48 protein-coding genes are annotated in these 48,102 nt (G+C 70.6%); 29 read left to right on the forward strand and 19 right to left on the reverse strand.

Annotated elements, in window-relative coordinates; genetic code table 11:
- Nucleotides 1–64 precede the first annotated feature (64 nt).
- Nucleotides 65–478, reverse strand: a complete 414-nt coding sequence (locus tag ACFU8Q_RS06240) for an ATP-binding protein (RefSeq protein ID WP_384448524.1) — start codon at nt 476–478, stop codon at nt 65–67.
- Between the two features lie 355 nt (nt 479–833).
- Entirely contained in the window at nt 834–1,808 is a 975-nt protein-coding gene (locus tag ACFU8Q_RS06245; RefSeq protein ID WP_384448527.1) for a hypothetical protein, read from the reverse strand.
- 117 nt (nt 1,809–1,925) lie between these two features.
- On the opposite strand from ACFU8Q_RS06245, the gene dapE reads away from it, so the two are divergent.
- Both dapE and ACFU8Q_RS06255 read left to right on the forward strand, forming a co-directional pair.
- On the forward strand, nt 1,926–3,005 hold the full coding sequence (dapE, locus tag ACFU8Q_RS06250) for a succinyl-diaminopimelate desuccinylase (protein ID WP_384448530.1): 1,080 nt from the start codon (nt 1,926–1,928) through the stop codon (nt 3,003–3,005).
- 745 nt (nt 3,006–3,750) lie between these two features.
- Complete coding sequence (locus ACFU8Q_RS06255; RefSeq protein WP_384448533.1) at nt 3,751–4,524, forward strand: TIGR00730 family Rossman fold protein; 774 nt, start codon at nt 3,751–3,753, stop codon at nt 4,522–4,524.
- Here ACFU8Q_RS06255 and ACFU8Q_RS06260 read toward each other — a convergent pair.
- Together ACFU8Q_RS06260 and folP are read right to left on the reverse strand one after the other, a co-directional pair.
- Entirely contained in the window at nt 4,514–4,747 is a 234-nt protein-coding gene (locus ACFU8Q_RS06260) for a hypothetical protein (RefSeq protein WP_384448536.1), read from the reverse strand. The two genes, ACFU8Q_RS06255 and ACFU8Q_RS06260, sit on opposite strands and share 11 nt — an antisense overlap.
- Before the next feature lie 271 nt (nt 4,748–5,018).
- Nucleotides 5,019–5,891, reverse strand: a complete 873-nt coding sequence (gene folP / locus ACFU8Q_RS06265) for a dihydropteroate synthase (protein ID WP_384448539.1) — start codon at nt 5,889–5,891, stop codon at nt 5,019–5,021.
- Nucleotides 5,892–6,000: 109 nt separating this feature from the next.
- Between folP and ACFU8Q_RS06270 the strand changes: the two genes are divergently transcribed.
- Both ACFU8Q_RS06270 and ACFU8Q_RS06275 read left to right on the forward strand, forming a co-directional pair.
- Nucleotides 6,001–6,558 (forward strand): DivIVA domain-containing protein, encoded by a 558-nt coding sequence (locus ACFU8Q_RS06270; protein WP_384448542.1) that lies wholly within the window; start codon nt 6,001–6,003, stop codon nt 6,556–6,558.
- On the forward strand, nt 6,555–7,145 hold the full coding sequence (locus tag ACFU8Q_RS06275) for a DNA-3-methyladenine glycosylase I (protein WP_384448544.1): 591 nt from the start codon (nt 6,555–6,557) through the stop codon (nt 7,143–7,145). The genes ACFU8Q_RS06270 and ACFU8Q_RS06275 overlap by 4 nt, the downstream gene beginning before the upstream one ends.
- Nucleotides 7,146–7,160: 15 nt before the next feature.
- Here the strand turns inward: ACFU8Q_RS06275 and ACFU8Q_RS06280 are convergent, their stop codons facing one another.
- Nucleotides 7,161–7,973 carry an enoyl-CoA hydratase/isomerase family protein gene (locus ACFU8Q_RS06280; protein ID WP_384448547.1) on the reverse strand — a complete coding sequence of 271 codons (813 nt, stop codon included), beginning with the start codon at nt 7,971–7,973 and terminating at the stop codon, nt 7,161–7,163.
- Between the two features lie 313 nt (nt 7,974–8,286).
- Between ACFU8Q_RS06280 and ACFU8Q_RS06285 the strand changes: the two genes are divergently transcribed.
- A complete protein-coding gene (locus tag ACFU8Q_RS06285) occupies nt 8,287–8,454 on the forward strand; it encodes a DUF3117 domain-containing protein (protein WP_003966491.1) in 168 nt (55 codons plus the stop codon).
- Between the two features lie 189 nt (nt 8,455–8,643).
- Here ACFU8Q_RS06285 and ACFU8Q_RS06290 read toward each other — a convergent pair whose 3' ends face one another.
- Nucleotides 8,644–9,309 (reverse strand): O-methyltransferase, encoded by a 666-nt coding sequence (locus ACFU8Q_RS06290; protein ID WP_384448549.1) that lies wholly within the window; start codon nt 9,307–9,309, stop codon nt 8,644–8,646.
- 181 nt (nt 9,310–9,490) lie between these two features.
- Between ACFU8Q_RS06290 and sigE the strand changes: the two genes are divergently transcribed.
- The 5 genes from sigE (at nt 9,491) to ACFU8Q_RS06315 (ending at nt 14,476) form a co-directional block, all read left to right on the forward strand.
- Entirely contained in the window at nt 9,491–10,252 is a 762-nt protein-coding gene (gene sigE / locus ACFU8Q_RS06295; protein WP_384448639.1) for an RNA polymerase sigma factor SigE, read from the forward strand.
- Nucleotides 10,249–11,334 (forward strand): zf-HC2 domain-containing protein, encoded by a 1,086-nt coding sequence (locus ACFU8Q_RS06300; protein WP_384448552.1) that lies wholly within the window; start codon nt 10,249–10,251, stop codon nt 11,332–11,334. The genes sigE and ACFU8Q_RS06300 overlap by 4 nt, the downstream gene beginning before the upstream one ends.
- 110 nt (nt 11,335–11,444) lie before the next feature.
- Nucleotides 11,445–13,112, forward strand: a complete 1,668-nt coding sequence (locus ACFU8Q_RS06305) for a S1C family serine protease (protein ID WP_384448554.1) — start codon at nt 11,445–11,447, stop codon at nt 13,110–13,112.
- A gap of 99 nt (nt 13,113–13,211) precedes the next feature.
- The gene (locus ACFU8Q_RS06310) at nt 13,212–13,697 is read left to right on the forward strand and encodes a sec-independent translocase (RefSeq protein WP_384448557.1); all 486 of its coding nucleotides are present in this window, start codon (nt 13,212–13,214) and stop codon (nt 13,695–13,697) included.
- A gap of 119 nt (nt 13,698–13,816) precedes the next feature.
- Nucleotides 13,817–14,476, forward strand: coding sequence for a hypothetical protein (locus tag ACFU8Q_RS06315; protein ID WP_384448560.1), 660 nt, complete (start codon nt 13,817–13,819; stop codon nt 14,474–14,476).
- A 159-nt stretch (nt 14,477–14,635) separates the two neighbouring features.
- On the opposite strand, the gene ACFU8Q_RS06320 is transcribed toward ACFU8Q_RS06315, so the two are convergent.
- The 3 genes from ACFU8Q_RS06320 to ACFU8Q_RS06330 are packed head-to-tail and all read right to left on the reverse strand — an operon-like array spanning nt 14,636 to nt 17,636.
- Nucleotides 14,636–15,769: an Mrp/NBP35 family ATP-binding protein gene (locus ACFU8Q_RS06320; protein ID WP_384448562.1), complete on the reverse strand. Its 1,134-nt coding sequence runs from the start codon at nt 15,767–15,769 to the stop codon at nt 14,636–14,638.
- A 45-nt stretch (nt 15,770–15,814) separates the two neighbouring features.
- Nucleotides 15,815–16,372 (reverse strand): DUF1003 domain-containing protein, encoded by a 558-nt coding sequence (locus ACFU8Q_RS06325; protein ID WP_384448565.1) that lies wholly within the window; start codon nt 16,370–16,372, stop codon nt 15,815–15,817.
- On the reverse strand, nt 16,362–17,636 hold the full coding sequence (locus ACFU8Q_RS06330) for a magnesium transporter MgtE N-terminal domain-containing protein (RefSeq protein ID WP_384448568.1): 1,275 nt from the start codon (nt 17,634–17,636) through the stop codon (nt 16,362–16,364). Before ACFU8Q_RS06330 ends, ACFU8Q_RS06325 begins: the two co-directional genes overlap by 11 nt.
- A 203-nt stretch (nt 17,637–17,839) precedes the next feature.
- Here ACFU8Q_RS06330 and ACFU8Q_RS06335 point away from each other — a divergent pair, with 203 nt between their 5' ends.
- Nucleotides 17,840–18,619, forward strand: coding sequence for a hypothetical protein (locus ACFU8Q_RS06335; RefSeq protein ID WP_384448570.1), 780 nt, complete (start codon nt 17,840–17,842; stop codon nt 18,617–18,619).
- A 90-nt stretch (nt 18,620–18,709) separates the two neighbouring features.
- On the opposite strand, the gene ACFU8Q_RS06340 is transcribed toward ACFU8Q_RS06335, so the two are convergent.
- Nucleotides 18,710–19,231, reverse strand: a complete 522-nt coding sequence (locus tag ACFU8Q_RS06340; RefSeq protein ID WP_384448573.1) for a hypothetical protein — start codon at nt 19,229–19,231, stop codon at nt 18,710–18,712.
- 12 nt (nt 19,232–19,243) lie between these two features.
- Nucleotides 19,244–20,359: a magnesium and cobalt transport protein CorA gene (locus ACFU8Q_RS06345; RefSeq protein ID WP_384448576.1), complete on the reverse strand. Its 1,116-nt coding sequence runs from the start codon at nt 20,357–20,359 to the stop codon at nt 19,244–19,246.
- Between the two features lie 427 nt (nt 20,360–20,786).
- Here ACFU8Q_RS06345 and ACFU8Q_RS06350 point away from each other — a divergent pair, with 427 nt between their 5' ends.
- Entirely contained in the window at nt 20,787–21,371 is a 585-nt protein-coding gene (locus ACFU8Q_RS06350; RefSeq protein ID WP_384448579.1) for a suppressor of fused domain protein, read from the forward strand.
- Nucleotides 21,372–21,470: 99 nt separating this feature from the next.
- Here the strand turns inward: ACFU8Q_RS06350 and ACFU8Q_RS06355 are convergent, their stop codons facing one another.
- Nucleotides 21,471–22,703, reverse strand: a complete 1,233-nt coding sequence (locus ACFU8Q_RS06355) for an MFS transporter (RefSeq protein WP_384448582.1) — start codon at nt 22,701–22,703, stop codon at nt 21,471–21,473.
- A 155-nt stretch (nt 22,704–22,858) separates the two neighbouring features.
- On the opposite strand from ACFU8Q_RS06355, the gene ACFU8Q_RS06360 reads away from it, so the two are divergent.
- The 3 genes from ACFU8Q_RS06360 to ACFU8Q_RS06370 all read left to right on the forward strand — a co-directional run bounded on the left by ACFU8Q_RS06360 (nt 22,859) and on the right by ACFU8Q_RS06370 (nt 25,356).
- The gene (locus ACFU8Q_RS06360; RefSeq protein WP_384448585.1) at nt 22,859–23,497 is read left to right on the forward strand and encodes a DUF6758 family protein; all 639 of its coding nucleotides are present in this window, start codon (nt 22,859–22,861) and stop codon (nt 23,495–23,497) included.
- A 128-nt stretch (nt 23,498–23,625) separates the two neighbouring features.
- Nucleotides 23,626–24,492: a PHP domain-containing protein gene (locus ACFU8Q_RS06365; protein ID WP_384448587.1), complete on the forward strand. Its 867-nt coding sequence runs from the start codon at nt 23,626–23,628 to the stop codon at nt 24,490–24,492.
- A gap of 258 nt (nt 24,493–24,750) precedes the next feature.
- Nucleotides 24,751–25,356, forward strand: coding sequence for a MarC family protein (locus ACFU8Q_RS06370; protein ID WP_384448590.1), 606 nt, complete (start codon nt 24,751–24,753; stop codon nt 25,354–25,356).
- Between the two features lie 78 nt (nt 25,357–25,434).
- Here ACFU8Q_RS06370 and ACFU8Q_RS06375 read toward each other — a convergent pair whose 3' ends face one another.
- Nucleotides 25,435–25,587: a hypothetical protein gene (locus tag ACFU8Q_RS06375; protein WP_177328023.1), complete on the reverse strand. Its 153-nt coding sequence runs from the start codon at nt 25,585–25,587 to the stop codon at nt 25,435–25,437.
- Nucleotides 25,588–25,817: 230 nt separating this feature from the next.
- Here ACFU8Q_RS06375 and ACFU8Q_RS06380 point away from each other — a divergent pair, with 230 nt between their 5' ends.
- Nucleotides 25,818–26,705 (forward strand): NYN domain-containing protein, encoded by an 888-nt coding sequence (locus ACFU8Q_RS06380; protein ID WP_384448593.1) that lies wholly within the window; start codon nt 25,818–25,820, stop codon nt 26,703–26,705.
- Nucleotides 26,706–26,725: 20 nt separating this feature from the next.
- On the opposite strand, the gene ACFU8Q_RS06385 is transcribed toward ACFU8Q_RS06380, so the two are convergent.
- Both ACFU8Q_RS06385 and ACFU8Q_RS06390 read right to left on the reverse strand, forming a co-directional pair.
- Nucleotides 26,726–27,574 carry an alpha/beta fold hydrolase gene (locus ACFU8Q_RS06385; protein ID WP_384448596.1) on the reverse strand — a complete coding sequence of 283 codons (849 nt, stop codon included), beginning with the start codon at nt 27,572–27,574 and terminating at the stop codon, nt 26,726–26,728.
- A gap of 159 nt (nt 27,575–27,733) precedes the next feature.
- Nucleotides 27,734–29,620 (reverse strand): DEAD/DEAH box helicase, encoded by a 1,887-nt coding sequence (locus ACFU8Q_RS06390; RefSeq protein ID WP_384448599.1) that lies wholly within the window; start codon nt 29,618–29,620, stop codon nt 27,734–27,736.
- 475 nt (nt 29,621–30,095) lie between these two features.
- On the opposite strand from ACFU8Q_RS06390, the gene ACFU8Q_RS06395 reads away from it, so the two are divergent.
- Nucleotides 30,096–30,830, forward strand: coding sequence for a ferritin-like fold-containing protein (locus tag ACFU8Q_RS06395; RefSeq protein ID WP_384448602.1), 735 nt, complete (start codon nt 30,096–30,098; stop codon nt 30,828–30,830).
- Between the two features lie 56 nt (nt 30,831–30,886).
- On the opposite strand, the gene ACFU8Q_RS06400 is transcribed toward ACFU8Q_RS06395, so the two are convergent.
- From ACFU8Q_RS06400 to ACFU8Q_RS06415, 4 genes are all read right to left on the reverse strand, one after another.
- A complete protein-coding gene (locus ACFU8Q_RS06400; RefSeq protein ID WP_384448605.1) occupies nt 30,887–31,156 on the reverse strand; it encodes a hypothetical protein in 270 nt (89 codons plus the stop codon).
- A 224-nt stretch (nt 31,157–31,380) separates the two neighbouring features.
- Nucleotides 31,381–31,608: a DUF3107 domain-containing protein gene (locus tag ACFU8Q_RS06405; protein WP_218105578.1), complete on the reverse strand. Its 228-nt coding sequence runs from the start codon at nt 31,606–31,608 to the stop codon at nt 31,381–31,383.
- 142 nt (nt 31,609–31,750) lie between these two features.
- A complete protein-coding gene (locus ACFU8Q_RS06410; protein WP_384448608.1) occupies nt 31,751–32,392 on the reverse strand; it encodes a TetR/AcrR family transcriptional regulator in 642 nt (213 codons plus the stop codon).
- A 168-nt stretch (nt 32,393–32,560) separates the two neighbouring features.
- Entirely contained in the window at nt 32,561–32,776 is a 216-nt protein-coding gene (locus ACFU8Q_RS06415) for a hypothetical protein (protein WP_266748386.1), read from the reverse strand.
- 109 nt (nt 32,777–32,885) lie between these two features.
- On the opposite strand from ACFU8Q_RS06415, the gene ACFU8Q_RS06420 reads away from it, so the two are divergent.
- From ACFU8Q_RS06420 to moeZ, 12 genes are all read left to right on the forward strand, one after another.
- A complete protein-coding gene (locus tag ACFU8Q_RS06420; protein ID WP_384448611.1) occupies nt 32,886–33,848 on the forward strand; it encodes an alpha/beta hydrolase in 963 nt (320 codons plus the stop codon).
- Nucleotides 33,849–33,856: 8 nt separating this feature from the next.
- A complete protein-coding gene (locus tag ACFU8Q_RS06425) occupies nt 33,857–35,131 on the forward strand; it encodes a DUF3152 domain-containing protein (protein ID WP_384448614.1) in 1,275 nt (424 codons plus the stop codon).
- Nucleotides 35,132–35,298: 167 nt separating this feature from the next.
- Complete coding sequence (locus ACFU8Q_RS06430; RefSeq protein ID WP_322110005.1) at nt 35,299–35,394, forward strand: Ms4533A family Cys-rich leader peptide; 96 nt, start codon at nt 35,299–35,301, stop codon at nt 35,392–35,394.
- Nucleotides 35,395–35,622: 228 nt separating this feature from the next.
- Nucleotides 35,623–37,347 carry an ABC transporter substrate-binding protein gene (locus ACFU8Q_RS06435; protein WP_384448616.1) on the forward strand — a complete coding sequence of 575 codons (1,725 nt, stop codon included), beginning with the start codon at nt 35,623–35,625 and terminating at the stop codon, nt 37,345–37,347.
- A gap of 2 nt (nt 37,348–37,349) precedes the next feature.
- The gene (locus tag ACFU8Q_RS06440; protein WP_384448619.1) at nt 37,350–38,333 is read left to right on the forward strand and encodes an ABC transporter permease; all 984 of its coding nucleotides are present in this window, start codon (nt 37,350–37,352) and stop codon (nt 38,331–38,333) included.
- The gene (locus ACFU8Q_RS06445) at nt 38,330–39,319 is read left to right on the forward strand and encodes an ABC transporter permease (protein ID WP_384448622.1); all 990 of its coding nucleotides are present in this window, start codon (nt 38,330–38,332) and stop codon (nt 39,317–39,319) included. The genes ACFU8Q_RS06440 and ACFU8Q_RS06445 overlap by 4 nt, the downstream gene beginning before the upstream one ends.
- Nucleotides 39,316–41,091, forward strand: a complete 1,776-nt coding sequence (locus ACFU8Q_RS06450) for a dipeptide ABC transporter ATP-binding protein (protein WP_384448625.1) — start codon at nt 39,316–39,318, stop codon at nt 41,089–41,091. The genes ACFU8Q_RS06445 and ACFU8Q_RS06450 overlap by 4 nt, the downstream gene beginning before the upstream one ends.
- A 190-nt stretch (nt 41,092–41,281) precedes the next feature.
- Complete coding sequence (locus tag ACFU8Q_RS06455) at nt 41,282–43,156, forward strand: DUF3492 domain-containing protein (protein ID WP_384448627.1); 1,875 nt, start codon at nt 41,282–41,284, stop codon at nt 43,154–43,156.
- A 319-nt stretch (nt 43,157–43,475) separates the two neighbouring features.
- A complete protein-coding gene (locus ACFU8Q_RS06460) occupies nt 43,476–44,672 on the forward strand; it encodes a hypothetical protein (protein WP_384448630.1) in 1,197 nt (398 codons plus the stop codon).
- 207 nt (nt 44,673–44,879) lie between these two features.
- Nucleotides 44,880–45,845: an NAD-dependent epimerase/dehydratase family protein gene (locus ACFU8Q_RS06465; RefSeq protein ID WP_384448633.1), complete on the forward strand. Its 966-nt coding sequence runs from the start codon at nt 44,880–44,882 to the stop codon at nt 45,843–45,845.
- Entirely contained in the window at nt 45,833–46,693 is an 861-nt protein-coding gene (locus ACFU8Q_RS06470; protein WP_384448636.1) for a spherulation-specific family 4 protein, read from the forward strand. Before ACFU8Q_RS06465 ends, ACFU8Q_RS06470 begins: the two co-directional genes overlap by 13 nt.
- Before the next feature lie 85 nt (nt 46,694–46,778).
- Nucleotides 46,779–47,957, forward strand: coding sequence for an adenylyltransferase/sulfurtransferase MoeZ (gene moeZ / locus ACFU8Q_RS06475; RefSeq protein WP_114246509.1), 1,179 nt, complete (start codon nt 46,779–46,781; stop codon nt 47,955–47,957).
- Nucleotides 47,958–48,102: the final 145 nt, after the last annotated feature.

The following is a 48,102-nucleotide window of genomic DNA, read 5'->3' on the forward strand; positions in this document are numbered from 1 at the left end:
CCTCGGGAGTACGCACTCCCGAGGCCCCTCGCATGTGACGCACCGAGCGGGTGGCCGGTGCGGGTCAGCCGACCGGCAGGCCCTGGGTGGGCAGGCCCTGGGTGGGCAGGCCGCCCTGGGTCGCGGCACCGGCGGTGCCGCCGAGGACCTTGCCCGCGCTGCCTGCGGCGCCGCCGGCGGCGCTCTGCACGGCGGGAGCGGCCTGGGAGCCGGCCTTGCCGACGGTCCTGCCCGCGGCCGGGAGGGCCGTCCCGACGATCTTGCCGCCGGTCTCGCCCGCCGCCTTGGTGCCCTGCTGCGACGCGCCGTCGACCGTCTTGCCGAGGCCGGCGCCGTCGACGGTGGTCAGACCGCCGAGCTGGGGGGTCTGCGGGAGCTCCGCGGCACCTGCGGCTCCGGCCGCACCGACCACGGGGGCCGCACCCGCGGCGATCAGCAGCGCGGCACGGGCGATCCGGCGGGTCAGGGGGAGGGACATGATGCTCCTTCGACGGAATGAGGAAGACGAGGAATCGCTCTGTCCGTTGATCGGACGCAATGACAACCGTCGTAAGGGCGGGAGAGGTTGCGGTACGTCGAGGTAAAGACTCGGTAATGCGTCACATGATCCGCAATGGACGAACCCGGGCGGACGTCACATTCCCGGAGTGGCCGATGGGCCGTCACTTCCCTTTGTTGGCAAGGAAATTGGGGGGTGCCGGAGAGGTGTCGGCAGGTGTTGCGTGCGCGGGTGTTCCGGAAAGGCCGGACAACACCTGCGGGTGACTCTTCGTACTGTTGAACGACTACGGGATGGGACGACTACGGCGCCGACCGACCACCGCACCGATCGACTACGGCGCGAGCCCCATGCGGACCTCGGTGGTGCCCGGACCCTTGCCGTCCGTACCGTTCGTACCCACCGTCCGCCAGCCGTCCCCGGCCTTCCACACCCGGTCCGCGTACGCGACCTCGTCCAAGTGGAGCGCCTCGGACCGCGCGACCGCCCAGTGCGCGAGCTCCCAGCCGCGCCGTGACGGGCCGTCGTCCCCGGAGGCGCGGGCCGCGGGCACCGGCACCGAGACCGTGCGCGCCGCCGTCGCCGAGGCACCGGCCGCACTCTTGCCGTCCTGCCGCGCCGACGACCGCTCCGCGGGTAGCACGTCCTTGCCGAAGGCGCGCACCAGCTCGGCCCGCACCTTCGCCGCGTCGGCCTTCGTGGCCGTCGTCCGCGGCGGCGTGCAGTTCAGCGCGGCGGGCGTACGGCCGGTCAGAGCGGCCGCCAGCAACGCCGCGTCCGGCTCGTGCTTCGCGTACGCCTGCGGGAAACCGCTGCGCTGGACCCGCTGTGCGGCGACCGTCAGCGGCAGCCGCGAATAGCCGGGAACCTCGGCCAGGTGCCGGTAGAACTCCCCGGCGGAGTAGATCGGGTCCAGAATCTGCTTCTCGGTGCCCCAGCCCTGTGAGGGACGCTGCTGGAACAGCCCCAGCGAGTCCCGGTCGCCGTGCTCGATGTTGCGCAGCGCCGACTCCTGCAACGCGGTCGCCAGCGCGATCGTCACCGCGCGCTCCGGCATCCCGCGCGAGGTGCCGACCGCGGAGATCGTCGCGGCGTTCGAAGCCTGTTCCGGGCTCAGCCGGTACGTACGGCCCTGGCCGGCCGAACCGTCGGCGGACTCCACGGTGCACCCTTCGGTGACCCGGCTGCCGGTTACGTACTGGACGGTCAGATAGCCGCCCAGCGCGGTGAGCACGCCAAAGGCGGCCGTGACGCGCAAGAGGCGGGAGCGGCGGGTGTGTCGGCGGGCGGGGGAGACGTTCCGGGGCACGGGGCCACCGTACTGGAGTGCCCGGCCGGGTCCGAGGGCCCCAGGGCCTGTCCGGCGGATCAGAGTCGGACAGGCCCAGCCCCTCGGGGACGGTTTCGTTCGTCTAGGGTCGGTTCCATGCCCGAAAGCACGCTTGATCTCACCCTGGACGGCCCCGCGCTCACCGCCCGGCTCGTCGACTTCCCGTCGGTCAGCGGTCAGGAGAAGGACCTCGCCGACGCGATCGAGTCGGCGCTGCGCACCCTGCCGCACCTGACCGTCGACCGGCACGGCAACAACATCGTCGCGCGGACGAACCTGGGCCGTGCCGAGCGGGTCGTACTCGCCGGACACATCGACACCGTGCCGATCGCCGACAACGTGCCGTCCCGGCTCGACGACGACGGCGTGCTGTGGGGCTGCGGCACCTCCGACATGAAGTCGGGCGTCGCCGTGCAGCTGAGGATCGCCGCGACCGTGCCCGAGCCCAACCGCGACCTCACCTTCGTCTTCTACGACAACGAAGAGGTCGCCGCACACCTCAACGGACTCGGCCACGTCGCCGCCGCGCACCCCGACTGGCTGGCGGGTGACTTCGCCGTACTCCTGGAGGGTTCCGACGCCGAGGTCGAGGGCGGCTGCCAGGGCACCCTGCGGGTCTTCCTCCGTACCGAGGGTGAGCGGGCCCACTCGGCGCGCGGCTGGATGGGGTCCAACGCCATCCACGCCGCCGCTCCGATCCTGGCCCGCCTCGCCGCGTACGAGCCGCGCCGCCCGGTCATCGACGGGCTCGAATACCACGAGGGCCTCAACGCGGTACGGATCGAGGGCGGCGTCGCCAACAACGTCATCCCCGACTCCTGCACCGTCGTCGTCAACTACCGGTACGCCCCCGACCGCACCGCCGAAGAGGCGCTCGCCCACGTCCACGAGGTCTTCGCGGACTGCGGCGTCGCCGAGTTCATCGTCGACGACCACTCGGGCGCGGCCATGCCCGGCCTCTCCCACCCGGCGGCCAAGGCGTTCATGGCAGCGGTCGGGGGCACCGCCAAGCCCAAGTTCGGCTGGACGGACGTCTCCCGCTTCAGCTCCCTCGGCGTCCCCGCGGTGAACTACGGCCCCGGCGACCCGCTCCTCGCGCACAAGCGCAACGAGCACGTGGCGATCGACCGGATCACCCACTGCGAGGAACGCCTCCGCTCCTGGCTCACCGGCTGACCCACGGCCGCCATCGATCGTCGTCGGAGGCGCGACGTGTCCGGCCGCGCACAGGGTGCGGTCGGAGGGGATCCCGGTACCGGCGAAGTAGAAGATCACGGGTTGTCCCCGGAGATCGCGGCCATGAAGGTGGAGCGCCGGAAGTGGCCGTTGTCCTGGGCGAACATCGAGGCCGGGCCGTCGGCGATCTCGTGCACGGTCGTGGTGCAGGTGGGGGTGCGGGGTTCCAGCCGGCTGCCGGCTCGGCCGCAGCGCAGGCGGGGTCGGATTCGATGACGAGGGCGCCGATGCGCCAGGCCCGGACGCGGTGGAGTGCTTCGAGGCCCCCGGCCGGCCCGGGTTCGGGGGTGTGGAGGTAGGACTGGTGGCCGGTGATGTGCCGCTTGGCGAGCCACAGGGCGATGTCCTGCTCGGCCCAGGTGTGGGAGAGCAGGTGGAGGCGGGAGTTCTTTGCCAGGGCCTGATAGGAGTTCTTTGCCAGGACCTGATAGAGGCCCCAGCCGCTGTCGTAGTGGCCCTCGCTGCCGGGAATGCGGAGGATCCCTTCGACGACCATGACTGCGGCTGGCACAACGATCAGCTCGATACGCCCGTTAAGTCCGGAAAGCGTATGAAGGCGGATTTTTTCTGGTCAATGGGTAGCGTCCGGCCGGTCCTTTCCCGGTGGACATGCCGATGTCCTCCGCGCGTAACCCGCGTAGACCTACGCTGGAGCGGAACGAGCAGTACTCGAAGGGAGCAGCCGATGACGAATGGCGAATCCGAGGGCCTGCGGGCACTGGAGGAACAGAGGCTCGGGCCGGTACTGCGCCGCAAGGATCAGATCCAGCCCGGTACCACCGATCAGCGGCTGCTGGACACCGAGGGCGACTCCCAGTGGGTGCATACCGACCCGTGGCGAGTGATGCGGATCCAGTCGGAGTTCGTCGAGGGGTTCGGCGCGCTGGCCGAGCTGCCGAGCGCGATCAGTGTCTTCGGGTCGGCCCGCACGCCAGTGGGGTCGCCGGCATACGAGGCGGGCGTCCAAATCGGGCGGGCGTTGGTCGATGCGGGCTTCGCGGTGATCACCGGCGGTGGGCCGGGGGCGATGGAGGCGGCGAACAAGGGCGCCTGGGAGGCCAAGGGCATCTCGGTCGGCCTGGGAATCGAGCTGCCCTTCGAGTCGGGCTTGAACGAGTACGTGAACCTCGGGCTCAATTTTCGCTACTTTTTCGTCAGAAAAATGATGTTTGTCAAGTACGCCCAAGGGTTTGTCGTTCTGCCCGGCGGCCTCGGCACACTGGACGAGCTCTTCGAGGCGCTCACTCTCGTCCAGACGGGCAAGGTGACCCGCTTCCCGATCGTGCTGTTCGGTACGGACTACTGGGGCGGCCTCGTGGACTGGCTGCGTGAGACGGTGGTGGCCCATGGTGCCGCGTCCGACAACGACCTGGTGCTGTTCCACGTGACGGACGACGTGGATGAGGCCGTTGCCATGGTCTCGAAGGAGGTCGGCTCGCACGGGCCCCCTAGAGCTTGAGGCTGTCGGCGAGGGACTGGTTCCGGGCGGCCTGCTGCATCTGTGCCGTCATCGCCATGAGCTGGTGTGCGGTGATGGTGGCCGGCTCGGATGCTTCGATGTCCGAGACCACTTCGGAGGCGCCGAGTTTCATGTCCAGGACGGATGCGGGGTGTTCGGCAGTCACGGTCTCGGAGAGGTCTCCGATGGCTTCCCAGTCCCCGTTCTCGTGCTTAACGATCATGAACGCGGTGCGGCCACTTCCTGCCGGACCCGCTTGAGGATTTCGTCACGGGCGGATCCGTCGGAATGCGGCGGTCCTCGTCTACGCCTGCGACCGGACAGAGCCGGCCGAAATGCCTTTCACCATTGGGTACTGGTGCTTGGCTGTGGCGTATTCGAGGCCGTGTCTCCGCGCGGGTCACCTTCGTGGCGCGGGAGCGCTTCGGTGGAGTGGCAATCCTTGAAGCCCCTCCGACGATCGAGGAACGGATCCGGGGCGGAGCCCCGATCGGTCAGGCCAGTCCGCGCCGCGCGACCGCCGGCTCCCGGTGGCCGGCGATGGACGCGACCATGTCCAGTACCTGCCGCGTCTCCGCCACCTCGTGCACCCGGTACACCCGCGCCCCCAGCCACGCCGACACGGCCGTCGTCGCGAGCGTCCCGAGCACCCGTTCCTTCACCGGCCGGTCGAGCGTCTCGCCGACGAAGTCCTTGTTGGACAGCGATACGAGGACGGGCCAGCCGGTCGCCGTCATCTCGTCGAGCCGGCGCGTCGCCTCCAGGGAATGCCGGGTGTTCTTCCCGAAGTCGTGACCGGGGTCGATCATGATTCCGTCCGGCCGCACCCCGAGCCCGACCGCCCGCTCGGCCAGCCCCGCCGTCACGCGCAGGATGTCCGCCATCACGTCGTCGTACGCGACCCGGTGCGGCCGGGTCCGCGGCTCGGCGCCGCCCGCGTGTGTACACACCAGACCGGCGCCGTAGCGCGCGGCGACCTCCGCGAGCCTCGGGTCGACGCCGCCCCACGCGTCGTTCAGCACGTCCGCGCCGGCCTCGCAGACCGCCTCGCCGACGTCGTGGCGCCAGGTGTCGACGCTGATCACCACATCCGGGTGGCGGCGCCGCACCTCCGCGACGAACCCCACCGTGCGACGGGCCTCCTCCTCGGCCGTCACCTCGTCACCGGGGCCCGCCTTCACACCCCCGATGTCGACGATCGCGGCGCCGTCCGCGATCGCCTGCTCGACCCGGGCGAGCGCGGGCTCGTCCCGGAAGGTCGCGCCCTGGTCGTAGAAGGAGTCCGGGGTACGGTTCACGATCGCCATGATCACCGGCTCGTGCGCACCGAATTCACGCCGCCCAAGCCTGAGCGCACCGCTTCGCATCCCGTGTATCTCCTCTGGTAGATCGCCCGTGGGTCGCCTGCGACCCTAACTGTCGGTGCCGCATGGCACGATCGGACTCGGACAGGTTTCCGCTCTTGGGGAGATGCGCGTGTTCTGGTTCTTGCTGCTGGCGATGGTGGTGGTCGTGGCCGCGGTCACCCTCGCGGTGGTCGGCGGAGGGAAGAGCGCCGTCCTGCAGGACGTGGCGCCCGAGCAACTGACCGACCCGCTGCCCGCGACGCGTCCGGTCGGTCGCGCGGACGTCGAGGCGGTGCGGCTGCCGGTGACCGTACGCGGCTACCGCATGACGGATGTCGACGAGGTGCTCGGCAGGCTCGGCGCCGAGCTCGCCGAGCGGGACGCGCGGATCGCGGAGCTGGAGTCGGCGCTGGCCGGGGCGCAGGCGACCGCGGTCGGCGGCCCCGATCTCCTCAAGCGGCCGGAGGACCGGCCACAGCCGACCACGGAGCGCCCCGAAGAACGGCCGCAGCCGACCACGGAGCATCCCGAGGACCGCCCGAAGGCACCGTGGGAGGCGCCGGGCCAGGACCCGCGGCAGGATCCAAGGCACGACCCCCGGCAGGGCCCTTGGCAGGACACCCGGCCCGATCCATGGCAGGCCCCCGGACAACAGACCCGGCGACCCGGAGAGGAGCCCCGACGATGAGCGGCGGCGCACAAACGGCCCCGGACGGCGGACTGCGCTGCCCATGGGGGCTCTCCACCGAGGACTACCTCGCGTACCACGACACCGAATGGGGCAAGGCCGTCCACGGCGACGACGCCCTGTTCGAACGGCTCTGTCTGGAGGCGTTCCAGTCCGGCCTTTCCTGGCTGACGATCCTGCGCCGCCGCGAGGGCTTCCGCTCCGCCTTCGCCGGGTTCAAGATCCCCGCCGTGGCGGAGTTCACCGACGCCGACAAGGAGCGGCTCCTCGCCGACGCCGGGATCATCCGCAACCGGGCGAAGATCGAGGCGACCCTCGCCAACGCCAAGGTCCTGGCCGACTGGCGCCCCGGCGAGCTGGACGATCTGATCTGGTCCCACGCCCCCGACCCGGCCGACCGCCCGGCCCCGCGCACCGTCGAAGACGTCGCGGCGGTCACTCCGGAGTCCACGGCGCTGGCCAAGGACCTCAAGAAGCGCGGGCTGCGGTTCGTCGGACCCACGACGGCCTACGCCCTGATGCAGGCCTGCGGCCTGGTCGACGACCATCTGGCCGACTGCGTGGCGCGCGGGGGAGCGGGGGCGTAGGTCCGGTCGGAGCGGCTACCGCCCGAGGTACTTCGGCTTCTCCTTGTTCAGGAACGCCTGCACCGCGATCGTGTGGTCCTCGGACGCGCCCGCCTTCGTCTGGAGTTCGTCCTCCTTCTCCAGCGCCTCGCTCAGGGTGTGAGCGGCGCCGTAGGCCAGGGACTCCTTGAGCGCGGCGTACGCCACCGTGGGACCGGACGCCAGGGCGCGGGCCACGCTGGCTGCCTCGGCGGCCAGGTCGGCGGCGGGCACCAGCTTGTTCACGATGCCCAGCTCGTGGGCGTCCTGCGCGGAGATCGACCGTGGGAAGAGCAGCAGATCGGCGGCGCGGCTCTGCCCGATCAGGCGGGGCAGCGTCCAGGAGACGCCCGAGTCCGCGGTCAGGGCGACCCCGGCGAAGGACGTGTTGAACGAGGCGGTGTCGGCGACCACCCGGTAGTCGCAGGCCAGCGCGAACCCGAAACCGGCCCCGGCCGCGACGCCGTTCACCCCGGCGACGACCGGTTTGGGCATCTCGGTGATGGCCCGCACGATCGGGTTGTAGTGCTCCTGCACGGTGCTCAGCGCATTGCCGCCGCCGGACTCACGGGCCTCGGCGAGCTTGCCGACGTGCTCCTTCAGATCCTGGCCGACGCAGAAGGCGCGCCCGGTCGCGGTGAGCAGCACGGCTCGTACGGCGGTGTCGGCCGCCGCGGACTTCAGCGCGTCACGGAGCGCCACCTTGGCCTCGGTGTTCATGGCGTTCATCGCGTCGGGACGGTTGATCGTGATCGTCGCGAGTCCGTCGCTCACTTCATGGAGCACGCTGTCCGCCATCTGGTCGGCCATTTCGCTGTCCCCTCTGCACCTCGGGCAATGCCTGTCCAGGCAAGCATGGCCGACACGGGCCGGAGCGAACATGTGACCTGCGTCTAACAATTGCGCTCCGATGAAGGGGCGCGGGGGGCGGAGTATCGCAGCTCGATCGCCGAATTGGGTGGTTTTGAGAGAGCGCGTTGCGCAAGCGATGCCGACCGATGTTGGTCATCGGGGTCTGTGATGCGGGATAATGGCCAGGAAGCAATGTGTTCGATGCCGGTGACACAGCGCCTGTCATGGGGCCGCCGGTTGCGATGAGCTGGTTTCAGGAAGGGGAACGAGCATGGCGGCCATGAAGCCGCGGACGGGCGACGGCCCGCTCGAGGTGACAAAGGAGGGGCGGGGCATCGTCATGCGCGTTCCGCTCGAAGGCGGCGGTCGGCTTGTCGTGGAGCTGACTCCGGACGAGGCCGATGCACTCGGCGACGCCCTCAAGAAGGTCGTCGGCTGAGCAGAGGCGCCCACACTTCTTCACTGCCCCGACACGGTGCCCGTGCCGGGGCAGTGATGCGTCCGCAGTCGGTGCGCCCGGGGAACCGGAACTGTGGATCAAGCCCGGCCGACGTTTGAGGCCCCCGGGACGCCCGGGCAGGATGACGACCTCGGCTCCGGCCTCGGCCCCGACGCCGTTCCGGGGGCGTCAGCCCCTGCGCACCGCGCAGAGCAAGCCGTCGCCCACGGGTAGCAGCGTCGCCATCAGCTCCTGGCTCTCCCGTACCGCCCGCAGCAGCTCCCGCAGCCGCAGCACCTCCGCGGGCTGCGCCGCGGAGTCGACCGTACGGCCGTCCGCGAAGACTCCCTCGAAACAGACCAGACCGCCGGGCCGCAGCAGGCGCAACGATTCAGCGAGACAGTCCAGGCTCTCCAGCCGGTCGCCGTCGCAGAACACGAGGTCGTATCCGCCGTCCGCGAGCCGCGGCAGTACGTCCAGGGCGCGGCCGGGAATGAAGCGGGCCCGATTGGCGGCGAAGCCCGCGGCCCGGAACGCCTCACGGGCGAACTGCTGGCGTTCGGGCTCGGGGTCGACCGTGGTCAGCACCCCGTCGGGCCGCATGCCGTGCAGCAGATAGAGCCCGGACACGCCGGTCCCGGTGCCGATTTCGGCCACCGCTTTGGCGTCCGTCGTGGCAGCGAGCAAGCGCAGCGCGGCGCCGGTACCTGGCGACACCGAGCGAAGTCCTGTCTCCCGGGCCCGGTCCCGGGCCCAGTGCAATGCTTCGTCCTCGGCGACAAAGGCGTCGGCGAACGCCCAGCTCGTCTGCCGGTTGGCGGTAATGACCCTCTCCTGTCCCCGTAGTTGGCGCAACGGTGACTGTATCCGCTGCGCCCGGGAACCCGCAGATGGGACCGGGCGTTATGCAAGGGCTGGGGAAAGCGCGTGGAAACGGCCCGCGGATCGGGTCCGGGGCCATGGGCCGGCGGTTCCCGGGGTGATCCCCGGCCCCAGCAGGAAAAAGGCTTATCCGGAGCTAACGGGCGAGGTGGCTATGGTAGGGGCTCCGCTGGACACCACCAGAGCCGATAGGGGAGGTGCGGCTGCGCCTGTGGATCGGAGAGGAGTGCTTCGGCGCTTCCTCAGGTCGGCGGGTGAGCCGAAATCCGTGACCAACATCGCTGACCGTTCTTCCAACGATTCCGCACCGACCGCGACCTTCGCCTCTGATGCGGATTCCCAGGCGTGGACACCACCCTCATGGGAAGAGATCGTCAGCACGCACAGCGGCCGTGTCTACCGCCTTGCCTACCGGCTGACGGGCAACCAGCACGATGCGGAGGACCTCACGCAGGAGGTCTTCGTCCGCGTGTTCCGGTCGCTGTCCACCTATACGCCGGGCACCTTCGAGGGCTGGCTGCATCGCATCACGACCAACCTGTTCCTGGACATGGTCCGTCGTAAGCAGCGGATCCGCTTCGACTCCCTCGGCGATGACGCCGCCGAGCGGCTGCCGAGCCGTGAGCCGTCCCCGCAGCAGGTCTTCAACGACACGCATTTCGACGCGGACGTGCAGCAGGCGCTGGACACCCTCGCGCCCGAATTCCGTGCCGCCGTCGTGCTCTGTGACATCGAGGGCCTCTCGTACGAGGAGATCGCCGCGACGCTGGGTGTGAAGCTCGGCACCGTGCGCAGCCGTATCCACCGCGGTCGCTCGCACCTGCGCAAGGCGCTGCAGCACCGTTCGCCCGAGGCCCGTGCCGAGCAGCGCTCGCTGGCGGGCGCGATCCTGGCAGGGGAGGGCGGAACGGCGTGAGTGGCACAAGCCCGACCCCCGCGGAGCAGCATCTGGGGGACCGGCTCGCCGCGCTTGTCGACGGCGAGTTGAAACACGATGCCCGTGAGCGGGTGCTCGCCCACCTCGCGACCTGCGCCAAGTGCAAGGCCGAGGCAGCCGCACAGCGGCGCCTGAAGAGCGTCTTCGCACAGTCCGCCCCGCCTTCGCCGTCCGAGGGGTTCCTTGCCCGGCTGCAGGGCCTTCCCGGGGGTCCGGGGGGTGACGACGACGGCCAGGGAAGACCATTCGGCGGCTCCGGGCGTTTCGCCGATGGGCTTTTCCCGGTGATCCAGCAGCCCGGCAGCCGCACCGATCCGCCGGGGAGTTCACCGCTGGGAAGCTTTGGCTTCGCTCCGGTCCCGCACGGCTCGACCGCCGTACTGCCGGGTGGGCCGTCCTCCCGTTCGGGCTTCCGTATTCATGAGGTGGGCCGCGAGCCGGACCGGTCGCCCTGGCGCGGCCGGAGGTTCGCCTTCGCCGCGGCCAGCGCCGTATCGCTGGCGGCCATCGCCCTGGGCGGTGCGCTGCCGACGGGCGCGGGTTCCAACGCCCCGGCCCGCGCCGCGGGCGCCGGGAACGCGGTGACCCCGCTCGACACCGCTTCGCGAGGCGAGAGCAACGGCTCGGTGAGCCGTCGCAACGGTGGCGGCCAGGGCGCGCTCGCCGCTACGGAGGCGGGCGACAGCGCGACCGCCGTCGCCCCGCCGTCCGTGCCGGAGGTCACACCGGCGGCGCCTGCCACGGCCCCCGCCCTGCTCTCCTCCGGAACCCTCGTGCCCGGAGACCTGGCGTCCGGAAGCCTTGCGTCCGGGACCCTCGCGCCCGGAACCCTGGCATCCGGCACCCTCACCGGGAACACCTTCGGCGTCCAGGTCCTGACCAATGTGTCCGCGCCACCGCTGATACGCCCGACCGGCACGTCCCCACTCTTCGCACGGGTGCTCGGGCAGCTCGCACCGCAGCCCCCGGCCCCTTCCGCCCCGCCGTCCTGGGCACAGCCGTCGGCCTCGGCCCTCCCCACCCCCGCCGACCGCGGTCTGCCGCTTTCCTCCCGGCGCTGACCGGGGTCTGCGCAGATATTCGCAAACCTGGTTGAATTCCGGGAGCAGTTCCGGGAGGGACGCCCCTGCGGGGGCGTGCAGAGGCCAGTTGCGGCAGTTGCGGGGAGAACATGGAAGACGGGAAGCCCACCGGGCCGAAGGCGAAATGGTGGAGTCGGCCCGCGCCGGGACGCACCACCCGCACAGCGCCGGAGGAGCCGTCCCCCGCACAGGACACGGCACCCACGGCCGATACGACACGCGAGACAGCCGTGACAGACATGACGGATGCGCCCACACCCGAGCCCATGGCGTCCGTACCGGCCGCGCGGCCCGCGGCGCCGCTGCACCAGCCCGACGAGTACAGCACCCCGCCCTACGGCGGACCCGGTCCCTGGGCACCCGCACCACCCGTGCAGCGACCGGTCCCGACCCCCGCGCACGGCACCCCCGTACCCCCGCAGTACGCCGGGACGAACGGCGCAGGCATCCCTACCGGTCCCACCGCGCCCGGCGCACCCGCCCATCCCGCCGCCCCCGGCTTCACGCCCACGCCCCCTCCCTCGCCACCGCAGCAGCCGCAGACGCAGCCCCAGTCGACGCAATGGCTCCAGTACGACCCCTGGGGTGCGCCCCGGCGGCCGCTGACGAACCCGGGCCCGCCGCTCGGGGCCGACACCGGCCGTAAGAAGAACCGCCGCGGCTCCCTCCTCATCGGTGCGGTGCTGCTCGCACTGGTGGCGGGAGGCATCGGCGGCGGCATCGGCGCCTACATCGAGCGCAATGGCGGCCTCACCCAGGTCGAGCTTCCGCAGGCCGGCAGGAACAGCGGGGGCCGCGCCCCCGACAGCGTCGCGGGCATCGCCGCCAGCGCGCTGCCCAGCGTGGTCACCCTCCATGTCAGCGGCACCACCGAATCCGGCACCGGTACCGGATTCGTGCTCGACAACTCCGGCCACATCCTCACCAACAACCACGTCGTCGCCCCGGCCGGGTCCTCCGGCGAGATCACCGTGACGTTCAGCGGTGGCGAGACCGCGCGCGCCGAGATCGTCGGCAAGGACAGCGGCTACGACCTGGCGGTGGTCAAGGTCACCGGCGTCTCCGGCCTCAAGCCGCTGCCGCTGGGCAACTCCGACAATGTGCGGGTCGGCGACCCCGTGGTGGCCATCGGTGCCCCCTTCGACCTGTCCAACACCGTCACCTCCGGCATCATCAGCGCCAAGGACCGGCCGATAACCGCGGGCGGCGAGAAGGGCGACGGCAGCGACGTCAGCTACGTCGACGCGCTGCAGACCGATGCCCCGATCAACCCGGGCAACTCCGGCGGTCCGCTCGTCGACACCGATGCCCATGTCATAGGCATCAACAGCGCCATCCGTGCCGCCGACAGCGGTTCGAGCGCCGAGGGCGGGCAGGCGGGGTCCATCGGTCTCGGCTTCGCCATCCCGATCAACCAGGGCAAGCGGGTCGCCGAGGAGCTGATCAACACCGGGAAGGCCACCCACCCGGTGATCGGTGTCACGCTCGACATGAAGTACACGGGGGACGGCGCCAAGGTCGGCACGGAGGGAGCGGCCGGCAAGCCCGCGGTGACGCCGGACGGCCCCGGGGCCAAGGCCGGCATCCGGTCCGGGGACATCATCACCGAGGTCGACGGCCAGCGGGTGCACAGCGGTGAGGAGCTGATCGTGAAGATCCGCGCGCACCGGCCCGGCGACCGGCTGGACCTCGGTCTGACCCGAGGTGGTAAAGACCTGTCCATCTCTTTGACTCTTGGTTCGGCAACCGGCACGTGACGGCCGCGGGACGCTACCGCGCGGACAGTTTCGGCGGGTACCGTGGGCCGGGTCCGGACCTCGACCGACACGGTCTCGGAGAACACGAGGAGCAACAGGGTGTTCAATGACATAGGCGTACTCGAGCTGGCGACGCTCGCGATCCTGGGCGTGCTGATCTTCGGCCCGGACAAGCTGCCCAAGGTCATTCAGGACGCCTCGCGCTTCATCCGCAAGGTCCGTGAGTTCTCGGAGAGCGCCAAGGAGGACATCCGTACGGAGCTCGGTCCGGAGTTCAAGGACTTCGAGTTCGAGGACCTCAACCCCAAGACGTTCGTCCGTAAGCAGCTCATGGACGGCAATGACGATCTGGGGCTGAAGGAGATCCGCGAGAGCTTCGACCTGCGCAAGGACCTGGCCGAGGTAACCGACGCGGTGAACGGCAGGGAGAGCGCGGCCGTGGAGTCCGCGGACTCCGGCGGTGGCGTGTCGAGTGCCTCGCCGGTCACCGCCGCCAACGGCTCCGGTGGTGCTCCGGACCTGCTCAAGAAGCGTGCGCAGCCCGCGAAGGACGACCACCCGCCGTTCGACGCCGACGCCACCTGACGGCAGTCAATCCCGAGTCGTCCGGACGGTATGGCTATTCTCCATCTGTCCGGTTGTGAGGACGCCCGTGGGGGGCGGGCCTCTCCGGACCCAAGGGATCGAGGAGGCGGGCCGGGCATATGGAGACGACCAGTCGGGTGGGCGCGGAAGACGCGCCGGGCACAGTCGCCGCAGAAGGGGTGTCGGCGGCCCGGACTGTCGTCGAGGGTTATCTGGCAGCTCCGTTTCCCTGGTACGCACTGGACGAGGCATTCACCGGACCCCGTTGGCTGATGCAGGTCGGCACCGCCGCGGACGGCACCGTGCAGCACGGTTCCCTGGGGCACGGTGACGAACCGTCGGTACGGGCCGACACGGGCACCGAGAAACAACGATTCGCCGTCGTCGTGACGGTGGGCAGCAGTCCGGTGCGGCACAGCGGTGACGGTACGGGGGTGCTGGACGCGATCACGGTGTCCTCCGCGGCCTGGCTCGCCGGGTCAGGTCTGCTCGCCCATACACGGCCCGCGCAGCTGGACCACTCGCTGCGCGACGACTGGCTGGACCAGCAGACGGAGACGGCGTTCGAACTCGCCGACGATCTGAACGGCCCCGCGTGGTCGGCGCTGTCACTGCCCGTGGACGGCGTCCCCGTGCCGTTCCACTACCGCGAGTCCGAGTTCGGCTGGGTGCTGGCGGGGTCGGCGCACGGCGGGGTGCACATCGGGGCGTACGGGCGGGGGATGAGCGCGTACGGGCTGGGCTTCTCGGTCGTCGGCGACGTCGCGACGTACGCGTAGCGAGGGGGACGGCGGTGACCGGCCGAGGCTGGTCACCGCGTTGGCCTGAATCGCCGACCGGGCTCGAAGGCGGCCTCGGGCCACCGACCGGGCTTCGGTCTCGCCGGACGAGCCTGACACATCACGCCCGTCCGGCGATCGAGAGCGGTCCCCGACGCCTCAGAACTTGTTGCGCGGGGTGATTCCCAGCGACATGCCCGACAGGCCGCGCTGACGGCCCCCCAGCTTGTCCGCGATGGTGCGCAGCGCCTTGCCGGCCGGGGAGTCGGGGTCGGACAGGACGACCGGCTTGCCCTCGTCGCCGCCCTCGCGCAGCCGTACGTCGATCGGGATGGAGCCGAGCACGGGAACCTCCGCGCCGACCGTCCTCGTCAGGCCCTCGGCGACCCTCTGGCCGCCCCCGGTGCCGAACACATCGACCATCTCGTCGCAGTGCGGGCACGGCAGGCCCGACATGTTCTCGACGACACCGACGATCTTCTGGTGGGTCTGCACGGCGATCGAGCCGGCCCGCTCGGCCACCTCCGCCGCCGCCTGCTGCGGGGTCGTGACGACCAGGATCTCGGCGTTCGGCACGAGTTGCGCCACCGAGATCGCGATGTCACCGGTGCCCGGCGGCAGGTCGAGCAGCAGGACATCCAGATCGCCCCAGTACACATCGGCGAGGAACTGCTGGAGCGCTCGGTGCAGCATCGGTCCGCGCCACACCACCGGGCTGTTGCCCGGAGTGAACATGCCGATGGAGATGACCTTCACGCCGTGCGCCGATGGCGGCATGATCATGTTTTCGACCTGGGTCGGCTTGCCGTCCGCGCCGAGCATCCGGGGCACGCTGTGCCCGTAGATGTCCGCGTCCACGACACCGACCTTGAGGCCGTCGGCCGCCATCGCGGCCGCCAGGTTCACGGTGACCGACGACTTGCCGACGCCGCCCTTGCCGGACGCGACCGCGTAGACCCGGGTCAGCGAGCCGGGCTTGGCGAACGGCACCTCGCGCTCCGCCGTGCCGCCGCGCAGCGAGCTCGTGAGTTCCTTGCGCTGGGCGTCGCTCATCACATCGAGCGTGACGTCGACGCGGCTGACGCCTTCGACCTTCGCCACCGCTTCGGTCACGTTCTTGGTGATCGTCTCGCGCATCGGGCAGCCGGAGACCGTGAGATAGACCGTGACAGCGACTGCACCGTCAGCGTCGATCTCGACCGACTTCACCATGCCGAGCTCGGTGATCGGGCGGTGGATCTCGGGGTCGTTCACTGTCGCCAGTGCCTCAAGCACCGCGTCTTCCGTAGCCATACCGACGATGTTACGGCGCCCGCGGCTACGCGTGAGTAGCCCCCGTCAGCGGTCTTCGTCACTCTCGGCCGGGAGCAGGACCCGGCGGTCGTCCAGCTCCCTCACGAGGTCCTCGAGTTCGGAGCGGATCCAGTCGCGGGTGGCGACCTCCCCGAGGCCCATCCGCAGGGAGGCGATCTCCCGGGTGAGGTACTCGGTGTCCGCGATGGAGCGCTCGTTCTGCTTGCGGTCCTGCTCGTAGGTGACCCGGTCGCGGTCGGCCTGCCGGTTCTGCGCGAGCAGGATCAGCGGGGCCGCGTACGAGGCCTGGAGCGACAGGATCAGCGTTAGGAAGATGAACGGGTACCCGTCGAACCGCCACGTCACGGGCGCGAACGCGTTCCACACCACCCAGACGATGATGACCAGTGTCATCCAGGCGATGAAGCGCCAGGTGCCCAGGAACCGCGCGATCCGTTCGGAGAGCCGGCCGAACGACTCGGGGTCGTATTCGGGCAGCAGCCGCCGACGCGGGGCCTTCGGCTGGTCCAGCCGGGAACGGGGCGGGCGCGCGATGCCCGAGGCACCCGTGGACGCCCCTTTCGCGCGGTCCTCACCGGCCACGGGCGGCCTCCTCCTCACCGTGGAAGTCCGTCTCCCGCCAGTCCTCGGGCAGCAGGTGGTCGAGGACGTCGTCGACGGTCACGGCGCCGAGCAGTGATCCGCTCTCGTCCACGACCGGCACGGAGACCAGGTTGTACGCGGCCAGATAGCTCGTCACGTCCGGCAGCGGAGTGTCCGGCGCGAGGGGGACGAGATCGCTGTCGACGATCGAGCTGACCAGGGCGTACGGCGGATCCCGCAGCAGCCGCTGGAAGTGCACGGTGCCCAGGTACTTGCCGGTCGGTGTCTCGTCCGGCGAGCGGCACACGTACACCTGGGCGGCGAGCGCCGGGGACAGATCGGCCTGCCGGACCCGCGCGAGCGCGTCGGCGACCGTCGCGTCCGGGCGCAGAATGATCGGCTCGGTGGTCATCAGACCGCCCGCGGTCCGGTCCTCGTACGACATGAGGCGCCGCACATCCGCCGCGTCGTCCGGCCGCATCAGGGTCAGCAGCCGCTCCTTGTCCTCCTCGGGGAGCCCGGACAGCAGATCGGCGGCGTCGTCCGGGTCCATGGCCTCCAGGACATCGGCGGCGCGCTCCTCCTTGAGCTTGCCGATGATCTCCACCTGGTCGTCCTCGGGGAGCTCCTCCAGGACGTCGGCGAGCCGGTCGTCGTCGAGCGCGGCCGCGACCTCGGCCCGACGCTTCGGCGAGAGATGGTGCAGCGCGTTGGCCACGTCGGTCGGCCGGAGCTGCTCGAACGTGGCGACCAGTGATTCGGCGCCCTGCCCGTCCTCCTCCAGTGAGAATCCGCTGACCGCCGACCATTCGACCGTCAGGGTCTCGCCCTTGCGCCGCAGTGCCCCGCCCTTGCCCTTGCGTACGAAGTACTTGTCGATCTCCCAGTCGCGGCGGGCCGGGAGCTGCTGGATGGCGACATCAAGGACGGTGACCTCCTCGCCGGTCTCCACGAGGCGTACGCGCCGGTCGAGGAACTCGCCGAGCACCAGGCGTTCGGTGGGCCGCTGTTCGAAGCGCCGCATGTTGACCACACCGGTGGTGATGACCTGACCGGACTCGATGCCCGTGACCCGGGTGATCGGGAGGAAGATCCGGCGACGGCTGAGCATTTCGACGACCAGGCCGAGCAGCCGGGGCGGCCTGCCGCCGACCCGCAACATCGCGACCAGGTCGCGGAGGCGGCCCACCTGATCGCCGTTGGGGTCGAAGACCGGGGCGCCGGCGAGATGCGAGACGAAGACCCGGGGGGCGCCTGCCGCCATGGTGCGCCTCCTTCTTCCGTGTACGACTTCTCTGTCCGGTCCGTTTGACAGCTAATTAACCGTTATGACGGGATCAGGCTAGCCCGTACCGCTCCGGGCTGCCCCGGTGGACCCGTCCGTACGGCTCTCTGCCGGACGGCGTGTACAGCACAGGTACGCTGCCGTCTGCCACCCCCGCCCCGCAGATGAGAGGCAGTGCGCCCGTGACCTCTTCCGCTCCGCCCGTCCGGATCCGTCGCCGCCGGACCACCCTCGCCGTTGTGCTCTGCGCGGGGCTGACCGCCGCCCTCGCGGCGTGCGGGGGTGAGGATCCGGACCAGGGGACCAACGGCGTCGGCAAGCTCACCGCCACGGAGATCGAGAAGAAGGCGCAGGCCGCCGCGGCATCCGCCGACGCGGTGCGCCTCGCCGGGACGCTGGTCAGCAAGGGCGGCACGTACAAGCTCAATATGCAGCTCAGGGAGAAGGGCGGTACCGGCTCCGTCACCTCGAAGGACAGCACCTTCGAGCTGCTGCGGATCGGTGACGAGCTCTATCTGAAGGCGGACTCCGGGTTCTGGAGCCACGACGAGAAGTCCGGTGAGAAGTCGGGTGCCGACAGCCACGCGGGCGGAGCGGCCGCGGACAAGCTCGAGGACAAGTACGTGAAGGTGCCCGAGGACGACCCCACGTACAAGCAACTGCGCGGCTTCACGGACAAGAAGACCCTGCTCGACGGGCTGCTCGCCCTGCACGGCACCCTCAACAAGGGCGACCGGGAAAAGGTCGGAACGACCCGGACCGTGCAGATCACGGGCGGCAAGGGCGAAGGCGGCACGCTCGACGTCTCGCTGCAGGGCACGCCGTATCCCCTGCGCTTCGCGCGCGGCGGCGGCGGGGGGATCGTGACACTGTCGGACTGGGACAGGGACTTCCCGCTGGAGGCACCGGCGAAGGGCGACACGGTCGACTACGGACAGCAGCTGCCCAAGACATCCTCCTGAGAGCGGCCCGCAGAGCCGCTGCCCGTACGACGGGAGTCGTAGGCGCACCGCGCGTTCCCCGGCGGACCGGGGACGGGCGGGCTCCGCCCCTCAGCCCTTGCGGCCCCGCTTCAGCAGTCGCGGCAGTCCGGCCGGCACCGGTCGGCGCGTGGTCGCGGACGTCGGGAGCGGCGGTGCCGCCAGCGAGCCGTCCGGCAGCTCCGTACGGAACTCGCCGGGGGTCAGCCGCAGCACCCGGCACTCGCGCGCCCACCGCTCCGTCATCTGCTCGGCGTCCGGCGCGTTCAGCCGCTTGCCCTTGAGCTCGGCGACCGCGGCCTCCCACTCCTCGGAGTGCGGCTCGAGCTCCGACACGGTGGCCGTCCAGGCGATCAGCCGGCCCCCCTTGTCCTTGCTGCGCACGGTCACCTCGGCGGCGGACCCGTCGGCGAGACCGGCCGGGAGCGGCTGCTCACCGGGGCCGTCGCCGACCAGATACACCGCACCCTCGTGCCATACGTGCCACAGCGCCCGCGCGGGGCCGGTGCCCCGCACCCAGACGAGGCCGGACTTCTTCGTGGCCTCCTCGACCAGGGCCCGGCCCAGCGGCACATCGGTGGCAGCAGCATTCATGCCTGAACTCTATTAGAGCCAGCCGTTGCGCTTGAGCGTGCGGTGGATGGAGAAGCAGACCGCCCCGATGACGCCCAGCACCATCGGGTAGCCGTACCGCCAGCGCAGCTCGGGCATGTGATCGAAGTTCATGCCGTAGACGCCGCAGATCATCGTCGGTACGGCGACGATGGCCGCCCAGGACGTGATCTTGCGCATGTCCTCGTTCTGCGCGACGGTCGCCTGCGCCAGGTTGGCCTGGAGGATCGAGTTCAGCAGTTCGTCGAAGCCGATGACTTCTTCGTGCACCCGCGCCAGGTGGTCGGCGACGTCACGGAAGTACTTCTGGATGTCGGGGTCGATCAGCCGCATCGGCCGCTCGCTCAGCAGCTGCATCGGCCGCAGCAGCGGTGATACGGCCCGCTTGAACTCCAGGACCTCACGCTTGAGCTGGTAGATCCGGCCCGCGTCCGAGCCGCGCGGGCTGCCCTTCGCGGGAGTGGAGAAGACCTCGATCTCCACCTCGTCGATGTCGTCCTGGACGGCGCCCGCCACCGCGATGTAGCCGTCGACCACATGGTCGGCGATGGAGTGCAGGACCGCGGAGGGCCCCTTGGCCAGCAGCTCGGGGTCGTCCTGCAGCCGGTGCCGCAGCGCACGCAGCGAGCCGTGGCCGCCGTGCCGCACGGTGATGACGAAGTCCCGGCCGGTGAAGCACATCACCTCGCCGGTCTCCACGACCTCGCTGGTCGCGGTGAGTTCGGCGTGCTCGACGTAGTGGATGGTCTTGAAGACGGTGAACAGCGTGTCGTCGTACCGCTCCAGCTTCGGCCGCTGGTGGGCGTGGACGGCGTCCTCGACGGCGAGCGGGTGGAGACCGAACTCCCGGGCGATACCGGCGAATTCCTCCTCGGTCGGCTCGTGCAGGCCGATCCAGGCGAAGCCGCCCTCCTCCCGCACTTCGAGCATCGCCTCGTGCGGCGTGCGGCAGGAGCCGCTCTCCACGCGCCGTCCGTCGCGGTAGACCGCGCAGTCGACGACCGCGCTGGAGGCGGACGGGTCACGGGTGGTGTCGTAACTGTTGTGCAGGGCGTTGCTCTTGCGCAGGGACGGGCGCACGGCGGCGCGCAGGTCGCGGATCATCGACATGGCTGGCTCCTTCACGGAGGGCCGTCGTCGGGCACGTGGAACAGCCCGGAATGGGGACGTGTGCTCACGTCCGCAAAGCGGGCGGCACCGCGGCGGCACGATGACGGCGTTCGCTACAGACAGGCAAATTCGCTACAGACAGGCAAAGGGGGGTGCTCTTCCGCCGTGCGCAATGCCTTGGGCCTTGACCGAGAAGGCTTCAGATCACCGAAGAGAGGTGAGATACGGAAGAGCGGTTGGTACTGCACGGTCGACTTCGATCCATGGCAGCCCCACCTCCTCCAGCCGGTCCCCCGTGGGGGATGACGTGTCGTCGAGACTGAGAGCGACGCTTCTGCGTGCTGCCCCGACCAGCGGCCAAGACTATCAGCCGACTGAGGGCCAATCCTTTACTTTGCCCGTTCCATACGCGTCCTATGCTCGCGGGATGGGAGAAATTCTTGCTCTGGTCGAGGCCCGGCTGCTCACGACCCTCGGTGAACCCGACGCGCGCGCAGCGGTGACGTTCCTCGGGACGGACCGCATCGAGGTGCTCCGCTTCGTCGACGGTGATGTGGTGCGCTACGCCACGCTCGGCATGTCTGCACAGCCGATGGCCGACCCGACCGCGACCCTCGCGGACCCGGTGAAGGGGCCGCGCGCCGAGCTGATCCTCTCCGTGCGCGCCGGACTCGCCGACACCGACAAGGTGCTGCGTCCGCTGGCAGTGCTGGCGGCCTCCCCGCAGGTCGAGGGGGTGATCGTGACCCCCGGCGCCTCGCTGGAGGTGGGCGAACCACTGTGGCCCGGGGCGCCGTTCAGCTCCGTACTGGTTGCCGAGCCGGGCGGACTGGTCGAGGATCTGAAGACGGACGCGCCCATGGAGCCGGTGCGGTTCCTGCCGCTGCTGCCGATGACCCACAACGAGGCCGCCTGGAAGCGGGTCCGGGGCGCGCAGGAGCTCCAGGAGCGGTGGCTGTCGCACGGCACGGATCTGCGTGATCCGCTGCGCGGCTCCGTGAACCTGGACTGAGACGTACGTCACGGCCGGCCGGGGATACGGGAAGCCCCGCCGCGCGGCCAGGAGGGGGAGCCGCGGGCGGGGCGGAACGGGGGAACGCCGGCGCCGTGGTCAGTTGGCGAAGACGGTGACACCGTCCTCGGTGGCGTGCTTCGGCTCCAGCTCCTGCGCCTCGTGGCTCAGCGCCGTACGCCGGATCCAGACGACGACCGCCCCGACCACGGCCGCGATCGCGGCGACCACGAACGGGATGTGGATGTCGCTCCACTCCTCGATCTTCGGAGCGAGGTAGGGGGCGGCGGCAGCGGCGAACCAGCGGACGAAGTTGTAACCCGCGCTCGCCACCGGGCGCGGCGCGTCCGACACCCCGAGCGCCAGCTCCGTGTAGACGGTGTTGTTCATGCCGATGAAGGCGCCGGAGACGATCGTGCAGACGATGGCGGCCGTGTGGTTGCCGTATCCCAGGATCACCAGGTCGGCGGCGAGCAGCACCAGCGAGGCGCCGAGCACCTTCATTGATCCGAAACGCTTCTGCAGCCGCGGGGCGACGAGCACCGAGAAGACCGCGAGCAGCAGACCCCAGGCGAAGAAGACCGCGCCCGACTTGTACGGCGTCATGTTCAGCACGAACGGCGTGAACGCCAGGACCGTGAAGAACGCGTAGTTGTAGAAGAACGCCGAGGTTGCGACGGAGGCCAGGCCCCCGTGGCCGAGTGCCTTGATCGGGTCGAGCAGCGATGTTTTCTTGGCGGGCCTGGGCTGTTCCTTCAGGAACAGCGTGATGCAGATGAAGCCGATCGCCATCAGCGCGGCCGTGCCGAAGAACGGGTAGCGCCAGCTGGCGTCGCCGAGCAGGGCGCCGAGCAGCGGTCCGCAGGCCATGCCGAGGCCGAGCGCGGACTCGTACAGCAGGATCGCCGCCGCGCTGCCGCCGGCCGCCGCACCGACGATCACGGCGAGTGCGGTCGATACGAAGAGCGCGTTGCCCAGACCCCAGCCGGCCCGGAAGCCGACGAGTTCGGCGACGGACGACGAGGTACCGGAGAGCGCGGCGAAGACGACGACGAGCGCGAGGCCGGTCAGCAGCGTCTTACGGCCGCCGATCCGGCTGGACACGAAGCCGGTGACGAGCATCGCGACGGCGGTGATCAGGAAGTACGAGGTGAAGAGCAGCGACACCTGGCTCGGCGTCGCCTCCAGGCCCTTGGCTATGGACGGCAGAATCGGGTCCACCAGGCCGATTCCCATGAACGCGACGACAGAGGCGCCCGCCGTGGCCCAGACGGCCTTCGGCTGGCGCAGGATGCTGCCCGCTCCCTGATCGAACGGATCCTCTCCCTGCATGGGCTTCTCGCTCTCCACTAGATCGTTGTGTTATGCACAGAATAAGTTAGAGGATCTAATGAATGCAAGTTACATCTAAATGCCCAGGTGGGGGCGCGCTGCGTACGGGTGATCGTCCTTGACGCGGCGACGGTCGAGGAGGACCGTTGGTCGCTATGAGGGGCGAACCCAGTTGCCCGAAGTGTGGAGGCCGGGTCAGGGCGCCCGGTCTCTTTGCCGACACCTGGCAGTGCTCCGTGCACGGCAGCGTGCAACCGCTGCAGCCGGCCATCCCACCCAGCGTCGAGGCGCTGGCGGCGGTGGTGCGCCGGGCCGAGGTGCCGGTGTGGATGCCCTGGCCGCTGCCGGTGGGCTGGCTGTTCACCGGTGTGGCGAGCGCGGGTGACGACCGCAGCGGCGGTCGCGCCACCGTCGTGGCCTGCTCCGGTCCCGGTCCGGTCGGCGGCGTCGGCGAGCTGCTGCTTGTCACCGAGGAGCTCGGCGTCGGACTCGGCGCGCGCTACGCGGGCATCGACGGCCCCGACCCCGGCCCGCATCTGGACGTGGACGGCCCGCCGGACGTCAAGATGCTCGCTGCCGGCCGCCCCACCCCGCTCTGGCACGTCAAGGGAGCGCCGGAGGACCGTGCGGTCTTTGCGGGCGAGGCGCGCGGGCTGTGGCTCTGGGCGATCGTCTGGCCCGAGCAGTCCGGACTCCTGATGTACGACGAACTGGTGCTCGCCGATCTGCGCGAGGCCGGGGGAGAGATGGACCTGGTGCCGTGCGGGGCGCTCACCCCGCGCCTGATCAACTGAGACCGAACCGGATCGGCCCGCGTCCGGACCTGGCGCCCGCGGGGCCATCCGGCCCGGCCGGGCGTCGTTCGAATGCCGGTTATCCTGGGACGTCCCCCTGTCCGGCACCGAGCACTGGAGTACGCGTCGTGCGCATCGACCTGCACACCCACTCCACCGCTTCGGACGGCACGGACAGCCCCGCCGAGCTGGTGCGCAACGCCGCGGCCGCGGGCCTCGACGTCGTCGCCCTCACCGATCACGACACCGTGCGCGGTCACGCCGAGGCGATCGCCGCCCTCCCCGAGGGGCTCACCCTCGTCACCGGCGCCGAGCTCTCCTGTCGGATCGACGGTGTGAGCCTGCACATGCTGGCCTACCTCTTCGACCCCGACGAGCCCGAGCTGGCCCGCGAGCGCGAGCTGGTACGGGACGACCGGGTGCCCCGCGCCCGGACGATGGTGGGCAAGCTCCAGGCGCTCGGCGTCCCGATCGAGTGGGAGCGGGTCGCGAGGATCGCCGGGGACGGATCGGTGGGCCGGCCGCACATCGCCGCCGCGCTCGTCGAGCTCGGCGTCGTCGGGTCGGTGTCCGACGCCTTCACGCCCGACTGGCTCGCCAACGGCGGACGCGCGTACGCCGAGAAGCACGAACTCGACCCCTTCGACGCGATCCGGCTGGTCAAGGCCGCCGGCGGCGTCACCGTCTTCGCCCACCCGCTCGCCGTGAAGCGCGGTGAGGTGGTGCCGGAGTCGTCGATCGCGCGGCTCGCCGCCGCGGGCCTCGACGGCATCGAGGTGGACCATATGGACCACGACGAGATGACGAGGGCCAGGCTGCGCGGGCTCGCCCGGGAGCTGGGGCTGCTGACGACCGGGTCCAGCGACTACCACGGGACCCACAAGACCGTCGGGCTCGGCGAGTACACCACCGACCCCGAGATCTACGGCGAGATCACCCGGCGCGCCACGGGAGCCTTCCCGGTGCCGGGCGCCGGTGGATCCCGCCCCGCGTAACGATGACGCAGGCGTAACCACACACGTAACCATGCACGCGTAGGTCCGCGTCGGGGCCGGGGCGTGAGGCCCGGGACCGGCTCGCCCCGCCCCGCCCCGCGGTCGGACGCGTAACGCCACCCATTCATCCGCGTGCCCCGCCTCCCGCGTCCTCAACCTCCACGTTCCACTTCCGCGCACCTGGCCGTCAGGCCGCCGTCATGGCTTCGGGGTGCGCTCCCCCAGGCCGTATCCCGTTCTCTTCTCGCAAGGCTCACTGTGTTCGACGTCGCTGTCTTCGGATCCCTTTTTCTCACGCTTTTTGTGATTATGGATCCGCCCGGGATCACCCCGATCTTCCTCGCCCTCACCGCCGGCCGACCCGCCAAGATGCAGCGCAGGATGGCGCTGCAGGCCGTGGCGGTCGCCTTCGGTGTGATCGCCGTCTTCGGCGTGCTCGGCCAGCAGATCCTCGACTACCTGCATGTCTCCGTACCCGCCCTGATGATCGCGGGCGGACTCCTGCTGCTGCTGATCGCGCTCGATCTGCTCACCGGCAAGACCGACGAGCCGACGCAGACGAAGGACGTCAATGTGGCGCTCGTGCCGCTCGGCATGCCCCTGCTCGCCGGGCCCGGTGCGATCGTGTCGGTGATTCTCGCGGTGCAGCATGCCGACAGTGTGGGAAGCCAGCTCGCGGTCTGGTCGGCGATCGTCGTCATGCACATCGTGCTCTGGCTGGCCATGCGCTACTCGCTGCTGATCATCCGGGTCATCAAGGACGGCGGCGTGGTGCTGGTGACCAGGCTCGCCGGAATGATGCTCTCCGCCATCGCCGTACAGCAGATCATCAACGGCGTCACCCAGGTCATCCAGAACGCCTGAGGCGCCGGCGGACACCACAGCGCCCCCGCACGGAAGACTTCCGTGCGGGGGCGCTTCGTCTTTGAGCGTCGTCGTGCGTTACGAAGCCGAGGTTTCGGCCGGGCGGATATAGATGCGCTGGCCTATGGCTGCGGCCTGCTGCACGATCCGGTTGACGGAGGCGGCGTCCACGACGGTGCTGTCCACGGCGGTACCGTCGACATCGTCGAGTCGCATGATCTCGAAGCGCACAGGGCTTCCCTTCGTCTGATCCTCCTGCTGGAGAACTACTGGGAGGACGGGTGACCCGTCCACAAGGATGAGAGCGCCCGACACCGCTGTCCTGCGCCCCACGAGATGTACAACGGCTTGCCGACTGCAAACATTCCCTACGCTAAGGAAATTTTTTGGATGTCTAAGTATCAGCAGGTCACCGAGCATGCGCCGACGAGGTCCACGATGAGGCTTACGACGAGGCCCGAATGAACGAGGCAGAGATCCACGAGCGCCTGGACCGCACCAACGAGCTGCTCCAGCGCGTGCTCGCCGAGGTGTCGAAGACCCCCTCGACCCATGCGATCTTCGTGGACGCGGGCTATGTGTACGCCGCCGCCGGACTGCTCGTCACCGGCACCGAGGACCGCCGCTCCTTCGACCTCGACGCGGAAGGGCTGATCGAGGCCTTCATCGACAAGGCCCGCACGATCTTCGCGGACAGCAGACTGCTGCGCGTCTACTGGTACGACGGAGCCAGGCGGCGCATCCACACCGTCGAGCAGCAGTCCATCGCCGAACTCCCCGACGTCAAGGTCAGACTCGGCAACCTCAACGCCAACAACCAGCAGAAGGGCGTCGATTCACTGATCCGCACCGACCTCGAATCGCTCGCCCGGCACCGCGCCATCAGCGACGCGGCACTGGTCGGCGGCGACGAGGACCTGGTGTCCGCGGTCGAGGCGGCGCAGGGGTACGGGGCCCGGGTGCACCTGTGGGGCATCGAGGCGGGGGAGGGGCGCAACCAGGCCGAACCGCTGCTCTGGGAGGTCGACAGCCAGCGCACCTTCGACCTGGACTTCTGCCGTCCGTACGTCACCAGACGCCCCGTCACCACGTACGAGGACGACACCCCCGCGCCCTCGCGCGAAGATGTCCGCTTCGTCGGTGCGCAGATCGCCGCGGCCTGGCTGGCCGCCCGGGGCCGGGAGTCCCTCGCCGATCTGCTGCCCGGCCATCCGTACCTGCCGGGCTCGGTCGACCAGGACCTGCTGGTCGAGGCCGAACGGCTGTTGCAGCACTCGCTGCGCGGCCACGCGCATCTGCGGCGGGCCCTGCGCGACGGCTTCTGGCAGCACCTCCAGTCGCAGTACTGAGCCTGCTCGCCGCCTGTCGGCTACAGGCTGTTCCAGAAGCCGACGAGCGCGGCCGCCGTCTCCTCGGGGCGGTCCGTGTTGGGGGAGTGCTCGGCGCCCGCGATCCGGGTACGGCGCGCGCCCAGCCGTTGTGCCATCTCGTCGAGGAGCGGTACCGGCCAGGTGTCGTCGCGCTCGCCGGAGAGCACATGGACGGGCAGTGGTACGGCGGCGAGTTCGGCCACCCGGTCCGGCTCGGTCGCCAACTGGCGGCCGGTGGCGATCAGCTGGGCGGGCCGGTGGCGCAGCCAGCGTCGGCGCAGGGCCTCGCCGTCGGTCGCCGCATCCTCGGGCGGGTCGAGCGCGCGCATCGCCTCCCACACCTCGGCCATGGTCAGCGCCGTGAGCGCATCGCTGAGCACCTTCACCTTGAGCTGCTGGGCCTCGGCGACCTCGGCGGGTCCGGACGACATGAGGGTCAGTGAACGGAACGGCGCGGCGTCGAGCAGCACGGCGGCGCGGGCGATCTGCCCGCCGAGCGAGTGCCCGACCAGATGCACGGTGCCGTCGTCGGGGGCGCCGAGAGCGGCGGCCTGCGCAAGCACGTCACGGGCCAACTCGCCCTGTGCGTAAGTCTCCTGACGGTCCGTCCCGTCCGTCTCGTACTGCCCGCGACCGTCCACGGCGACGGTGCGGTACCCGGCCGCCGAGAGTGGTTCGAGGAGTGCGATGAAGTCCTCCTTGCTGCCCGTGTACCCGGGCAGCAGAAGGGCGGTGCCACGCGACACGGTGCTCGGCGAGGCGTCCAGTACGGCGAAGTCCCCGCGCGCGGTGCGGAGCTGGCGGGCGTGGGCGCAGGGGGGCGGGGTGAAGGTGTGCGGCCGACTCATGGGACGAGGTTATGCCGTGAAACGCCGGATGGGCTCGAGGATGCCCTCAAGCCCATCCGGCGAAATCAAGCTCCTGGGTGTCTCCCCATGCCATTGAAACTGTGGGGAGGACGAGGAGCGGGTCCGGGGCGGAGCCCCGGCTCAACCGGCGTCGCGCACTCAGCCCTCGGTCCTGGCGGCAGTCGCTCGCGGCGCCCGCCGCCTCCGCGGCTTCGCCTCGCCCTCGGCGGCCGGGGCCTGCGCCACGGTCTCCGTCTTCGGCTTGGCGGCCGCACGGGTGCGGCGGCGCGGCTTGGTCTCCGGGGTGGGCTCGGAGATCGGCGCGATCTGGAAGTCGACCTCGTCCTCGACCGGCTTGATGACGCGGGCGCGGCGACGCGGCTTCGTCACCGTCTTCGTCTCGGGCACCGGGTCGGCGATGGGGGCGATCTGGAAGTCGACCTCCTCCGCCACCGGCTTCACCACGGCGGTCCGGGCGCGGCGGCGGCGCGGCTTGACCTCGGTCGCGGGCTCGGCCTCGACCTCGGCCTCGACCTCGGCCTCGACCTCGGCCTCGGCCTTGACCTCGGTCTTCGTCGCGACGGCGGCGGCCGGAGCCTCCACCGTGCTCACCGCGGCCTCCGCCGCGACGTCCGCGGCGCCGACGCGGGTGCGGCGACGACGGCGCGGCGTACGCGGCTCCGACGCAGCGTCCTCGGCCACCTCGGTGGACGGTGCGGGGACCGTGGCGGTGGTCTCGACGGCGGAGAGGGCGGAGCCGCCCCGCGTACGACGGCGCTGACGCGGCGTCCGCGGCGCACGCTCCTCGCGGACGGCGGGCGCCGACGACGCGGCGGACTTGCGGCCGCGGCCGCCCGTCTCGCCGAGGTCCTCGACCTCCTCGGCGCGCAGGCCCGCACGGGTCCGCTCGGCACGCGGCAGGACACCCTTGGTGCCGGCCGGGATGTCGAGCTCCTCGAAGAGGTGCGGCGACGTGGAGTACGTCTCGACCGGGTCGTTGAACTTCAGGTCGAGCGCCTTGTTGATGAGCTGCCAGCGCGGGATGTCGTCCCAGTCGACCAGCGTGATCGCGATGCCCTTGGCACCGGCGCGGCCGGTCCGGCCGATGCGGTGGAGGTACGTCTTCTCGTCCTCCGGGGACTGATAGTTGATGACGTGGGTCACACCCTCGACATCGATACCGCGGGCCGCGACGTCGGTACAGACCAGCACGTCCACCTTGCCGTTGCGGAACGCGCGCAGCGCCTGCTCACGCGCGCCCTGGCCCAGGTCGCCGTGGACCGCGCCGGACGCGAAACCGCGCTTCTCCAGCTGCTCGGCGATGTCGGCGGCCGTGCGCTTCGTACGGCAGAAGATCATCGCGAGTCCGCGGCCGTTGGCCTGCAGTATGCGGGAGACCATCTCGGGCTTGTCCATCGAGTGGGCCCGGAAGACGTGCTGCGAGATGTTCGCTACGGTCGCGCCCTCACCGTCGGGCGAGGTGGCGCGGATGTGCGTCGGCTGCGACATGTAGCGGCGCGCGAGGCCGATGACGGCGCCCGGCATGGTCGCCGAGAACAGCATCGTCTGGCGCTTCGAGGGAAGCATGGTGATGATCTTCTCGACATCGGGCAGGAAGCCCAGGTCGAGCATCTCGTCGGCCTCGTCGAGCACGAGCGAGCGGACGTGCGAGAGGTCGAGCTTGCGCTGTCCGGCCAGGTCGAGCAGGCGGCCCGGGGTGCCGACGATCACATCGACGCCCTTCTTCAGGGCCTCGACCTGCGGCTCGTACGCGCGGCCGCCGTAGATGGCGAGAACGCGGACGTTACGCACCTTGCCGGCGGTCAGCAGGTCGTTGGTGACCTGCTGACAGAGCTCGCGGGTGGGGACGACGACCAGCGCCTGCGGCGCCTCGGTCAGCTGCTCGGGCTCGGCCCGGCCCGCCTCGACGTCCGCGGGGACGGTGACGCGCTCCAGCAGCGGAAGACCGAAACCGAGCGTCTTGCCGGTACCGGTCTTGGCCTGTCCGATCACGTCGGAGCCGGAGAGTGCGACGGGGAGCGTCATCTCCTGGATGGGGAACGGGGACACAATGCCGACGGCCTCAAGGGCCTCGGCCGTCTCGGGAAGAATCCCGAGGTCTCGGAACGTAGTCAGGGTGCTGCCTCTTCTGTGAGACGCGGTCCGAGGCGAACGCTGGGGGTCGTACCGTGCCGGGGTTGGTCATCCGGCCGTGGATGGGCCGGGTGGCGCGGGACCACTGCCGTCGCTCGAGCGCTCGTGCCGCTGAGGGGGCCCCTCATCTGCGGTCGTACGTGGCGTACGCCTCGCGTGGAGGGCTGTCGGGTCGGAGCCGATCGGGCCACCGACCGGGCATCCTCATTCAATTTCGCGCTACCGATACATCCAAAATACTCAGTAGCCGCAATACCACTGTACCCCGGATTCGCGCATGTGTGTTGGGCGAATTCGTCGGAACGGTGTGGGGTCACTGACTGACCAGGCCCTTCCGCGCCCTGCCCGGCGGGCTATTCTGCGCTTCATGGAGACGCCTGACAACGCCAATGAAACCCCCGTACTCACCGGAATCGCCGCCCAGGACTGGGCCACCGCATCCGTGGAGCCGCAGTACCGGGCAGCAGTCGTGGACCTGCTGGGAGCACTCGCGTACGGGGAGCTGGCGGCTTTCGAGCGGCTCGCCGAGGACGCGAAACTCGCGCCGACGCTGGCCGACAAGGCGGAGCTGGCAAAGATGGCCTCCGCCGAATTCCATCACTTCGAGCGGCTGACGGACCGGCTGACCGCGATCGATGTGGAGCCGACGGGCGCGATGGAGCCGTTCGCCAAGGCGCTCGACGACTTCCACCGCCAGACCGCGCCGTCCGACTGGCTGGAGGGCCTGGTCAAGGCGTACGTGGGCGACTCGATCGCCAGTGACTTCTACCGCGAGGTCGCCGCCCGGCTCGACTCGGACACCCGCTCCCTCGTCCTCGCCGTGCTCGACGACACCGGACACGGCAACTTCGCCGTGGAGAAGGTGCGCGCGGCGATCGAGGCCGACCCGCGGGTCGGTGGCCGGCTCGCGCTGTGGGCGCGGCGGCTGATGGGCGAGGCGCTCTCGCAGGCCCAGCGGGTGGTGGCCGACCGCGACGCGCTGTCGACGATGCTCGTCGGGGGTGTGGCGGACGGGTTCGACCTGGCGGAGGTCGGGCGGATGTTCTCGCGGATCACCGAGGCGCACACCAAGCGGATGGCCGCGCTCGGACTGGCGGCGTAGCCGCTACACCCGGCCCGTCCGGTTGTCCCGTCCTCACGGGCGGGCCCCGGACGGTCTCAGGCCGCTGCTGAGCGGCTCAGGTGGTGGCTGCGGGGGCGGACCAGCAACGAGAGCGTCACGGCGCCGATCAGCGCCGCGCCGATCAGCGTGGCCACGAGGTGGCCGGGGCCCAGCACCGAATGCATGAGAAAAGCGCCGAACAGGGCTCCCAGAGCGCCGGTGGTGAGGACGGCACGGCGGGACGGAAGCCGGTCCGGCAGCGAGCGGAGCGCCACCCAGGCAAGGGCGAGTCCGAGTACGACGGAGCCGAGAGGTTCCAAGATCACAGATGATCACCTCGCGTGTTGCGGGGCGGGTGGATCGGTCGTTAGCGGTACTACCCGAGGGGTGCGGCACGCAACCCTCCCCGGACAGGGTTCGCACAGGAATCGCCCGCCCGACGCAAACCCGCCGGACGAAAACGGCCGACGGAACCCACCGCAAAATGGAAAGCGGCCCGGTGGGGGTTCCCACCGGGCCGCTCGCACGACCACTGCGTCGAGCGTGTCGCCTACAGCGCGCCGAAGCCCACGCGCCGCGTGCTGGGCTCGCCGATCTCCACGTACGCGATCCGGTCGGCCGGCACCAGGACCTTACGGCCCTTCTCGTCCGTGAGGCTGAGCAGCTGCGCCTTACCGGTGAGCGCCTCGGCGACCGTGCTCTCGACCTCTTCGGCGGAAAGCCCGCTCTCCAGAACGATCTCCCGGGGCGTGTGCTGCACCCCGATCTTGACCTCCACGGCTATGTCCCTCCGACGGTCAGTCCCTGCGCGGTGAACCGCGCCGTACGCAGCACACATTAGCCCGCTGAGGGGAGCCGCCAAGGGCCGGTGGGCAACGCCCGCAGCGAACACGGGCGGCGGGCGCGCCCGGCCGGCACCGTCAGTGCTGATCGAAGCCGTGCAGCGGGAAGCCCGCGATACCCCGCCAGGCCAGTGAGGTGAGCAGCTGCACAGCCGTGTCGCGCGGGATCGCGGACCGACTGGAGAGCCAGTAGCGGGCGACGACCTGGGAGACACCGCCCAGACCCACCGCCAGCAGCATGGACTCGTCCTTGGACAGTCCCGTGTCACCGGCGATGACGTCGGAGATCGCCTCTGCGCACTGCAGCGAGACCCGGTCGACGCGCTCGCGCACCGCCGGCTCGTTGGTCAGGTCCGACTCGAAGACCAGCCGGAAGGCGCCGCCCTCGTCCTCGACGTACGCGAAGTACGCGTCCATCGTCGCGGCGACGCGCAGCTTGTTGTCGGTCGTCGACGCCAGTGCCGTACGGACCGCCTGGAGCAGCGACTCGCAGTGCTGGTCGAGCAGGGCCAGATAGAGCTCCAGCTTGCCCGGGAAGTGCTGATAGAGCACCGGCTTGCTGACCCCGGCGCGTTCCGCGATGTCGTCCATCGCGGCGGAGTGGTACCCCTGCGCCACGAATACTTCCTGCGCGGCGCCCAGCAGCTGGTTGCGTCGGGCGCGGCGAGGCAGTCGAGTGCCTCGCGGGCGCGCCGCCTCGGTCTGCTCGATGGCTGTCACGCCGCCTCCCAAATTTGTGATCCGACACAGCTTTCACGTGCACGCTGCGCCACACAGCCATCGTACTTTCGGGTAACCCGGGTACGCGCGGCGCGGACGCAGAATTTCACGGACCGGACGACTGCGGTAGCCACAGATTCGTCGACCAGTGGGGCAAAGTGGGTCGTACTAGCGGTAATCGTCTTCATCCTGTGTGACAACACGAGCCTGCTCGGCCGCATCCGCCACATTGGCACGGTCACGGTCGATGTGCGTGAGCGGTTCGTCGCGCCGCTGCTGGAGATCGGTCCGCTGCTCGGCGGCGTCCGCCCGGGGTGTCTCCTCGTCCGGTTCGTCCGGCTGGACGTCCTCGAAGGTCTCCGGGTCGCTGGGGTCGACCGACATGGTGACTCCCTTCCTTGCTTCGAGCCTAGGAGCTAGCCCCTCAAGCCGCTATGCGATCTGTGACCGCGAACACATGAACCGCGGTGTGATCGTCTCGTAACATTGCCGCATGTCTTCGACCGAGCTGCCGGGAGTCCGCGCCGCCGCCGCAGTGGCTCCGACGGTGAGCACCATCGGGGCCACGGAGGGGGAGGAGCTGCGCTCCGTCGCGCTGCCCGGGCTGACGCTGACCGTCCGTTCCCGGCCGTCGGAGCGCACCGGGCTGCCGCCCGCGCTCTACGTCCACGGGCTCGGCGGCTCCTCGCGGAACTGGTCGGCGCTGATGCCGTTGCTCCAGAACGTGGTGGACGGCGAGGCGGTCGACCTGCCCGGTTTCGGTGATTCGCCGCCGCCCGACGACGGCAACTACTCGGTCACCGGCCACGCGCGCGCCGTGATCCGGTTCCTCGACGCGGCGGAGCGCGGGCCCGTCCATCTGTTCGGCAATTCGCTGGGCGGTGCCGTGGCCACCCGGGTCGCCGCGGTCCGCCCCGACCTGGTGAGCACCCTCACCCTCATCTCACCCGCGCTCCCCGAGATCCGGGTGCAGCGGACGGCCGCACCGACCGCACTGCTCGCCGTTCCGGGCGTCGCGTCGCTGTTCGCCCGGATGACCAGGGACTGGACCGCTCAGGAGCGCACACGCGGTGTCATGGCACTCTGTTACGGCGATCCGGCGCGCGTCTCCGAGTCCGGCTTCCGCGAAGCGGTGGCCGAAATGGAGCACCGGCTGGAACTGCCGTACTTCTGGGACGCGATGGCCCGCTCGGCACGTGGCATCGTCGATGCGTACACGCTCGGCGGTCAGCACGGACTGTGGCGCCAGGCCGAGCGGGTGCTCGCACCGACCCAGCTCGTGTACGGCGGACGGGACCAGCTCGTCTCGTACCGGATGGCACGCAGGGCGTCCGCGGCGTTCCGTGACTCGCGGCTGCTGACGCTGCCCGACGCGGGGCACGTGGCGATGATGGAGTACCCGGAGGTGGTCGCCCAGGCGTTCCGGGAACTGCTCGACGAACGCGGCAGGAGCTGATCCGGGGCGTGGGACGACATAGCCGAAAAGGCCCCGAACCCGCGGGCCCCGATATCGAGGCCGCTCTCGCGAACGAGGGCGGCGGTCGTGAGAGCGTCCACCCGGGGCCCGGCAGCGGGCGGCGCCGGCGGGTGGCCGACGTACCGGCCGGGGCCGACGGGCACACCCCGTTCCAGCAGATCGGCCACGTCCGCGGTGGCCACCCCGAGCAGCGTGAGCCCGGCGGCGGCTGGGGGACCGGGCCGCAGCAGGCGGTGCCCCGGCGTCAACCACCGGTCGGCACCCGGCCGCTGATACCCGGTCCGCGGCACGAGTTCGTCGAGGCGTTCGACTCTCCACCCGCTCCGCCCGCGCCTCGTGGGCCCGTCGTCCCGCCGGCCCGGCCGGCCGACCCGCACAGCTCGGTCGGCGAGTGGGCCGAGCAGCCGCCGCGCGTCGGCGCCGCCGCGCCGACTCCCACCGAGACCGGCCGGGACGGCAAGGGAACCCGGGGCCGTACGTTCACGGGCATAGCGGCCGCCGCGGTGACGACCGTGCTCGCGGTGGTCGTGGCCGGGCAGGTCGCCCACGACAGCGGCGGGACCAGCGCCGCACAGCCCACGGGCGTCGACCGGGACGGCGTCGACGGCACCTCCCGCTCGGACGGCCGGCCGACCCCGAAGTCGGCGCAGGCCAAGCCCCTTTCGTACGCGGAGAAGATGGCCAAGGCCTACCCGCTCTCCCCTCGACTGCACGGCTCCGGAAAGTTCGAGGCGGTTCCGGGGACGGTGAAGGCCCCGGGCAAGGGGCACAAGTACCGCTACCGGATCGATGTGGAGAAGGGTCTCGGCCTCGACGCCGCGCTCTTCGCCCGGGCCGTCCAGGACACGCTCAACGACGACCGCAGCTGGGCGCACGACGGTGCCATGACGTTCGAGCGGATCTCCTCCGGCGACCCCGATTTCGTGATCACCCTGGCCAGTCCCGGGACCACCGGCGACTGGTGCAAGAAGTCGGGTCTGGACACGACCGAGGACAACGTCTCGTGCGACTCCGCGGCGACCGAGCGCGTGATGATCAACGCCTACCGCTGGGCGCAGGGGTCGTCTACGTTCGGCCCGGACGAACTCTTCGCCTACCGCCAGATGCTGATCAACCATGAGGTCGGTCACCGGCTGGGTCACAACCATGTGAGTTGCCGCACGCCGGGAGCGCTCGCTCCGGTGATGCAGCAGCAGACGAAGTCCCTGGACATCGACGGAATCAAGTGCCGGCCCAACGCCTGGGTGTATCCAGGAAGTTGAATCGAAAAGGGCCGGGCCGGGGGCGTGCCGGGCCGTCTCGTCGATCGAGCCGGGCTCCGCCGTCACCTGCCGACCGGTGCGTCCACACCCGGATGGCTGTCCGCATATTGAGATGGTTGTCTCATTCCGCGTTGACATCCCCTGGGGGGTGATCCATATTTCTCGGCATGTCACGCAGCCCCGTCACCCCCGAACGCGCCGCCATAGAGCTGGCGCTCATCGGCGTGACCGGGCACAGCGTCGCCGACATCCACTGTTGCTGACGCCTGCCCGAGCGCGCGTCGGCCCTCTGCCCGAGCCCTGAAACGGCCCGGACAACCATGCACGACTGCCGCGCCTGGGCGCACTCCGTCCGCAGGCGCGACAGTCTCAGTGTTCCGGTCATCTCTTCCATGTGCCGACCGGTTGTGTGCACTCGCTCTCGTTGCTGCCTGCACGGAGATTCCCTCCGTTTCTTTTCTTCAGGCAGTACTCCGAGAGGTCACCTTCCGATGCGTCATCCGTCCGTCATATCGCGCCGCGTGGCAGCGGCCACCGCAGTACTCGTCGTTGCCGCGGCTGCCGCGGCCTGCGGGCCCAAGGACAGCAAGGACAGCGACGGCAACTCCGGCGCGGCGGGCACGCCCCGGAAGGGCGGCACACTCACCGTCCTCAACAGCAAGCCGCAGGAGGACTTCGACCCCGCACGGCTCTACACCTCCGGCGGCGGCAACGTCCCGTCCCTCGTCTTCCGTACGCTCACCACCCGCAACCGGGAGGACGGCGCGGCCGGCGCGAAGGTCGTCCCCGACCTGGCGACCGACCTGGGCACACCCAGCAAGAACGCCACCGTGTGGACGTACACCCTCAAGGACGGCCTGAAGTACGAGGACGGCACCGCGATCACGAGCGCCGACATCAAGTACGGCATCGAGCGCTCCTTCGCCGCCGAACTCTCCGGCGGCGCGCCCTACCTGCGTGACTGGCTGATCGGCGGGGCCGACTACCAGGGCCCGTACAAGGACAAGAAGGGCCTCGACTCGATCGAGACGCCCGACGCGAAGACGATCGTCTTCCACCTCGACAAGCCGGAGGGTGAATTCCCCTTCCTGGCCACACAGACGCAGACGACCCCGGTGCCGAAGGCCAAGGACACCGGCACCAAGTACGAGGAGCACCCGATCTCCTCGGGTCCGTACAAGGTCGTCAAGAACGAGGGTGACGGCGAGCGCCTCGTCCTGGAGCGCAACCCGCACTGGTCGGCCGCCACCGACGAGGAGCGCAAGGCCTACCCCGACCGGATCGACGTGCGCTCCGGGCTCGACTCCGCCGTCATCAACCAGCGCCTGTCCGCCTCGCAGGGCGCCGACGCGGCCGCCGTCACCACCGACACCAACCTGGGCCCCGCCGAGCTCGCCAAGGTCACCGGCGACAAGAAGCTCGCCGCCCGCGTCGGCACCGGCCACTTCGGTTACACCAACTACATCGCCTTCAACCCGAAGGTGAAGCCGTTCGACAACCCGAAGGTGCGCCGGGCGATCTCGTACGCCGTCGACCGCTCCTCCGTGGTCAACGCGGCCGGCGGCTCCTCGCTCGCCGAACCCGCCACCACCTTCCTGCCCGACCAGAAGGCCTTCGGGTACACCCCGTACGACCACTTCCCGGCCGGGAAGTCCGGCAACGCGGCCAAGGCCAAGGAACTGCTGAAGGAGGCCGGCTACCCCAAGGGGCTGACCGTCACCCTCACGCACTCCAACGACAAGGACTTCGCGACGAGCCCGGAGATCGCCACCGCGCTCCAGGAGGCGCTGAAGAAGGCCGGCATCACCGTCAAGCTCCGGGGCCTGGAGAGCAACGACTATTCCGACACGGTCTACAACGTGAAGAGCGAGCCCGGCTTCTTCCTCGGCGGCTGGGGTGCCGACTGGCCGTCCGGCGGGCCCTTCTTCGCACCGATCTTCGACGGACGTCAGATCGTCAAGTCCGGCTACAACTTCAACTCCGGCCAGCTGAACGACCCCGCGGTCAACAAGGAGATCGACGAGATCAACAAGCTGACCGACCTGAGCGCCGCCGCGAAGCGCTGGGGCGCGCTCGACAAGAAGGTCGGTGAGCAGGCCCTGACCGTGCCGCTGTTCCACCCGGTCTACAAGCGTCTGTACGGCGAGTCCGTCAAGAACATCGTGATCAGCGACTGGACCGGTGTGCTCGACATCTCCCAGGTCGCGGTCAAGTAACCATGGCCGAAGCACTACTGATCGAGGAGGCGGGGACCGCCACGGTCCCCGCCTCCGCGGGCCATCCGTTCTGGCGGCGGCTGCGCGCCCGGCGCGCGGCGCTCGTGGCGGCCGCCGTCGTCGCCCTGCTGGTCCTCATCGCGCTCGCGGCGCCGCTGCTGGCGGGCATCGAGGGCCAGGACCCCACCACGTACCACCCCGAACTCGTCGACTCCGCCACCGGCGGGGTGCCGCTCGGCTCCTTCGGCGGGATCAGCGCCGAACACTGGCTCGGCGTCGAACCGCTCACCGGCCGCGACCTGTTCGCGCGGGTGGTCCACGGGGCACGGGTCTCGCTCGGCGTCGCGCTCGCCGCCACCCTGCTCCAGGTGATCACCGGGGTCGGCATCGGCCTCGCGGCCGGGCTCGGCAACCGCTTCGTCGACCAGGCGCTCAGCCGGGTCACCGATGTCGTGGTCGCGCTGCCGGTCATGGTGATCGCGCTCGGCGCGCTCGCCGTCGTACCCACGAGCTTCCCGCGCCCCGTCCTGATCGCAGTGATCATCGGCCTGGTCGGCTGGTCCGGCATCTCGAAGATCGTGCGCGCCCAGACCCTCGCGCTGAAATCGCTCGACCATGTCTCCGCGGCCCGGCTGAGCGGCTGGGGTTCCTGGCAGATCGCCCGCCGCGAACTGCTGCCCGCACTGGCCGCGCCCGTCATCACGTACGCCGTGCTGCTCTTCCCCTCCAACATCGTCGTCGAAGCGGCGCTGTCGTTCCTCGGCGTCGGCATCAAGCCGCCCACGCCGTCCTGGGGGCAGATGCTCAGCGACGCCGACACCTGGTACCAGGCGGCGCCCACCTATCTGCTGATCCCCGCCCTGCTGCTCTTCGTCACCGTGCTGGCGCTGACCGTCCTCGGTGAGGGCGTACGCACCGCACTCGACCCGCGCGCCGCATCCCGGCTGCGGATCGGCACCGGCCGCAAGAAGGAGGCAGACGCATGAGGTGGTTCCTGCTCAGGCGCCTCGGCGGGGCGCTCTTCGTGCTGCTCGCGCTCAGCATCGTCGTCTACGCGGCCTTCTACGTCGCCCCCGGCAACGTCGCGCAGATCGCCTGCGGTCCGCGCTGCTCGCCCGCACAGGTGGCACAGGTCAGCGAACAGCTGCACCTGGGCGACCCGTTGTACACGCAGTACGCGCACTTCCTCCAGGGGCTCTTCGTCGGCCGCGACTACTCGACCGGCACCGGGGTGCTGCACTGCCAGGCCCCCTGCCTGGGACTCTCGTACCAGAGCGACCAGCAGGTCACCGAGCTGATCCTGGCCAAGCTCCCGGCCACCGCCTCACTCGCCCTCGGCGCCTTCGTGCTGTGGACGCTGCTCGGTGTCGGCACCGGGCTGCTCTCGGTGTGGCGGCGCGGCCGGCTGACCGAGCGCGTGCTCACCGGGATCACGCTGGCCGGCATGGCCACCCCGGTCTTCGTCATCGGACTGCTGCTGATCATCATCCTGGTCACGGCGCTCCAGATCCTGCCGTTCCCGGATTACGTGCCCCTCACCGAGGACCCGGAACAGTGGGCGTGGAACCTGCTGCTGCCGTGGATCTCGCTGGCGCTGGTGTCCGCGGCCCCGTACGCCCGGATGACCCGGGCCTCGATGCTGGAGACGCTGGCCGAGGACCATGTGCGCACCTTCAGGGCGTACGGGGTCAGTGAGCGGGCGCTCGTCGGGCGGCACGCGCTGCGCGGTGCGCTGGCGCCGGTGATCGCGCTCGGCGCACTGGACATCGGCTCGATGTTCGGCGGAGCCGTACTCACCGAATCACTCTTCGGGATTCCGGGGGTCGGCCGCGAACTCGTCGACGCCGTGAAGCACGTGGACCTTCCGGTGGTCGTCGGTCTGGTGCTCGTCACCGGGTTCGTCGTCGTCCTTGCCAATGCCGTCGCGGACGTACTCCAGGCGATGGCCGACCGACGGGTGGTACTGGCATGAGCCTGGTCGAAGTCTCCGATCTCTCGATCTCGTTCGGCGACGTGCGGGCGGTGGAGAAGCTGTCGTTCTCGCTGGAGGCCGGTGGCGCGCTGGGCGTGGTGGGTGAGTCCGGTTCCGGCAAGAGCGCGTCGGCGTACGCCCTGCTCGGACTGCACCGGGGGACCGGGGCGCGGGTCGGCGGCTCGATCCGGGTCGCCGGGGTGGACGTGAACGCGGCGGACGACGCGGAACTGCGGGCGCTGCGGGGTGCGAAGGCCGCGATGGTGTTCCAGGACCCGCTGTCGTCGCTGGACCCGTACTACGCGGTGGGCGACCAGATCGCCCAGGTGTACCGGGTCCACAACCGGGCCTCCCGGCGGGTGGCGCGGGCCCGGGCCGTCGAGGTGCTGGACCGGGTCGGGATTCCCGACGCGGTACGGCGTTCCCGGTCCCGGCCGCACGAGTTCTCCGGCGGGATGCGGCAGCGGGCGCTGATCGCGATGGCCCTCGCCTGCGAGCCGAAGCTCCTGATCGCCGACGAGCCGACGACCGCCCTGGACGTCACCGTCCAGGCCCAGATCCTGGACCTGCTGCACCATCTGCGGCACGAGACGGGCATGGGGCTGCTGCTGGTCACGCACGACGTGGGCGTGGCGGCCGAATCGGTCGACGAGGTGCTGGTGATGCAGTCGGGACGGGCGGTGGAACGGGGGCCGGTGGGCGAGGTGCTCGTGGCGCCGCGCGAGCCGTACACGCGGGCGCTGCTGGCGGCGGTGCCGCGCATCTCGGCCCGCACGGCGGCCTCGGACGGGGAGCCGGCAGCGGCAGTGGGCGGGACGTCCGTCGAGGGCGCGGCCGGGGTGTCCATCGAGGGCGCGACCGGGGCGCCCGCCCGTGACGCGGCTCGGGACGGGAGTGAGCGGCTGGTCGAGGGCGCGGCTCGGGACGGGAGTGAGCGGCTGGTCGAGGGCGCGGCTCGGGACGGGAGTGAGCGGCTGGTCGAGGGCGCGGCTCACGGCGGGAGTGAGCCGCTCGTCGAAGCCGCCGACGTCCGGCAGGTGTTCGGCCGGGGCAAGTCCGCCCTCGTGGCCGTCGACGGTGTCTCCCTCACCGTCCGCCGCGGCGAAACGCTCGGCATCGTCGGCGAGAGCGGCAGCGGCAAGACCACCCTCGGGCGGATGCTTGTCGGACTGCTGGAGCCCACCTCCGGGCGGCTCACCCGCCGGGCCCGGGTACAGATGGTCTTCCAGGACCCCGTCTCCTCCCTCAACCCGCGCCGCACGATCGGCGAGTCGGTGGCCGACCCGCTGCGGGCGTCCGGGGAGCGCGACGAGGCCGTGATCCGGGCACGGGTACGGGATCTGCTGAAGCGGGTCGGGCTCGATTCCGAGCAGTACGACCGCTACCCGCACGAGTTCAGCGGCGGACAGCGCCAGCGCGTCGGGATCGCCCGCGCGCTGGCAGCCGAGCCGGAACTGATCGTCTGCGACGAGGCCGTCTCCGCGCTCGACGTCACGACCCAGGCCCAGGTAACCGCCCTGCTGGCGCAGTTGCAGCGGGAACTGGGGCTGGCCCTGGTCTTCATCGCGCACGATCTCGCCGTCGTACGGCAGGTCAGCGACCGGGTCGCCGTCATGCGACAGGGCCGGATCGTCGAGGAGGGCGAGGTGGACCAGGTGTACGGCGACCCCCAGGACCCGTACACCAAGCAGCTCCTGGCGGCCGTACCCGCGCTCGATCCGGCGCTCGCGGCGGTACGCCGCGCAACCCGCAAGGAGCTGACTGCGGCCTGACCCTGTGTGATCGAACGCCCCCATAGCGCGACAGAACGCTGTCGTGGTGGGAAAGTTACGACGGTTCACCCCTTTCGGTGGTGCGACGGACAACCGTCCGTCGCGCCACCGGCGTATCCGCTTACGGTCGTCCCGCTGTGAGTCGCCATTTCAACGGCGGCCGCCCACAAGGGAGATCGGGGGTGCACTCGTGCGGATCGGACTCCTCACCGACGGTGGTTATCCGTATGCGACCGGTGAGTCCAGGCTCTGGTGCGACCGTCTGGTGCGCGGACTCGCGCAGCACGAGTTCGATCTCTTCGCGCTCAGCCGCTCCGCCGAGCAGGAGGAGCGGGGCTGGGTTCCGCTCCCGACGCAGGTCGGCCGGGTGCGGACGGCACCGCTGTGGGCGGCCGACGAGGACATCCCGGGCACCCGCGTCCCCAAGGGTTTGCTCGCCCGGATGATGACGGGCGGCGGCGGGCGCTCGTACGGGCGGCGCGAACGACGGCGCTTCACAGCGCACTTCACGGCTCTCGTGACCTCGGTCTGTGCGGCGGGGGCGACGGGTGAGGTGCGTGCGGCCGGGGCGGTGCCCGCGACGGACGGTGGCGAAGACGTGAGCGGGAGCGTGGTTCCCTGCGAACGGAGTGAACAAGGACGTGCGGGGCTCGCGTCCGCCGGTGCGGCGGACGCGCAGTTCACGGAGGGGCTCTACGGGCTCGCCGAACTGGCCCGCGAACACGGGGGACTTCCCGCGGCGCTCCGCTCCGAAACCGCCGTACGTGTACTCGAAGCCGCCTGCCGTGCCCCGGGCACCGGGCGCACCGTCCAGACCGCTACCGTCCCCGACCTCCTCGCCTTCGCCCGGGAGCTCGACCGGGTGCTGCGTCCGCTCTCCCTCGACTGGTACGGCGAGGAGAGCCTCGGCGCGGTCGACCTCTGCCACGCCACATCCGGCGGCGCCGCCGCTCTGCCGGGACTGCTGGCCAAACGCTTCTTCGGGGTCCCGCTGCTCGTCACCGAGCACGGCGTGAGGCTGCGGGCGCACTACCTGGCCGCCGCCGACACGTCTCTGAGTGCGCCGGTACGCGCCCTGCTGGCCGGTTTCCATGGACGGCTCGCCGCCGAGGTGTACCGGCAGGCTGAGATCCTCGCCCCCGGTGACACGCACGCCCGCCGCTGGCAGGAACGGTGCGGTGCCGAGCGCGAGAAGCTGCGCACCCTCTACCCCGGCATGGAATCGGACCGGTTCACGGCGCTGGGGGAGAGCGGCGACAGCGGTCCCGACGACACCCTGGTCTGGGTCGGCCGGATCGAGCCCGCCAAGGACCTGATCGCGCTGCTGCACGCCTTCGCGGAGGTACGGAAGGCCGAACCGGGCGCCCGGCTGCGGATCATCGGTGCGGCGGCGCAGGGTCCGGAGGGGGTCACGTACCTCGCGCACTGCCGGGCGCTCGCCGCCCAGTTGTTCCCCGACGAGGCCACGGACGCGCACGCCGTCGGCGACAACCCGGTCTCCTTCGAGGACATCGGCGGCGCCGAGGTGCCGGGTCTGCCGGAGGCCTATGGGGCGGGCGGGGTCGTCGTCCTGTCCAGCGTGGTCGAGGGCTTCCCCGTCGGTCTCGTCGAGGCGATGTTCTGCGGACGGGCGACGGTGTCGACGGACGTCGGCGCGGTGGTCGAAGTCATCGGCGGCACCGGGCTCGTGGTGCCCCCGCGCAACCCGAAGGCGCTCGCCGACGCCTGCCTCGCGCTGCTGCGCGACCCGGAGCGCCGTGCACGGCTCGGAGCGGCGGCGCGCGCCCGCGCGCTCGAACTTTTCACCGTTGAACAGAACCTCGCGGCATATCGCGGCATCTACCTGGAGCTGATCTCGCACGCCCCGGTGCGCAGGGAGGCCGACGCGGTGGACGCCGACGGCGGACCGCGCCCCTTCGCCACCCCGCCGGAGGCACAGGTCCTGGGCCCGTGGACGGCCTCGGGCGCCGGCGCGTCACGGCCGGTCGACCGCACACCCCGCTCGGCCGCCGAGCTCCCGGCCGTCTGCGCGGGAGCGCGGGGAGCAGGTGGCGGCGATGCGTGAACAGGGAACGGACCGGCCGGGTCGCAGTGACGGAGCGGGACGGTCCGACGCAGTCGGCGACGATCACGGAAGAGAGACGATGGGCCGCCCGACCGAGGTGTCCGACGCACCCGCCCCGCCGTCCAATGGCGGGAGCTGGGACCTTCGCTCCCGGGCCCTGGTCTCCGGGACCGCCGTTGAGGAAGTCGCAGCGGAGGACACCACTGCAGAGAACACCGCCGCGGAGGTAACCGCCGCAGAGGATGGCGCTACGGAACAGGCCGGGCCGGCCACCACGGAACGGGCCGTGACGGGGCAAGTCCCCAAGGAGCCGGCTGCCATGGTGGACCGAGCCCCCGAGGAGCGGGCCGCCACAGGGAGCGCCGCCGAAGTGCGGGCCGCCGCGCCCCGGGCCCCCGAGATCGCGGGTGCCGCTCCGGCGCGCAAGCTCACGGCCTCGCGCCGCGGCCCCGCCGACCCCGTGAGATCGCTGATGCACCGCCATCGTGAGCTGTGCGAGCGCGCCGTAGATCCGCTGGAGATCGCCGCCGGGCTCGAAGCCCACGGTGTCACCGACCGCGCTGCCGCCCGCTACCGGCACCGCGACGTCTTCTCGCTCGCCGAGGAACTCTTCGCCCGGGTACCCACCGTGGCGGGGGAGCCCGCGACAGGGCTCCGCGCGCCGGAGCGTGATACCGGGACACGCGCCGCCTGGTCGCTCCGCGCGCTGGCGCCGGGCGCCGCCTGCATCGCGACCGCAGGCGCTCTGAGGCTCACCGAGGGGACACTCGGCGGTCAGGGACGGCTCGCGATCGCCCTCACCGGAGGGCTTGTCGCGCTCGTCGGCCTCGCCCTGAGCCTGCGCAGCGGTCCCCTGCACGCCGTGGGCGGCTCCTCGGGCACCGCCCATGTGTACGGCTGCTGGCTCCTCGGCTATGTCCTGTACGGCGACGCGCTGCTCGACCAAGTGCTCAGCGGTGGCCCCGAAGGCTCCTGGACAGTCACCCCCGCACCGCTGCTGGGGCTGGCGCTCTCCGTCGCCCCGGCCGCCTGGTGCGCGCACCTCTTCTCCGTACACGCACACCGCAAACTGATCGGAAGCCGCGCACTGGAGGAGTTCGCCGCAGGTGTGCGCCCGCTGCTGTTCGGAGCCGTCGCGCTCCACCTGTGCGCCCTCGCCGGTCTGCTCTACCTCGCGCATCTGGGATACGGGGGCGGTGGCCCCTTCGTGGGGGCGGCCGCGCTCGGGATGCTGCTCCTGTTGGCCCGGTTGTTGGCCGTGCACGGCTTCCCCGAACCCGCCACCGCCGGACTCGCCGGCGCCTGCGCCGTCGAAGCGCTGGCACCCGCCCTGGTCCTGGCCGGACGGCTGCCCGGCCTGCACTTCCTCGCCCGCCCCGTCGATGCCCTGGTCATGGCGGCAGGCACCGGAGCCGTACCCGCCCTCGCCTGTGGGGCGGCCGCGCTCGGGCTGCTGATCACCGCCGCCGTCCTGCTGTCCAGGGCATCCGCCCACGTAAGAACCACCCCCACGTAAGCCCCTCGAAGAAGAACCACCCCCATATGAACCACGCCTACATGAACCACCCACATGCCCCGCGCATGAACCACCCACAGGCACCACGGAGCCGACGCCGCGGGCGCGTTCCTCGTACCGCACCACACACTTCCTCAAGGAGACACCGGACATGACCCCCGAATCCCCCGCACCGGCAGCCCGCCGTCGGCACCGAGGGGGCACGCGATGAGGGTGCTGCTGCTCGGAGCCAATGGATTCCTCGGCCGGTTCGTGGCCGACCGCCTGCTCGCCGACCCCGCCGTGCATCTCACGGCGCTCGGCCGCGGCGACGACGCCGACGTGCGGTTCGACCTCGCCGGCGGCAGCCCCGGCGCGCTGACCCGCTTCCTGGACGCCGTCCACCCCGGCGTCGTCGTCAACTGCGCGGGCGCCACCCGCGGCGGGGCCCGCGATCTGACCCGCCACAACACGGTCGCCGTCGCCACCGTCTGCGAGGCGATGCGGCGCAGCGGCTGCACTGCCCGGCTCGTCCAGGTCGGCTGTTCGTCGGAGTACGGGCCCTCGCAGCCCGGCTCATCGACCGCGGAGGACGCGATTCCGCGCCCCGGCGGCCCGTATGGCGTCAGCAAGCTCGCCGCCACCGAACTCGTCCTCGGCTCCGGGCTCGACGCGGTCGTGCTGAGGGTCTTCTCCCCGGTCGGCCCCGGCACCCCCGCCGGATCCCCGCTCGGCAGGCTCGCCGAGGCGATGCGCCGGGCCATGCAGTCCGGTGACGGCGAACTGAAGCTCAGCGGCCTCGGCGTGCAGCGCGACTTCGTCGACGTACGTGATGTCGCGCGCGCCGTGCACGCCGCCTCGCTCTCCGCGGCGCAGGGCGTCGTCAACATCGCCACCGGCCGCGCCGTGCGGCTCCGGGACGCGGCCTCCGTCCTCGCCAGGGTCGCCGGATACGCGGGCGCGCTCCACGAGCTCGACGCGCCCCCGCCCCGGCTGCCCATCGGCGCCCCGCGGTCCTCGACCGAGTCGGTCGTCGAGCACCTCTCGGCAACCCCGTCCCCCTACCCGGACGGCTGCGGCGCCTGGCAGCAGGCCGACGTCCGTACCGCCAGGGACCGGCTCGGCTGGCGCCCCCGGATCAATCTGGAGGAGTCCCTGGCCGACATCTGGATGGAGGCGGCGTGCCGTATCTGACCTCCACCGGCACCGCCCGCCGGACCGGCGGCGCCGAGCAACTCGGCTTCGGCGTCCCCGGTTACGCGCATCCGCTGCTCGCCCCCACCGAGTGGGCCGAGCTCATCCGCCCCGGCACCCCGCTGCACTGGGCGGTCCTCAACATCGACGACGGCCCGGGTGTCCGCCCCGACCCGCACTGTCTGGAGGCCGCGGGCCGGCTCCGCAATGCCCGGGAACGGGCCGTGCACGGTGAGACCCCGCAGGACTCCGCCCGGGCCGCGGGTGGCCGGCTGCTCGGCCATCTCGATCTGGCCTACGGCAGCCGCTCCTTCGGGGAGCTGATCGCCGACGCGCAGTCCTTCCTCGACTGGTACCGCGTCGACGGCTTCTATCTCGGCCGGTGCCCGGCCGGCCGTGCCGAACTGCCGGCCGTCCGCCGTCTCACCGGCACACTCGCCACGCTCCTCGAACACGACGAAGGCAGGGAGGGACACGGGCCGCTGGTGCTGGGGCTGGGCACCCATCCGCATCCGGGCTACGCCGAGGCCGCCGACCAGCTGGTCACCTTCTCCGGCCCCTGGACCGACTACCGCTGGTCACAGGTGGCGGAGTGGACCGCCGCCTATCCGCCGGAGCGGTTCGCGCACTTCGTCCACGGCGTTCCGCGCACTCATCTCGAAGAGGCCATGCGCATCGCCCGCTGGCAGGGCGCGGGCACGATCTTCTTCACGGACCGGGACGGGCGGCACGGGCGGGACGGACAGCACGGGCGGGACGGGCGGCACGGACAAACCGATCCATTCGCGGTGCTGCCCGGGTACTGGGACGAAATCGTCTCGCGGATCGGACCGGGTATCTCGGAATGAGAAGCGGCGTGGCAGTGTTACGGCAAGAACAACCGTACGTAGCTGAAGTACGTAGAAACCGACCACCTGCATTGTTGAGGTTCCTGTGTCGCTGCCACCCCTGGTCGAGCCAGCTGCTGAGCTCACCGTCGACGAGGTCCGCAGGTACTCCCGCCACCTGATCATCCCGGATGTGGGGATGGACGGGCAGAAGCGGCTGAAGAACGCGAAGGTGCTCTGTGTCGGAGCCGGTGGTCTCGGTTCGCCGGCCCTGATGTACCTGGCCGCCGCCGGTGTCGGCACGCTCGGCATCGTGGAGTTCGACGAGGTCGACGAGTCGAACCTGCAGCGCCAGATCATCCACAGCCAGGCCGACATCGGCCGTTCCAAGGCCGAGTCCGCCAAGGACTCGGTGCTGGGCATCAACCCGTACGTGAACGTGGTCCTTCACGAGGAGCGGCTCGAAGCCGACAACGTGATGGACATCTTCGCCCAGTACGACCTGATCGTGGACGGCACGGACAACTTCGCCACCCGCTATTTGGTCAACGACGCAGCCGTACTGCTGAACAAGCCGTACATCTGGGGCTCGATCTACCGGTTCGACGGCCAGGCGTCCGTCTTCTGGTCCGAGCACGGCCCCTGCTACCGCTGCCTCTACCCGGAGCCGCCCCCGCCGGGCATGGTTCCCTCCTGCGCCGAGGGCGGCGTGCTCGGGGTGCTCTGCGCCTCGGTCGGATCCATCCAGGTCACCGAGGCCATCAAGCTGCTCGCCGGTATCGGCGACCCGCTGGTCGGCCGGCTGATGATCTACGACGCCCTGGAGATGCAGTACCGCCAGGTCAAGGTCCGCAAGGACCCCGACTGCGCGGTCTGCGGCGAGAACCCGACCGTCACCGAGCTCATCGACTACGAGGCCTTCTGCGGTGTCGTGTCCGAGGAGGCCCAGGAGGCGGCGCTCGGCTCCACGATCACTCCGAAGCAGCTCAAGGAGTGGATCGACGCGGACGAGAAGATCGAGATCATCGACGTCCGTGAGCCGAACGAGTTCGAGATCGTCTCGATCCCCGGCGCCCGGCTCATCCCGAAGAATGAGTTCCTGATGGGCAACGCCCTCCAGGACCTCCCGCAGGACAAGCGCATCGTCCTGCACTGCAAGACCGGTGTCCGCAGCGCCGAGGTCCTCGCGGTCCTCAAGTCGGCGGGCTTCGCAGACGCGGTACACGTGGGCGGTGGCGTGATCGGCTGGGTCAACCAGATCGAGCCCGAGAAGCCGGTGTACTGAGCCGGTGCGTACCGAGCCGGTGCACTGAATCGGTGTTCTGAGCCGCTGGTGTTCTGAGCCGCTGGTGTACCGAGTTCTTGGTGTACGGGGTCCTTGGTGTACCGGGTACGAACGCTTCGAAGGGGCCGGTCCGCGTGTTGCGGAC

Origin of the sequence: Streptomyces sp. NPDC057543, assembly GCF_042801895.1 — a bacterium.
GTDB lineage: Bacteria > Actinomycetota > Actinomycetes > Streptomycetales > Streptomycetaceae > Streptomyces.

Excerpts from the sequence above, each read along its gene's own strand:
- ACFU8Q_RS06240 (WP_384448524.1), bottom strand. The coding sequence starts at position 478 with ATGTCCCTCCCCCTGACCCGCCGGATCGCCCGTGCCGCGCTGCTGATC.
- dapE (WP_384448530.1), top strand. The coding sequence starts at position 1,926 with ATGCCCGAAAGCACGCTTGATCTCACCCTGGACGGCCCCGCGCTCACC.
- ACFU8Q_RS06255 (WP_384448533.1), top strand. The coding sequence starts at position 3,751 with ATGACGAATGGCGAATCCGAGGGCCTGCGGGCACTGGAGGAACAGAGG.
- ACFU8Q_RS06260 (WP_384448536.1), bottom strand. The coding sequence starts at position 4,747 with ATGATCGTTAAGCACGAGAACGGGGACTGGGAAGCCATCGGAGACCTC.
- folP (WP_384448539.1), bottom strand. The coding sequence starts at position 5,891 with ATGCGAAGCGGTGCGCTCAGGCTTGGGCGGCGTGAATTCGGTGCGCAC.
- ACFU8Q_RS06275 (WP_384448544.1), top strand. The coding sequence starts at position 6,555 with ATGAGCGGCGGCGCACAAACGGCCCCGGACGGCGGACTGCGCTGCCCA.
- ACFU8Q_RS06280 (WP_384448547.1), bottom strand. The coding sequence starts at position 7,973 with ATGGCCGACCAGATGGCGGACAGCGTGCTCCATGAAGTGAGCGACGGA.
- ACFU8Q_RS06285 (WP_003966491.1), top strand. The coding sequence starts at position 8,287 with ATGGCGGCCATGAAGCCGCGGACGGGCGACGGCCCGCTCGAGGTGACA.
- sigE (WP_384448639.1), top strand. The coding sequence starts at position 9,491 with ATGGTAGGGGCTCCGCTGGACACCACCAGAGCCGATAGGGGAGGTGCG.
- ACFU8Q_RS06305 (WP_384448554.1), top strand. The coding sequence starts at position 11,445 with ATGGAAGACGGGAAGCCCACCGGGCCGAAGGCGAAATGGTGGAGTCGG.
- ACFU8Q_RS06315 (WP_384448560.1), top strand. The coding sequence starts at position 13,817 with ATGGAGACGACCAGTCGGGTGGGCGCGGAAGACGCGCCGGGCACAGTC.
- ACFU8Q_RS06320 (WP_384448562.1), bottom strand. The coding sequence starts at position 15,769 with ATGGCTACGGAAGACGCGGTGCTTGAGGCACTGGCGACAGTGAACGAC.
- ACFU8Q_RS06330 (WP_384448568.1), bottom strand. The coding sequence starts at position 17,636 with ATGGCGGCAGGCGCCCCCCGGGTCTTCGTCTCGCATCTCGCCGGCGCC.
- ACFU8Q_RS06340 (WP_384448573.1), bottom strand. The coding sequence starts at position 19,231 with ATGAATGCTGCTGCCACCGATGTGCCGCTGGGCCGGGCCCTGGTCGAG.
- ACFU8Q_RS06345 (WP_384448576.1), bottom strand. The coding sequence starts at position 20,359 with ATGTCGATGATCCGCGACCTGCGCGCCGCCGTGCGCCCGTCCCTGCGC.
- ACFU8Q_RS06350 (WP_384448579.1), top strand. The coding sequence starts at position 20,787 with ATGGGAGAAATTCTTGCTCTGGTCGAGGCCCGGCTGCTCACGACCCTC.
- ACFU8Q_RS06355 (WP_384448582.1), bottom strand. The coding sequence starts at position 22,703 with ATGCAGGGAGAGGATCCGTTCGATCAGGGAGCGGGCAGCATCCTGCGC.
- ACFU8Q_RS06360 (WP_384448585.1), top strand. The coding sequence starts at position 22,859 with ATGAGGGGCGAACCCAGTTGCCCGAAGTGTGGAGGCCGGGTCAGGGCG.
- ACFU8Q_RS06380 (WP_384448593.1), top strand. The coding sequence starts at position 25,818 with ATGAACGAGGCAGAGATCCACGAGCGCCTGGACCGCACCAACGAGCTG.
- ACFU8Q_RS06385 (WP_384448596.1), bottom strand. The coding sequence starts at position 27,574 with ATGAGTCGGCCGCACACCTTCACCCCGCCCCCCTGCGCCCACGCCCGC.
- ACFU8Q_RS06390 (WP_384448599.1), bottom strand. The coding sequence starts at position 29,620 with ATGACGCTCCCCGTCGCACTCTCCGGCTCCGACGTGATCGGACAGGCC.
- ACFU8Q_RS06395 (WP_384448602.1), top strand. The coding sequence starts at position 30,096 with ATGGAGACGCCTGACAACGCCAATGAAACCCCCGTACTCACCGGAATC.
- ACFU8Q_RS06415 (WP_266748386.1), bottom strand. The coding sequence starts at position 32,776 with ATGTCGGTCGACCCCAGCGACCCGGAGACCTTCGAGGACGTCCAGCCG.
- ACFU8Q_RS06420 (WP_384448611.1), top strand. The coding sequence starts at position 32,886 with ATGTCTTCGACCGAGCTGCCGGGAGTCCGCGCCGCCGCCGCAGTGGCT.
- ACFU8Q_RS06430 (WP_322110005.1), top strand. The coding sequence starts at position 35,299 with ATGTCACGCAGCCCCGTCACCCCCGAACGCGCCGCCATAGAGCTGGCG.
- ACFU8Q_RS06435 (WP_384448616.1), top strand. The coding sequence starts at position 35,623 with ATGCGTCATCCGTCCGTCATATCGCGCCGCGTGGCAGCGGCCACCGCA.
- ACFU8Q_RS06440 (WP_384448619.1), top strand. The coding sequence starts at position 37,350 with ATGGCCGAAGCACTACTGATCGAGGAGGCGGGGACCGCCACGGTCCCC.
- ACFU8Q_RS06445 (WP_384448622.1), top strand. The coding sequence starts at position 38,330 with ATGAGGTGGTTCCTGCTCAGGCGCCTCGGCGGGGCGCTCTTCGTGCTG.
- ACFU8Q_RS06450 (WP_384448625.1), top strand. The coding sequence starts at position 39,316 with ATGAGCCTGGTCGAAGTCTCCGATCTCTCGATCTCGTTCGGCGACGTG.
- ACFU8Q_RS06460 (WP_384448630.1), top strand. The coding sequence starts at position 43,476 with ATGGTGGACCGAGCCCCCGAGGAGCGGGCCGCCACAGGGAGCGCCGCC.
- ACFU8Q_RS06465 (WP_384448633.1), top strand. The coding sequence starts at position 44,880 with ATGAGGGTGCTGCTGCTCGGAGCCAATGGATTCCTCGGCCGGTTCGTG.